This window comes from Mesorhizobium sp. B2-5-3 (assembly GCF_006441005.1).
In the GTDB taxonomy this organism is placed as follows: Bacteria; Pseudomonadota; Alphaproteobacteria; order Rhizobiales; family Rhizobiaceae; genus Mesorhizobium.
Genome location: NZ_VFUS01000006.1, coordinates 390086 through 446675, shown reverse-complemented (window position 1 = coordinate 446675; position 56590 = coordinate 390086). Strand labels below are relative to the sequence as shown.

The 56590-nt window shown below is 61.6% G+C and carries 55 protein-coding genes and 1 pseudogene (2 of these 56 cut by a window edge); 29 read left to right on the top strand and 27 right to left on the bottom strand.

Annotated features, from left to right (window positions below):
* Window positions 1–103: the 5' end (the start) of a basic amino acid/polyamine antiporter gene (locus tag FJ867_RS17370; protein WP_140556218.1), read on the bottom strand. The gene continues 1328 nt to the left of window position 1, outside the view; the window shows 103 of its 1431 coding nt (coding positions 1–103); its start codon is at window positions 101–103; its stop codon lies off the left edge, out of view.
* A gap of 265 nt (window positions 104–368) precedes the next feature.
* Here FJ867_RS17370 and FJ867_RS17365 point away from each other — a divergent pair, with 265 nt between their 5' ends.
* From FJ867_RS17365 to FJ867_RS17350, 4 genes are all read left to right on the top strand, one after another.
* The gene (locus FJ867_RS17365; protein ID WP_140499399.1) at window positions 369–1802 is read left to right on the top strand and encodes a basic amino acid/polyamine antiporter; all 1434 of its coding nucleotides are present in this window, start codon (window positions 369–371) and stop codon (window positions 1800–1802) included.
* An 18-nt stretch (window positions 1803–1820) separates the two neighbouring features.
* Window positions 1821–3065 (top strand): arginine deiminase, encoded by a 1245-nt coding sequence (arcA, locus tag FJ867_RS17360; RefSeq protein ID WP_140556220.1) that lies wholly within the window; start codon window positions 1821–1823, stop codon window positions 3063–3065.
* A gap of 197 nt (window positions 3066–3262) precedes the next feature.
* Window positions 3263–3577 (top strand): YMGG-like glycine zipper-containing protein, encoded by a 315-nt coding sequence (locus FJ867_RS29370; RefSeq protein WP_348640446.1) that lies wholly within the window; start codon window positions 3263–3265, stop codon window positions 3575–3577.
* A gap of 147 nt (window positions 3578–3724) precedes the next feature.
* The gene (locus FJ867_RS17350) at window positions 3725–4753 is read left to right on the top strand and encodes an AI-2E family transporter (RefSeq protein WP_140499465.1); all 1029 of its coding nucleotides are present in this window, start codon (window positions 3725–3727) and stop codon (window positions 4751–4753) included.
* A 31-nt stretch (window positions 4754–4784) separates the two neighbouring features.
* Here the strand turns inward: FJ867_RS17350 and FJ867_RS17345 are convergent, their stop codons facing one another.
* The 5 genes from FJ867_RS17345 to FJ867_RS29020 all read right to left on the bottom strand — a co-directional run bounded on the left by FJ867_RS17345 (window position 4785) and on the right by FJ867_RS29020 (window position 8271).
* Window positions 4785–5129, bottom strand: a complete 345-nt coding sequence (locus tag FJ867_RS17345) for a hypothetical protein (protein WP_140499394.1) — start codon at window positions 5127–5129, stop codon at window positions 4785–4787.
* Between the two features lie 85 nt (window positions 5130–5214).
* Entirely contained in the window at window positions 5215–5736 is a 522-nt protein-coding gene (locus FJ867_RS17340) for a DUF1269 domain-containing protein (RefSeq protein WP_140499392.1), read from the bottom strand.
* 415 nt (window positions 5737–6151) lie between these two features.
* Window positions 6152–6697, bottom strand: a complete 546-nt coding sequence (locus FJ867_RS17335) for a DUF308 domain-containing protein (protein ID WP_181167676.1) — start codon at window positions 6695–6697, stop codon at window positions 6152–6154.
* 806 nt (window positions 6698–7503) lie between these two features.
* Entirely contained in the window at window positions 7504–8064 is a 561-nt protein-coding gene (locus tag FJ867_RS29025; RefSeq protein ID WP_224680587.1) for a hypothetical protein, read from the bottom strand.
* Window positions 8065–8121: 57 nt separating this feature from the next.
* Window positions 8122–8271 carry a BA14K family protein gene (locus FJ867_RS29020; RefSeq protein ID WP_224618859.1) on the bottom strand — a complete coding sequence of 50 codons (150 nt, stop codon included), beginning with the start codon at window positions 8269–8271 and terminating at the stop codon, window positions 8122–8124.
* A 166-nt stretch (window positions 8272–8437) separates the two neighbouring features.
* Here FJ867_RS29020 and FJ867_RS29015 point away from each other — a divergent pair, with 166 nt between their 5' ends.
* The 3 genes and pseudogenes from FJ867_RS29015 to FJ867_RS17310 all read left to right on the top strand — a co-directional run.
* A complete protein-coding gene (locus FJ867_RS29015; protein ID WP_224618816.1) occupies window positions 8438–8692 on the top strand; it encodes a hypothetical protein in 255 nt (84 codons plus the stop codon).
* A gap of 656 nt (window positions 8693–9348) precedes the next feature.
* Window positions 9349–10824, top strand: a complete 1476-nt coding sequence (locus FJ867_RS17315) for a Do family serine endopeptidase (protein ID WP_140818002.1) — start codon at window positions 9349–9351, stop codon at window positions 10822–10824.
* Window positions 10825–11083: 259 nt separating this feature from the next.
* Window positions 11084–11209: pseudogene (locus FJ867_RS17310) on the top strand (ionic transporter y4hA); the annotation flags it as partial.
* An 8-nt stretch (window positions 11210–11217) separates the two neighbouring features.
* Here the strand turns inward: FJ867_RS17310 and FJ867_RS17305 are convergent.
* The 3 genes from FJ867_RS17305 to FJ867_RS17295 all read right to left on the bottom strand — a co-directional run bounded on the left by FJ867_RS17305 (window position 11218) and on the right by FJ867_RS17295 (window position 15625).
* On the bottom strand, window positions 11218–12840 hold the full coding sequence (locus FJ867_RS17305) for an alpha/beta-hydrolase family protein (protein ID WP_140517423.1): 1623 nt from the start codon (window positions 12838–12840) through the stop codon (window positions 11218–11220).
* 670 nt (window positions 12841–13510) lie between these two features.
* Window positions 13511–14407, bottom strand: coding sequence for an NAD(P)-dependent oxidoreductase (locus FJ867_RS17300; RefSeq protein ID WP_140499382.1), 897 nt, complete (start codon window positions 14405–14407; stop codon window positions 13511–13513).
* A gap of 60 nt (window positions 14408–14467) precedes the next feature.
* Window positions 14468–15625, bottom strand: coding sequence for a mandelate racemase/muconate lactonizing enzyme family protein (locus FJ867_RS17295; protein ID WP_140499380.1), 1158 nt, complete (start codon window positions 15623–15625; stop codon window positions 14468–14470).
* Window positions 15626–15914: 289 nt separating this feature from the next.
* On the opposite strand from FJ867_RS17295, the gene FJ867_RS17290 reads away from it, so the two are divergent.
* Entirely contained in the window at window positions 15915–16901 is a 987-nt protein-coding gene (locus FJ867_RS17290) for an aldo/keto reductase (protein WP_140499378.1), read from the top strand.
* A gap of 84 nt (window positions 16902–16985) precedes the next feature.
* Here FJ867_RS17290 and FJ867_RS17285 read toward each other — a convergent pair whose 3' ends face one another.
* Window positions 16986–17681, bottom strand: a complete 696-nt coding sequence (locus tag FJ867_RS17285; RefSeq protein WP_224680586.1) for an FCD domain-containing protein — start codon at window positions 17679–17681, stop codon at window positions 16986–16988.
* Between the two features lie 263 nt (window positions 17682–17944).
* Here FJ867_RS17285 and FJ867_RS17280 point away from each other — a divergent pair, with 263 nt between their 5' ends.
* From FJ867_RS17280 to FJ867_RS17255, 6 genes are all read left to right on the top strand, one after another.
* Window positions 17945–19225 carry a sugar ABC transporter substrate-binding protein gene (locus FJ867_RS17280; protein WP_181168377.1) on the top strand — a complete coding sequence of 427 codons (1281 nt, stop codon included), beginning with the start codon at window positions 17945–17947 and terminating at the stop codon, window positions 19223–19225.
* Between the two features lie 2 nt (window positions 19226–19227).
* Complete coding sequence (locus FJ867_RS17275; protein WP_224680589.1) at window positions 19228–20151, top strand: sugar ABC transporter permease; 924 nt, start codon at window positions 19228–19230, stop codon at window positions 20149–20151.
* Window positions 20148–21026: a carbohydrate ABC transporter permease gene (locus tag FJ867_RS17270; RefSeq protein ID WP_140818000.1), complete on the top strand. Its 879-nt coding sequence runs from the start codon at window positions 20148–20150 to the stop codon at window positions 21024–21026. Before FJ867_RS17275 ends, FJ867_RS17270 begins: the two co-directional genes overlap by 4 nt.
* Before the next feature lie 106 nt (window positions 21027–21132).
* On the top strand, window positions 21133–21888 hold the full coding sequence (locus FJ867_RS17265) for a ribonuclease activity regulator RraA (protein WP_140521326.1): 756 nt from the start codon (window positions 21133–21135) through the stop codon (window positions 21886–21888).
* A gap of 25 nt (window positions 21889–21913) precedes the next feature.
* Window positions 21914–22969, top strand: coding sequence for a sn-glycerol-3-phosphate ABC transporter ATP-binding protein UgpC (gene ugpC / locus FJ867_RS17260; RefSeq protein WP_140672421.1), 1056 nt, complete (start codon window positions 21914–21916; stop codon window positions 22967–22969).
* Between the two features lie 308 nt (window positions 22970–23277).
* Complete coding sequence (locus tag FJ867_RS17255) at window positions 23278–23484, top strand: DUF6494 family protein (protein WP_140499366.1); 207 nt, start codon at window positions 23278–23280, stop codon at window positions 23482–23484.
* A 27-nt stretch (window positions 23485–23511) separates the two neighbouring features.
* On the opposite strand, the gene FJ867_RS17250 is transcribed toward FJ867_RS17255, so the two are convergent.
* Window positions 23512–24387: a helix-turn-helix transcriptional regulator gene (locus FJ867_RS17250; RefSeq protein ID WP_140686162.1), complete on the bottom strand. Its 876-nt coding sequence runs from the start codon at window positions 24385–24387 to the stop codon at window positions 23512–23514.
* 95 nt (window positions 24388–24482) lie between these two features.
* Between FJ867_RS17250 and FJ867_RS17245 the strand changes: the two genes are divergently transcribed.
* The 5 genes from FJ867_RS17245 (at window position 24483) to FJ867_RS17225 (ending at window position 29882) form a co-directional block, all read left to right on the top strand.
* Complete coding sequence (locus FJ867_RS17245) at window positions 24483–25175, top strand: ABC transporter permease (RefSeq protein ID WP_140686161.1); 693 nt, start codon at window positions 24483–24485, stop codon at window positions 25173–25175.
* A 2-nt stretch (window positions 25176–25177) separates the two neighbouring features.
* The gene (locus tag FJ867_RS17240) at window positions 25178–25900 is read left to right on the top strand and encodes an ATP-binding cassette domain-containing protein (RefSeq protein ID WP_140517407.1); all 723 of its coding nucleotides are present in this window, start codon (window positions 25178–25180) and stop codon (window positions 25898–25900) included.
* A gap of 62 nt (window positions 25901–25962) precedes the next feature.
* The gene (locus tag FJ867_RS17235; RefSeq protein ID WP_224519050.1) at window positions 25963–26748 is read left to right on the top strand and encodes an extracellular solute-binding protein; all 786 of its coding nucleotides are present in this window, start codon (window positions 25963–25965) and stop codon (window positions 26746–26748) included.
* 42 nt (window positions 26749–26790) lie between these two features.
* Window positions 26791–27918, top strand: coding sequence for a molybdopterin-binding protein (locus tag FJ867_RS17230; RefSeq protein WP_140817999.1), 1128 nt, complete (start codon window positions 26791–26793; stop codon window positions 27916–27918).
* A gap of 14 nt (window positions 27919–27932) precedes the next feature.
* Window positions 27933–29882, top strand: coding sequence for a molybdopterin biosynthesis protein (locus FJ867_RS17225; RefSeq protein ID WP_140686159.1), 1950 nt, complete (start codon window positions 27933–27935; stop codon window positions 29880–29882).
* On the opposite strand, the gene mobA is transcribed toward FJ867_RS17225, so the two are convergent.
* Both mobA and FJ867_RS17215 read right to left on the bottom strand, forming a co-directional pair.
* A complete protein-coding gene (mobA, locus tag FJ867_RS17220; RefSeq protein ID WP_181168375.1) occupies window positions 29866–30507 on the bottom strand; it encodes a molybdenum cofactor guanylyltransferase MobA in 642 nt (213 codons plus the stop codon). The genes FJ867_RS17225 and mobA overlap by 17 nt on opposite strands.
* Window positions 30497–31381 (bottom strand): formate dehydrogenase accessory sulfurtransferase FdhD, encoded by an 885-nt coding sequence (locus tag FJ867_RS17215; RefSeq protein WP_140686188.1) that lies wholly within the window; start codon window positions 31379–31381, stop codon window positions 30497–30499. The genes mobA and FJ867_RS17215 overlap by 11 nt, the downstream gene beginning before the upstream one ends.
* Before the next feature lie 150 nt (window positions 31382–31531).
* Between FJ867_RS17215 and glp the strand changes: the two genes are divergently transcribed.
* The 4 genes from glp (at window position 31532) to fdhF (ending at window position 37731) form a co-directional block, all read left to right on the top strand.
* A complete protein-coding gene (gene glp, locus FJ867_RS17210) occupies window positions 31532–32788 on the top strand; it encodes a gephyrin-like molybdotransferase Glp (protein ID WP_140565614.1) in 1257 nt (418 codons plus the stop codon).
* A 76-nt stretch (window positions 32789–32864) separates the two neighbouring features.
* Window positions 32865–33116 carry a sulfurtransferase TusA family protein gene (locus FJ867_RS17205; protein ID WP_224671395.1) on the top strand — a complete coding sequence of 84 codons (252 nt, stop codon included), beginning with the start codon at window positions 32865–32867 and terminating at the stop codon, window positions 33114–33116.
* A gap of 149 nt (window positions 33117–33265) precedes the next feature.
* Window positions 33266–34939, top strand: coding sequence for an NAD(P)H-dependent oxidoreductase subunit E (locus FJ867_RS17200; RefSeq protein WP_140817998.1), 1674 nt, complete (start codon window positions 33266–33268; stop codon window positions 34937–34939).
* Window positions 34939–37731, top strand: a complete 2793-nt coding sequence (fdhF, locus tag FJ867_RS17195) for a formate dehydrogenase subunit alpha (RefSeq protein WP_140817997.1) — start codon at window positions 34939–34941, stop codon at window positions 37729–37731. The genes FJ867_RS17200 and fdhF overlap by 1 nt, the downstream gene beginning before the upstream one ends.
* 263 nt (window positions 37732–37994) lie before the next feature.
* Here the strand turns inward: fdhF and FJ867_RS29010 are convergent, their stop codons facing one another.
* From FJ867_RS29010 to FJ867_RS17145, 10 genes are all read right to left on the bottom strand, one after another.
* Window positions 37995–38369 (bottom strand): SH3 domain-containing protein, encoded by a 375-nt coding sequence (locus tag FJ867_RS29010; RefSeq protein ID WP_281405485.1) that lies wholly within the window; start codon window positions 38367–38369, stop codon window positions 37995–37997.
* 327 nt (window positions 38370–38696) lie between these two features.
* The gene (locus FJ867_RS17185; protein ID WP_140817995.1) at window positions 38697–39989 is read right to left on the bottom strand and encodes a D-alanyl-D-alanine carboxypeptidase family protein; all 1293 of its coding nucleotides are present in this window, start codon (window positions 39987–39989) and stop codon (window positions 38697–38699) included.
* Window positions 39990–40281: 292 nt separating this feature from the next.
* A complete protein-coding gene (locus FJ867_RS17180) occupies window positions 40282–40974 on the bottom strand; it encodes an amino acid ABC transporter permease (RefSeq protein ID WP_140499342.1) in 693 nt (230 codons plus the stop codon).
* A 20-nt stretch (window positions 40975–40994) separates the two neighbouring features.
* Entirely contained in the window at window positions 40995–41711 is a 717-nt protein-coding gene (locus tag FJ867_RS17175) for an amino acid ABC transporter permease (protein WP_140499340.1), read from the bottom strand.
* 66 nt (window positions 41712–41777) lie between these two features.
* The gene (locus FJ867_RS17170; protein WP_140517391.1) at window positions 41778–42605 is read right to left on the bottom strand and encodes a transporter substrate-binding domain-containing protein; all 828 of its coding nucleotides are present in this window, start codon (window positions 42603–42605) and stop codon (window positions 41778–41780) included.
* A 24-nt stretch (window positions 42606–42629) separates the two neighbouring features.
* Window positions 42630–43370, bottom strand: a complete 741-nt coding sequence (locus FJ867_RS17165; RefSeq protein ID WP_140559957.1) for an amino acid ABC transporter ATP-binding protein — start codon at window positions 43368–43370, stop codon at window positions 42630–42632.
* A gap of 57 nt (window positions 43371–43427) precedes the next feature.
* The gene (locus FJ867_RS17160; protein WP_140559900.1) at window positions 43428–43991 is read right to left on the bottom strand and encodes a peroxidase-related enzyme; all 564 of its coding nucleotides are present in this window, start codon (window positions 43989–43991) and stop codon (window positions 43428–43430) included.
* A complete protein-coding gene (locus FJ867_RS17155; protein ID WP_140517385.1) occupies window positions 43988–44470 on the bottom strand; it encodes a hypothetical protein in 483 nt (160 codons plus the stop codon). The genes FJ867_RS17160 and FJ867_RS17155 overlap by 4 nt, the downstream gene beginning before the upstream one ends.
* Complete coding sequence (locus FJ867_RS17150; RefSeq protein ID WP_140565598.1) at window positions 44467–45936, bottom strand: NAD(P)/FAD-dependent oxidoreductase; 1470 nt, start codon at window positions 45934–45936, stop codon at window positions 44467–44469. Before FJ867_RS17150 ends, FJ867_RS17155 begins: the two co-directional genes overlap by 4 nt.
* On the bottom strand, window positions 45933–46904 hold the full coding sequence (locus FJ867_RS17145) for a LysR family transcriptional regulator (RefSeq protein ID WP_140499328.1): 972 nt from the start codon (window positions 46902–46904) through the stop codon (window positions 45933–45935). Before FJ867_RS17145 ends, FJ867_RS17150 begins: the two co-directional genes overlap by 4 nt.
* Before the next feature lie 242 nt (window positions 46905–47146).
* Here FJ867_RS17145 and FJ867_RS17140 point away from each other — a divergent pair, with 242 nt between their 5' ends.
* The 3 genes from FJ867_RS17140 (at window position 47147) to FJ867_RS17130 (ending at window position 50057) form a co-directional block, all read left to right on the top strand.
* On the top strand, window positions 47147–48217 hold the full coding sequence (locus FJ867_RS17140) for an NAD/NADP-dependent octopine/nopaline dehydrogenase family protein (protein WP_140521341.1): 1071 nt from the start codon (window positions 47147–47149) through the stop codon (window positions 48215–48217).
* 219 nt (window positions 48218–48436) lie between these two features.
* Window positions 48437–48718 carry a metal-sensing transcriptional repressor gene (locus FJ867_RS17135; RefSeq protein WP_140499324.1) on the top strand — a complete coding sequence of 94 codons (282 nt, stop codon included), beginning with the start codon at window positions 48437–48439 and terminating at the stop codon, window positions 48716–48718.
* Between the two features lie 10 nt (window positions 48719–48728).
* Window positions 48729–50057, top strand: coding sequence for a cation diffusion facilitator family transporter (locus FJ867_RS17130; protein WP_140584262.1), 1329 nt, complete (start codon window positions 48729–48731; stop codon window positions 50055–50057).
* A gap of 226 nt (window positions 50058–50283) precedes the next feature.
* Here the strand turns inward: FJ867_RS17130 and FJ867_RS17125 are convergent, their stop codons facing one another.
* Window positions 50284–50721: an Lrp/AsnC family transcriptional regulator gene (locus FJ867_RS17125; protein ID WP_140499320.1), complete on the bottom strand. Its 438-nt coding sequence runs from the start codon at window positions 50719–50721 to the stop codon at window positions 50284–50286.
* Window positions 50722–50847: 126 nt separating this feature from the next.
* On the opposite strand from FJ867_RS17125, the gene rocF reads away from it, so the two are divergent.
* Together rocF and FJ867_RS17115 are read left to right on the top strand one after the other, a co-directional pair.
* Window positions 50848–51768 carry an arginase gene (gene rocF / locus FJ867_RS17120; RefSeq protein WP_140499318.1) on the top strand — a complete coding sequence of 307 codons (921 nt, stop codon included), beginning with the start codon at window positions 50848–50850 and terminating at the stop codon, window positions 51766–51768.
* Between the two features lie 3 nt (window positions 51769–51771).
* Window positions 51772–52839, top strand: a complete 1068-nt coding sequence (locus tag FJ867_RS17115; RefSeq protein ID WP_140671128.1) for an ornithine cyclodeaminase — start codon at window positions 51772–51774, stop codon at window positions 52837–52839.
* Window positions 52840–53086: 247 nt separating this feature from the next.
* Here the strand turns inward: FJ867_RS17115 and FJ867_RS17110 are convergent, their stop codons facing one another.
* The 3 genes from FJ867_RS17110 to FJ867_RS17100 are packed head-to-tail and all read right to left on the bottom strand — an operon-like array spanning window position 53087 to window position 55756.
* On the bottom strand, window positions 53087–53326 hold the full coding sequence (locus FJ867_RS17110) for a transporter substrate-binding domain-containing protein (RefSeq protein WP_181167255.1): 240 nt from the start codon (window positions 53324–53326) through the stop codon (window positions 53087–53089).
* A complete protein-coding gene (locus FJ867_RS17105; protein WP_140499314.1) occupies window positions 53323–54336 on the bottom strand; it encodes a substrate-binding domain-containing protein in 1014 nt (337 codons plus the stop codon). Before FJ867_RS17105 ends, FJ867_RS17110 begins: the two co-directional genes overlap by 4 nt.
* 46 nt (window positions 54337–54382) lie before the next feature.
* A complete protein-coding gene (locus tag FJ867_RS17100) occupies window positions 54383–55756 on the bottom strand; it encodes an ROK family protein (protein WP_224519041.1) in 1374 nt (457 codons plus the stop codon).
* A gap of 314 nt (window positions 55757–56070) precedes the next feature.
* On the opposite strand from FJ867_RS17100, the gene FJ867_RS17095 reads away from it, so the two are divergent.
* Window positions 56071–56590 carry the 5' portion of a sugar phosphate isomerase/epimerase family protein gene (locus tag FJ867_RS17095; RefSeq protein WP_140499312.1) on the top strand. Its footprint extends 308 nt past the window's final position, so 520 of the gene's 828 nt are visible here — the first part of the coding sequence; its start codon is at window positions 56071–56073; its stop codon lies beyond the right edge, outside the window.

Here is a 56590-nt window from a genome sequence, read left to right as displayed (position 1 = left end):
CAAAAGCCTGCGGCAAAGAGAAGATGCCCGCGCCGACCATCGAACCGACGACCATAGCCGTCAGGGTCCATATCGAGAATTTTTGCTGAACGGTCGAGTTCATTGAATTTGGATCAACAATTCCTTAGCGGACGGCGGTCCAGCGGCCTCATTGTTACGCCTGCAACCTATCTCGAATCTGGCGCCCACGTGATTGGCATAAAATCCCACTAGTATACCTGACGTCCAAAACCTTTGCCTTGGCTCGTTTAACCGGTTGCCGATATTCGAATTTACTGCTTCTGATCAGACATAACCTTGCTGGACCGAGACGTGTCGGCGAGGCGTCTGATCGCGAACTCTGGTTCGCGCAGCCAGGAGAGCGGTTTATGACTTCAAACGAAAATCAGAAGCTTTCGCTGTTTGCGCTGACCAGCATGGTTGTGGGATCGATGGTCGGCGCGGGCATCTTCAATCTGCCTGGCCGGTTCGCGACTGCGACAGGTCCGTTCGGCGCAATCATCGCCTGGGCAATTGCGGGAACCGGCATGTACATGCTGGCGCGGGTGTTCCAGGCGTTGGCCGAGAAGAGGCCAGACATCGACTCAGGCGTCTTCGCCTATGCCAAGGCCGGCTTCGGCAACTACATGGGCTTCCTGTCCGCCTTCGGCTACTGGCTCGGTAGTTGCCTGGGCAACGTCTTCTATTGGGTGCTCATCGGCTCGACGCTGGGGCGGTTCTTTCCCGGGATCTTTGGGGACGGCAGCAGCGCCATCGCCATCATCGTCTCGTTGATCGGCATCTGGGCTTTCCACTTCATGATCCTGCGCGGCGTCGAGCAGGCGACCTTCATCAATACTGTCGTGACGATTGCCAAGATCGTGCCGATCCTGGTCTTCATCCTGCTCCTGATCTTCTTCTTTCATTTCGGGCAGTTCCGCGAGAATTTCTTCGGCGGCTTGGACATGCCGCCGAAGTCCCTGATCGCCCAGGTGCGCGACACAATGCTGATCACGGTCTTCGTCTTCCTCGGCATCGAGGGCGCCAGCGTCTATTCCCGCTTTGCCAAGGTGCGTTCCGACGTCGGTACGGCGACGATTCTCGGTTTCGTCGGCGTCACAGGCCTGATGGTAGCGGTCACGCTGCTGCCCTACGCGGCTCTGCCGCAATCGGCTGTCGCCGGTGTCCAGCAGCCGTCGATGGCCGGCGTTCTCGAAGCGGTCGTCGGTCACTGGGGTGCGGTCTTCATCTCGATCGGCGTTCTGATCTCGGTGCTCGGCGCCTATCTCGCCTGGTCCCTAATCTGCGCCGAGGTGCTGTTCGCGGCGGCGAAGTCGGAGGACATGCCAAGGCTCTTCGCAGCGCAGAATGGCAACAAGGTTCCCGCTAATGCACTCTGGCTCACCAACATCGTCGTATCGCTCTTCGTGATCTCCACCTACTGGTCGCGGGACGCGTTCAACTTCATGCTCGACATGACGAGCGTCACCGCGTTGCTGCCCTACCTGCTCGTGGCTGGCTACGGCATCCTGCTCGCTCGTAGCGGCGTTGGCTATGAAAAGACGCCGGATCAGCGCGGCCGCGACCAGATCTTCGCCTGGATCGCGGCGATTTACACGGTCTTCATGTTCGTCGCCGCCGGGCTCAAATACGTGCTGCTTGTTGCCGTCCTCTTCGCGCCCGGAACTATCCTCTACGTCTGGGCGCGGCGCGAGCAGAAATTGCAGCTGTTCACGCTCGCCGAACTCTTCGTGTTCGCCGTCACGCTCATCGCTGGCCTGATCGGAGCCTACGGGCTGCTGACGGGCGCCATCGCACCTTGAACAGAAAGAAGGAAGGTCATGACAAACAATACTTCATTCGGCGTTCATTCAGAGGTTGGTCAGTTGCGCAAGGTCATGGTGTGCGCTCCCGGCCGTGCCCACCAGCGGCTGACACCCAGCAATTGTGACGCACTCCTCTTCGACGACGTGCTCTGGGTAGACAATGCCAAGCGCGATCATTTCGACTTCATGACCAAGATGCGCGACAGGGGCGTCGAGGTGGTCGAGATGCACAATCTGCTCGCCGAGACGGTCGCCATTCCGGAAGCCAAGAAGTGGATCCTCGACCAGCAGATCGTACCGAACCAGGTCGGCCTCGGCCTCATCGACGAGGTCCGCTCCTATCTCGACGGCCTCTCTAATCGCGACCTCGCTGAAACACTGATCGGCGGGCTGTCGACCTTCGAATTCCCGGAAAGCATCGGCGGCGAACAACTGGCGCTGATCCGTGACGCGGCCGGCGTCAACGAATATCTGCTGCCGCCTTTGCCCAACACGCTCTACACCCGGGACACCACCTGCTGGATCTATGGCGGCGTGACGCTGAACGCCCTTTATTGGCCTGCGCGCCACGAGGAGACCATCCTCACCACGTCGATATACAAGTTCCACCCGGACTTCGCCGGCAAGGTCAATGTCTGGTGGGGTGACCCGACCAGGGATTGGGGGCTTGCCACATTCGAGGGTGGGGACGTGATGCCTATCGGCAAGGGCAATGTGCTTATCGGCATGAGCGAGCGCACTTCGCGCCAGGCTATCAGCCAAGTGGCGGCGGCCCTGTTTGAGAAACGAGCTGCCGAACGTGTGATCGTCGCCGCAATGCCTAAGCTGCGCGCGGCGATGCATCTCGACACGGTATTCACGTTTGCCGATCGTGACTGCGTGCTGATGTATCCGGACATCGTCAACGGCATTGACGCATTCTCCTATCGCCCTGACGGCAAGGGGGGCGTCGAACTCCACAAGGACAAAGGCAGTTTCGTTGAGACGGTGCGTGACTCGCTTGGTCTCAAGAAGATGCGCGTCGTTGAAACCGGCGGCAACGACTACATGCGCGAGCGCACCCAGTGGGACAGCGGCGCCAACCTGGTTTGCGCCTCGCCTGGTGTCGTTTTTGCCTACGATCGCAACACATACACAAATACGCTGCTGCGCAAGGAAGGCATAGAGGTCATCACTATCTCAGGCGCGGAGCTCGGCCGCGGCCGAGGCGGGGGTCATTGCATGACCTGTCCCATCATTCGCGATGCGGTCGACTATTGATAGCAATCCGGCCGGGCTCGATACAGGCGGCCGGTCGGCCCCCAAATAGTCTGAAGGCCATACCTGTCGGACGGCCTCCAGCACATAAAGACCGTCTACCCCAGAATTGCTCATAGAGCGTTGGAGTCGCTCCCAATCCTATAGGAACAATCGGCACATTGTTGGACGGAATGCTCGTTGTTGGCGAGCGGATGTAAATGTACCCAGGAGATGAAACCATGAGAAGTATTATATTCGTTTCTGCTTTGGCTCTGATGGCCGCGGGTTGTACTGCCACGGAACAGCGAACAGCAGGCACGGCGTTGGCAGGAGCCGGAACGGGTGCGGTCATCGGCGGCCTTGCAAACGGCAGTCGAGGTGCCCTTGTAGGCGCGGCGGTCGGTGGCGGCACAGGGGCTGTGGTCGGCGCTGCGACGGCACCGCGCGCGCATCATCGCGAATGCTGGGTTCGTGATCGCTGGGGTCACACGGTTCGCGATCGTCAGGGTCGACCCATCACAAAACGGTGCTAGGCGCGATGCGTAAGATCAGCTTTATTCAGCACGAATCGAGCTGGTTAAGCGATATCGATGAACATTGGTCTGGGCGCTGAGCAAGCTTCCGGACCAATTTCGGAGTTGTCTGTAACGTCATCCAGCCGGCCGGGAACAGACTATACCATGGCGAAGCGAACGCTCTTTGCGCCTACGTATATTCTGGCGGTTATCGCCGTCATATGGGCGCTGCAGGCCGCTGCCTCAATTTTCGCGCCAGTCGTGTGCGCTCTTTTCCTCATCGCGCTGGTGTGGCCATTGCAGCGCAACCTGCAGCGGCTTCTTCCAAAGCTGATCGCACTGGCGATAGTCGTCTGTGTCGTCGTCCTGGCATTCTTCGCCTTTGCATCGATCGCCAGTTGGGGTTTTGGCCGCATTGGCCGATCGGTCCTCGCCGACAGCGCCCGCTTTCAAGGACTCTACAGTCAACTCGCCGAGTGGTTGGAAGGGCACGGTGTCGTGATGGCCGGCGCCTGGGCCGAGCATTTCAATGTCGGCTGGTTCGTGCGGATAGCTCAAGGCGTGACCGCAAGGCTGAATACCGTGATCTCGTTCTGGATCGTTGTCGTCGTTTACGTGCTTCTGGGTCTTCTCGACGCTGAAGCGGCGGCTCGCAATGCTCGTGTAGCGCTGAGCGCCCAGGCGGCGGCCGCACTGATCAATGGCAGCAGTCAGACAGCATCGAAATGGCGACGTTACATGCTGGTTCGGACATTGATGAGCCTTGCGACCGGTTCGATGGTGTGCGCGCTTTCGGCGGCTTTCGGACTGCGGTTTGCCGCCGAGTGGGGCGTTATCGCCTTCACCTTGAACTATATTCCGTTTATCGGGCCGTTCGTCGCGACATTCTTGCCGACGCTTTACGCGCTCGCGCAGTTCGGATCGCCACAGGCCGCCGTCTCGATTTTTGCCGGCCTCAACATCATTCAGTTCGTCATCGGCAGCTACATAGAACCGCGGGTTGCCGGTTACGTGTTGGCGATGTCGCCTTTTGTGGTGCTGTTTTCGGTCTTCTTCTGGTCGTTTCTTTGGGGTGTGTTCGGCGCGTTCATAGGTGTGCCCATCACCATCGCGCTGGTTACTTTTTGCTCGCAATCGCCGGCGACCCTTTGGATCGCTCAGTTGCTTGGGTCCGCCGATCGGCGGAACGCGTGATTGCCGCCAGGAAATTCGATTGGCCGGGCCCCTAGCGACGTCCGGATCCCGCGCCCCGGACGAGGCCGATGATACAAACCGACAGGATGCCGCCAAGAAGGCCGGCAATGCCGACGCCAATCAGCACGCCGGGCGTGAGGGTGCCGACACCACGAGCGGTGGCATCGACAGCATTTTCGACGTTGCCGAGGAAGTTTGCCAAGGCGGGAATCCGACCGGCCAGCCCTGTCAGGGTCAGTCCTCCCACGACGCCAGCCGCCGCGACAGATTTCCAACCCAGCGCAGCCATGCGCCAAAACCAAGTCGTAGCGAAAGCTCCGCCCGCGCCGCAGATGGCTTCAATCAAAAGCAGGGCCGCTGTCTCAAGGCCGGACATGCTTGCATCGCCCACTTACTATCGGGCCATCCATCGCCCTTGCCGACCAGCAGAGTTCCGATTCCGGGATGTTCCGTGACCGCGGTCAGGCGGTCGCGGCCGCGCCTTGGCCGGCCATCGCCGAAGCGCGTTGAAGCGCATCGCGCAGAACCTGCTCCTTCGTCTCATCCAGCGACGTCTTAAGCACCACGCCGCCAAAGGCCTGGATCTCCTTGAGCACCTTGTCCGCTGTCATCTCGTGCGCGAGCACGAACAGGGCAGCGTCCCCAGGCTGGATGCTGGCTGACAGATCGCGCATGAACGCATCGTTGATACCCACGTCCGTCAAAGCGCCGCCAAGGGCTCCGGAGGTGGCGCCGACCGCAAGTCCGATCAACGGATTCAGGAAGAGAACACCGATAAGCAAGCCCCAGAAGCTACCGGATACAGCGCCTGCCGCCGTCGTATTCACAAGTTGATTGAGCTTTATCGCACCCGCCTCGGTCTTGGTGGCAATAACCGCGTCGCCAAGTTTAATAACGTATTCCTTTTGAAGTCCTATGAGCCGTTGACGTACCTCTTCAGCCTTGGCCTCGTTTGGATAGACGATGACGATCAGATCGGACATGGGACCCTCCTAGGCTAAGACTTTCCAAGGGCACGTAATACACATCCTAGAAGGTGAAAGATTGAGCCGGAAATCCGAATAGTGTGCAGCACGTCTCATTTTGCTTGCCTGTCCGACTGGCAAGCCTGCGGTCTCGACATTGGTTGTCGGCCGCTTCGTCCGTTGCGCTCGGCTTTGTCGCGACGAATTCTCGTCCGGAGCCGCCCGAACTTCTCCTATGTGATCAGAGGCGCGCTGCTGGTCTCGAGGGGTGGCTGATCCCGATCATGCGGCATCGTGCGCATCGACGGGCCGTTCGCGACGTCCAGGACAAAATGAAACCCTACGCAAAAAGCTTGCCGCGCTTGGGAACCGTCGCGGCAGGACAGGAGCCAATGCCGCAAAGCGGGTAACGGTCACGGTGAAAATGGTTGGATCATCGGGTCGTATCCGTTGGCCGAAAGCCTGTAACGAGCCAGCCCAGGCCGTGAAGAACTAGGTCGATACCCATGAACGCCCCAATCACCCAAACCCCGGTCGATGGCCATCCGATGAGTATCAAGAAGCCAGCCGCGAGACCGAACAGGCCGGAAACAAGCATCATCCATCGGTCGGTGGACAGGTAGCGCAGGCTCAAAGACATTCTTCCGAGCCCAGATATCACGAGCACGACACCGAGCACCCATGTGAGGATGATAGATCCCAGCACCGGCAAGCTGATGAGCAGGCAGCCAAAAACGACGTACAGGATGCCGAGCATCGTCTGCCAGAGAAAACCACGCCACCCGCCGGCCCAGATGGCGAGGGCGATCTCGACAAAGCCGGCGCATACGATCGCAATTCCCAGGACAAGTGCGCTGATGGTCGTGGCCAGCGCCAGATCGCCCAACACGAAGATCCCTGCCAGGATAAAGACGATTCCGATCGCCGAGTTCGTCCACGCAGATCGTCTGGGTTGCTGGGTCTCGGACAACTGCGTCATTCCCTTGCCTCTCTGAGTCATCTACGAATGCGGTGGAAATCCACCACGCGGCCAGTACGGGCATTCAGCACTATTTCGAAAGTGCTGCCGCCAATGCGACGCGCGTGATAAACAAAATTGCGTCCCCGGCAGTCCACGCGACGCACGTCCCTGAAGCCTCTGCTCTGAATCAATCGCTGGCCTTGAGCGCAAGTAATCGCGCGGCCGTTGTTAAGGTTTGATCCGATATTTATATTTACGGTCACAGCTCCCGCTGGGGACACAGCGGCAAGAGGAATACCAAAGCCGAGTGCGGCACTTAACAGGGCAGCTAGTGCATATCTCCGCATATCTTTCGTCCTCTTTGGTGAATTAAGCCGACATCACGCGCATGCGAACACGTTGTCAATAATTCTGCATGGTGACTCGGATATTTGGAGACACAATGCCTAGTTTCTGGATTCTTTGCATTTTATGCACTGCCGTCAGAGCGCGTGCGTTTTCGGTATTATTGTCGAAGCGCATCTCTTGGGATTAAAGCGTGTCGCGTCGAAACAGATTCAGGCGACTCGCTTTAAGTCTTTGTTTTGATGCATATCGTTGTCCCAGAACCGCTGCGCACTTCTGGGCGACATGCATTAACCGCTGGTTTGACGGATGGAGATTGTCATGGGTGCCATTGTTCCTGCCGCCGGCCGCGCCGAGGCACCAGGCGTCCAGAAACACTGCAATGCACGAGGAGCCGACGCGTATCTGGATCTCGAAAGCTGCGATGAAATGCGCGACCGAACTGGATAGTCTTCATCAGTTTTCCTGAGGTGGGAGGCTCAACCGCCGGCGCATAGAGATGGCACAGCTCGGCCAACACCCCAGGACAGGCGTCCCTGTATGATGGTCAGCGTCCACTGACCGTTCGAATACGTCGTTCCTTCCGGTCCCTTGGAGGGCAGATCGACCTCGGCCGCGTCGTTGACGGATACAGAAGCGCGATCCCCGAGGAGACGCACTGCCAGACGCGTGCCGTCCTGGCACTCGTAGTGACTGACTGGGTAGGGATTGCCCACGCCGATCGACGTGCCAAACGCGGAATGCTTGAAGCTTACAATCATCATGGCGCTGATTGCCGCGATCGATAGATTTTTTAGCACAATAGTCCTCCCAACTGGCGCATCGACGTGGATGAAAACAGAGAACCATGTCTTCCCTGCGGACCTGCGACTTTCGGACCGAGATTCGTCGCATCGACCAGAACGCCGGACATGTATCAATTGATCGGCAAACGCCTTCGCGGAGATGCTCTTTGAACAGGCGGGATACTTCCGCTGGCTCACGCCAATGGCCCCGCCGGCCTTTGCCAGGCTCGCTTTTGCTCCCGTCCAAGCTTGCATTCAGCCGTTTCAACAAATCCCAGTAGGCTTCCTAGCACCAGCGAGCCCAGAGCGCACTCAGAAGGGCGAGATGCACTGCCGGCGTGGGCCATTGTAGGGCTGCCAGCTATTGTCCGAGACCCGGTAGGAGCGGTACCGCTGCGAGCACCAGTTCACATGGTTGTTCCAAGCGCTGTGATTGTGCTGGCGGGCAGCCGAGATCGCCATCCCGCCGAGCAGCATTCCGCCAATGAGGCCCGCGGCGACGGCGCCGCTATTGTTCCTCGAATGCCGGTGATGGCGTGGCGGACGCGAGGGCCGATAATGGGGCGGCCTGTGGTGCGGTGGCCGTACTCCATGTCCCGGTCGATGGCGGGAAGGCCTCCTTAGGTCGATGTTCGTGACCGTATCGGAAACCGACGGCCTTAGCGCTCCGACGGGCATTGCCCAGGTGGGGGCTGCCATGCTTGCGATGATCGCAGCGACGATGATGCGCCTCATATGCTTCTCCGTGGACTTCATCCCGCCGTGCGACCTGCTGCTGCGGATGGCATCAAAGCCAAGTAATTTAAGGCAGTACCTGGTTTTCTTGGAATATGCGGTGAATCCCAAACGTGGATCGAGCGTTTATTTCTTGCTTGCGGTATGAATGAGGCTAGTCGAACAGCATGTCTTTCCGCCAATGACGCCCGTCGCGACAGGCGCCACCAGTGTTGCTCGAATGCCGGTGGCGATGCGGGACGGAGGGCCAGTGGTATGGTAGCGGTGCGCCGGTCTTTAGCGAGCTAGCGACAGACCCTCTCGACGCCTCGCTTGGACGATAATCACCTCCTGGGGAGGCTCTCACCCTGCTGAAAATCACCGCCCGGAGCGGCCTCTTGGCGTCCCGGCGACAAAGGCGCGCCCAATGCCATGCGCGCTACCTTCAAATGGCCTGCCATGCAATCAACACATAGAGAACTCGCGATGAAATTCGATCTGAAATCGCCGCCCGGCAAGCCCCGGCCCAATGTCGCGTAAACTCCGAATAAATCGGAAGGCACATTCACTTTTTCTAGTGTCGATTTAGATTGTCGTGACATCGCAAATCCACCGAATTCGATGTCACAGAATTGAATAATAATCGAACGTGCAAGTTACAAATTTGCAATATTAGTGAAAATAACTCTACATATCGTCTTTATAAATACTATGGAATGAAAATGACAAAACTTTCATGATATGGCAATGATGCCGTAATGTAGGTTCTTCTAACCATCCTGGCCAAGGATGCTCAGTGCATCTCACTCAAAAGGATGGAACCCCATGAATATTGTCCCCAATTCGTATTCCGGAACTCGTCGGCGCCTGGCGGCGGCTGTAGTGTCGCTGAGCGCTGTAGGCGCTGTAGGCGTCGGAGCTGTTGTTTCCGGCACTGCCCCCGTGCTGGCCGACGCGGTGCATGTCCAGGCGCCGCAGATGCCGAGCTTCGCCGATGTCGTCGAGCAGGTTTCGCCGGCGGTCGTCAGCGTCAAGGTCAAGTCCACGGTCCAGCCGGTCGCCGACGACGGTTCCGACGATCAGGATGGTTTCGAGAACCTGCCCGACAACCGGCAGCAGGGCGGCTTCAAACATGGTGACGGCAAGCCGCGCCCGGTGGCACAGGGTTCAGGCTTCTTCATCTCGGAGGACGGATATCTCGTCACCAACAATCACGTCGTCTCGGAAGGCTCGTCCTTCACCATCGTCACCAGTGACGGTAAGGAACTCGACGCCAAGCTGGTCGGCACCGATCCGCGGACGGACCTGGCTGTGCTGAAGGTCGATGGCGGCGGCAAGTTCACCTATGTCGACTTCGCCGACGACTCCAAGATCCGCATCGGTGATTGGGTGGTGGCAGTCGGCAACCCGTTCGGCCTCGGCGGCACCGTCACTTCCGGCATTGTATCCGCTCGGGGCCGCGATATCGGCGCCGGCCCCTATGACGACTTCATCCAGATCGATGCTCCGGTCAATCATGGCAATTCGGGGGGCCCGACTTTCAATCTCAATGGCCAGGTGATCGGTATCAACACAGCCATCTTCTCGCCGTCGGGCGGCAGTGTCGGCATTGGTTTCGACATCCCGGCCTCGACCGCCAAGCAGGTCGTGGAAGACCTGATGAAGGAAGGCTCCATCAAGCGAGGTTGGCTCGGCGTCCAGATCCAGCCGGTCACCGCTGAAATTGCTGAATCCCTTGGTCTGAAATCCGACAAGGGCACACTGGTCTCGAACGCCCAGGACGCTGGTCCCGGCAACAAGGCAGGCATTGCCGCCGGTGACGTCATCACCCAGGTCGACGGCAAGGATGTCGATTCGCCCAAAGACCTCGCCCGCACGATCGGCGCCTATGCGCCGGGCAAGTCGGTCGATCTTACCGTATTGCGTAGTGGCAAAAGCCGGACGATCAAGGTCGATCTCGGCACACTGCCGTCCAGCGACAAGCAGGCCTCCGGCGATGACGGCAAGCAGGTCGCGCCTGCCAAGGCCGACGCATTGGCCGATCTTGGCCTGACCATCGCCAAGTCAGACGATGGCAAAGGACTGGTCGTCACCGATGTGGATCCCAATAGCGATGCGGCCGATCGTGGCATCCAGCCGGGCGATGTCATCACCGCCGTCAGTTCGGCCAAGGTGAACACCACTGATGACGTCTCCAAGGCCATGGCCGATGCAGCCAAGGCTGGCCGCAAGGCCGTACTGATGCAGATCACCCGCGACGACTCGAGCCGGTTCGTCGCGCTGCCCGTGGGCAAGGCCTGACAGAAGGCGGCCTGGAGCCTGTTGGTTTCAGGGCGCCCGCCCCAAATGCTGCCGCCGCGATAGCCGCGAACATCCAGCAATTTCCCGCGGCGATGTCTGCCGCCAAGCCGCTGCGGGAACAAGGAGCCGAGCACGTCAGTCCGTCGTCGTGCCTCGCTCCTGGCGGCAGCGGGCTCCCTACGCCCGCTGCCGTTTTCCGCCATTTACGTCAGTGGCAAATCGACTGCATCATGAGCCTGAACGGATGTCGGGGCTCGCGGTGTTTCTTCTGCTCACCATGTTCGTCAGCACGCCCACGCTCGGCACGGGCCGCACGACGAGACTCCAGGGAGTGGTCCATCTCGGCATATTCGCCATGTTCCTGCTGATTTCGGCCGTGCCCTGAAGCCCCAGCTAGCCGCCTCTGTCGGCCTGTGCTGCAACCTTGCTGGCAAGATGGGTTTTGAGGGCGGCGAGGTCCTGTCGCGACCAGTCCTTCACGCCCAACACCGCACTCCAGGCTTCCACATAGTCCTGCGGCGCGTAGACATGGCCGTAGCCGATCGGCGTGGTTGTCGCCACGGCCATATCGAGACCGAGCTGCAGCATGGTCACCACCGGGTACCAGCTCAGTTGCGGCGAGACGTCCGGCCCGCGCGGCGCCTTCATCCAATCCGGCTGCCGGTAGGCGTCGCGATAATCGAAGAATACGATCGGGTCGCTGGCATATTGCAGGTAGACGATCCTCAGCGGGCCCCAGGGCGTGTCGGGCGCCACCGCCGGGCCGCTTTGGTTCATGAACCGGACCAGGCTGCTATTGCGGAAGATCGGCAGCCACTGCGGCGAGCCGTTGTTGCGCGTATCGCTCACCGAGCGCCAGATGCGGCTTTCGAAGGGCGGGCCGCTCCAGAGTGCGCCGCTGATCGGATCGCTGAATATCTCGAACAGCCCGGCCGATCTTTCGGAGTTCATGGCGCCAAGGCTGAGCCCGTGCAGGTAAAGCCTCGGCCGCCACTGCTTCGGCAGGGTGGTCCAGTAGCCGTAGATTTCGAGGAACAGCGCCCGGGCCGTCTCGGCGCCGTATTCCGGCTGCGCCAGCAGCGACAGCGGACTGCTCAGATAGGAATATTGCGCGGCGACGCTGGCGACATCGCCGCGGCACAGATATTCGAGCGCATCCATCGAGGCCGGATCGATCCATCCGGTCCCGGTCGGCGTGATGACCACAAGCGTGGATTTGCTGAAGCCGCCCGCCCGCTTCAGCTCCTCCAGCGCGAGTTTCGCGCGGGCTTGCGCACTGTTCGCCGCTCCCAGCCCGACATAGACCCGGACCGGCTGTTGCGCCGGCCGGCCGGTGAAGGTCCCTATCTCGGCGGCGGCGGGACCGTCCGCGATGAACTCGCGGCCGGCGCGGCCGAGCTCGTCCCACCTGACCAGCGAGGCGGGGCTTCCGGTCCTGGAGGGTTCGCTCGGCTGCTGGCGCTCCGGTTCCATGAGTGCGTCGAACTTGGCGAACGAGGAATCGAGCGCGCCGAAGATCGCGCGGATCGCAACGTCGCTCACCAGCAACCAGATGAGCAGCACGGCGACAGCGGCGCCGGCGACATTCGCCAGGCGCCGGGGTATGTAGCGTCTCAGTGCCCCGGCGATGGCGCGCACCAGCCAAGCGACAAGGCGCGCCAGCGCGAGCACGACGATGAAGGTGCAAATGGCCAGGGCGCAGACATTGAGGGGATGAGCGCCATCGACAGCCGGCATGCCCATCACCGCGCGGATGGAGTTCTGCCACGCGCCGGATCGCCACAGTGCCACAACGGCAAGGCCGAGGCACGGGACCAGGATAATCGCCTTGGACAGCAAACGCGGCCGTGGCGGCAGTTCCGGAATCTCGAGATATTTCCACAGCCACCGCAAGGCGACGCCAAGGCTGTAGCCGATGGCGAAGCACGCGCCCGCCAGTACGCCTTGCGTCAGGTCGGTGCGGGGAACGAGCGTCGGCGTCAGGGCGGCCGCGAAGAACAGCATGCCGAGGGCCATGCCGACACCGGAGAGCGATCGCCAGATACTAAGGAAACGAGTAGTTATCACTTGGGTGTTACGCCTCGAGTTGGACCGCAGGATAACGTTGGCCTATGGTTTTTATATCTTCGGAGTCGCGCGTCCGCTATTGGCCTCCTAACCAGTCGGGCTCATGCCCTGGGTCAACATGCATCGACCCCTTTGCGGGACAAGACAGAGATACTACGCGTAGTAAAAACTAGTGCTCCCCCGGTTCCTTAGGTTCGCCAGACCATACCAGAGAATATGAAGGAAACGGGTTGCCGAACCGTCCGCTAACGTGTTGACTTCCAGTAGAAGACGTCGATCCTCCGGGCCGACCATTGTCGTTATCCGCCATTAGGCTACGAAGCGGTTCGCCAAGGCGATTCGAGGCGATGGTCTAGACACTCGCCGATCGCATCGTCTGCGGATGGCAGCTTTGCGCCTCCAACCCGCCGTTTAGCTCCAAACTGCGTGAGCTAGGAAGCAGACGTTGGACTAGCCCGGCCAAAGGCCCTGAAGCCATGTGGCACCGCAGCGCCGGCAATATTCGTGAACCGAGTGTTACGTTTACCCAGCGCGCTGCTTGAGTTCAGGAAAATCTGGTCTCTGCGCCAACCTTGGCCTCAGGAACATCCCCATCTACCGCTGCCTTCTCCGCCACCAGTCAAGTATCCGCAGGCTGTGTGCGCCAGTCATACTCTTGCCGGAACCCAAGGATGTCGCGCAGCTTCCGATTTGAGATCGGTCCCTCGAATACATCCAGGGCGCGTGTGACTGGTATGTTGGGTGCGTGCTTGCTGAGAAATTCCGCCGTCGGCATCTCGGCCACGATGTTGTCGTTGACTGCGTTGAATATCTGGAACCCCAAGCCGTCCTTCTCGATGCACAGATCGACGATCTGGCCGAGATCGCGCACGTCCATGTAGGTCCAGCCGTCGCGCCGCCGTTTCGAGGCGTCGGCCAGGAATTCCGGGAAGCGGCCATAGTCCCGCGGTTCGACGACTCCGCCGATCCGCAGGGCATAGACGTCGGCTCCAGTACGGGAGGCGAAAGAGCGCCCAATCTTCTCCCCCAGCACTTTGGAGAGACCATAGCTGTCGGTCGGATCGACGTCATAGTCCTCGTCCACCGGAAACGATGTGAAATCGCGGTCGCCTTCGGCAAAGCACACACCGTACACCGTTTCGCTGGAAGCAGTGACGATCTTGCGGATGCCAAGCTTGGTGGCGGCTTCGATCACATTGTAGGTCGACTGCACATTGGCGGCGAACATGGCGTTATCCGGTCGCAGGAATATCCGCGGGATCGCCGCGAAATGGACCACTGCGTCGACCGGGCCGCGGCTCCTTCCGCCGAAGTATTCGTTGAACCCGAAATGCAGCGTCAGTGCATTGTAGGTCTCGCCAGCGTCCGCAAGATTGGTGATGACGGTGTCGACGCCCTGCACATCGAGCGGCGTCAGGTCGAGATTCAGAACCTGATGCCCGCGCTCGAGCAGGTAGGGTATGACGTGACGGCCGATCTTGCCGCTGCCGCCGGTGAAGATGATCCGCTTGCCCATGGCTTCCTCACAACGGATTTGTTTGATCGAGCAGTTCAATCCGCCCGGCCCGGTCGTCAGCTATTCAAAGATGCCGAAGCCTGGCACGGCGCGCTTACGGACGCCTTCCATGTCGAGCTCGACGCCGATGCCGGGCACGTCAGGCACCACGATGTGGCCGTCTTCGACGATCGACTTCGCGCCGTCAGGAAGGCGCACATAACTGTCCCACGCCTCCCGCTCTTCAAGCGCGTGCCACTCCAGCACGAGGAAGTTCGGAACGCTGGCGCAGACATGGCATGTCGCCATCGTGCCCAGCGGTGTCGACACCAGGTGCGGCGCGAACGGCACGTAGTACATCTCGGCGAGATTCGCGATCTTGCGGCTTTCCGCAAGACCGCCGCATTTCGGCACGTCGGGCATGATGACGTCGGCGCCATAGTTCTGGAACAGTTCGCGGAAGCCCCAGCGCAGGTAGAGATTTTCGCCGACGCAGATCGGCGTCTTGGTCCGCATGCGGATCTGCTTCAGGGCCTCGACATTTTCCGCCGGGATCGGCTCTTCCAGCCAGAGAAGGTTGAAGCGTTCCATCTCGGCCGCTATGCGGCTGGCGCTGAGCACGTCGTAGCGCGCGTGCAGGTCGATGCAGAGATCGATGTCCGGGCCTATCGCGTCGCGCACCGCTGCAACACGCTCGACCATGAAGCGCAGTTCGGCGCCATTGATGGTATGGTTCACCGCGTCGAACTTCGCCGGATGGCGCAGATTGTCGATGTCGAATTTCAGCGCCGTGAAGCCTTCCGCCACCATGCGGCGCGCGCGTGCCGCGCATCCCTGCGGCGATCCCGATTCCTCATCGCCGTCGCCGCAATCTGCATAGAGTCTTATCCGGTCGCGGAACTTGCCGCCGAACATGCGATAAAGCGGCTGCCCGGCGGCTTTCGCCGCCACGTCCCACAGCGCCATCTCCAGTCCGGTCAGCGCGATGAGAAAGACGCCGGCTTGCGCACCGGAAAACACATGGTCACGGCGAATCTTGTCCCAGCAATATTCGACATTGCGCGGATCCTGGCCGATCAGTTCCGACTTCAGTTCCGAAATCAGCCCGACGATTGCGGCGGCGCCTGCATCGGGATTTGCCTCGCCATAACCGGAGATGCCGGCGTCCGTATCGATGCGGATCAGGGTCGCCTTGCCGTGATAGGCGACGACCGCTGTCCTGATGTCCGTGATCTTCATCGAAACCTCCTCCCCGTGATGGCGCGCGGCGCCTTCAAATGCATATGGTCAGTTTACATCAACTTGTCCAATAAGCATACAAGATGAGAAGATGGGACGTAAACCCCCTTTGAACGATTTTGCGCGAATACACCTTGCAACGGCAGGTATCATTGAATTACTTGGAAAATTCGTGGCTCCGCACCAAGCGCCATAAATATGCCAGAACCTACTTGTTAGACGAGTATATAAGCGTATAAATTTGACTTTAGCAGGGTGATAGCCCTGCCTGCCAATCAGGAGGAACAGGATGCAACAGCGACAGTTGGGATCGTCGCCGGTCAGGGTATCGGAGATCGGTCTAGGCACTTGGGGTATGTCCGGCGCCTTTTGGGGCGCGGCCGACGACGAGGAATCGATCCGGGTGATCCGACGCGCCGCGGAGCTTGGCATAACGCTGATCGACACGGCCGAAGCCTATGGACATGGCCATGCCGAGGAGATCGTCGGAAAGGCACTGGCTGGCCGTCGCGACAAGGCTGTTATCGCGACCAAGGTTGCGCCCAATCACCTCGAACCCGCCGCGATTGAGGCGGCGCTCGACGGTTCGCTGAAGCGGATGCAGACGGACTATGTCGATGTCTATTTTGTCCACTGGCCGAACTCGGATTTTCCGATCGGCCCGACCATGGAGATGATGGAGCGGCTGCGGTCGTCCGGGCGTATCAAGGCAGTCGGCGTCTCGAATTTCAGCACCGCCGACATGGACAGCGCCCGTCAGCATGGCGTCGTCGACGTGCTCCAGCCACCCTACAACATGCTGTGGCGCGAGGTTGAGGCTGAGACGCTGCCCTATTGCCGCAAGCATAATATCGGCGTGATGCCCTATAGCGGTCTCGCCCAGGGTTTGCTTACAGGGCTGTTGTCGCCGGACACCAAATTCGTCGAAGGCGATGAGCGCCGCACCACCGTTCTGTTCCAGCCGGGCACCTACGAGCGCGCGGTTGACGCCGTCGACGCCCTGAAGCCGATTGCGGCGCGCTACGGCAAGACGGTTCCGCAGCTTGCGATCCAGTGGCTTACCAACAGGCCGGGCGTGAGTTCGCCGCTGGTCGGCGCGCGCACGGTCAAGGAACTCGAGGAAAATGCTGAGAGCACAGGCTGGGCGATTTCCGACGCGGACATCGCTGCCATCGACAAGATTACCGGACCGGTATGGGCGGAAATCAAAGACAAGGGCGACATGTTCGGTTTTCGCGCGCGCCAGCGCCAGGAACAGCAAGCAAAAAGCGCCTGATATCGGCCGCGTCCTCCCGGCGCGCAGCGGCGCGGCCAGCCCGATTGCTGGCTGCGCCGCTCGGGAGCATCGGCTGGCGATTTCTTATGGGGGCAGGCCAACGGCCGTGGTGATCTTCAGGTGCCGGCGCATCGCCTCTTCCGCCCGTTTTGCATCACGCGCCACGAGCGCCTCGTAGATCGCTCTGTGCATCTCAGTCGCCGAGGGCAGGGCATGAGGCACCTGGTTGCTGATGCGCCTGCTTGCCATCTGCCACCACCGGGAGGAGTACATGAAGCGGTCGAGGATCCTATTCTTGGCTGCCCGGCAAATCTCCATGTGGAAATCCAGATCGAGTTTCAGATAGGCGTCCGCATTGTCTTCGCTGGCCGACATCGCTGCCAGCAGGGTGCCAAGACGCTCGAGGTTTTCTTTGGTCATATGCTTGGCCGCGATGGCGGTGATGGCCGGTTCGATGATTATCCGCGTCGCGTGCGCTTCCGCCAAGATCTCGCGGGTCTGCTCGGGCGGCAGCCAGTCGATAAGCAATGGACTGAGATAGTCCCATTCGTCTGCCGGACGCAGCACCACGCGTCGTCCCTGCGCGATCTCGATCATGTCGAGAGACGCCAGGATCTTGAGCGCTTCCCGTGCCACCGCGCGCGAAACCCCGAACTCCTGAAGGATCTGCTGCTCCGACGGTCCCTGGCCGCCGGCGACGCCGCTGCTGGCGATGCGGCGCGCGAGCACGCCGGCCACCTGCTTGGGCAAAGTTTGAAGCTTGACCTCCATGGCATCCATCATTAACATCCACTTGTCTGATAAGCTTATAGGCTGATAGCTAGATATGCAGTCAACTTATCTCATGGTGCTCAGTAGCCTATAACTCGGCCTGCGGGAAGGGAGGATCGAACGGTGCCCGGCGGGCTCGCAAGCGTCGTTCGGGACGTAGTCCAGGCAGTCTCGCTGCGGGAGGAGCAAGCCGCCGCGGATTTGCCGGAAAGGTTGAAGTTATCGGCCGACCCTTGGATGGGCCGACCAATCAAACCAAGGAGGAGATTATGATGTCCGCAAACCTATCGAGACGCAAATTCCTGGCCGCGAGCGCGGCAGTGACGGCCGGCTCGCTAGCCGCGCCATGGATCGCCAGGGCAGACGCGAACGAGATCACCGCACTGCTGATCACCGGCGGCCCGCTCTATCCCAAATACTGGGAAAAGATCGTTCAGGATTTCACCGCCAAGACCGGTATCAAGGTTCGCTACGACTTGCTGGAATTCACCCCGCTGACCGCGAAGGTGGTCACGTTGAGCGCAGCGCGATCGAGCCAATACGACGTCTATAGCACCCATACGGCGCAGATCGATTCCTACTTCAACCATTTTGCGCCGCTGAACAGCTATTTCAGCGACAGCGAACTCGCGGAATTCTACCCGGTCGCTGTCAAGTATCTGCGCGATCCCAAGACTGGAAATCTGGCGGCCATTCCGCGCAACATGGATTCGCGCGTCCAGTACTACCGCAGCGACATCTATCAGGAAAAAGGCCTGAAGCCGGCTGAGACCTGGGAGGAGCTCGTCGACGTCGGGCTGAAACTGACCGGCAATGGCCATTATGGGCTGGTCGTGCCGGGGCAGGGCGATCCAGCACAACGCACCTTCAGCGATCTGCTCTGGCAAGCCGGCGGCGATTGGGTGGACCAGGCCAACAAGCCGGCCTTCAATTCCGAAGCCGGCATCAAGGCCCTGACCTTCTATCGCGATCTCATCCAGAAGCACAAAATCGTGCCACCCGATGCGGTCGGCTATCAGTGGAACGAGAATTCAACCGAATTCTCGTCCGGCACGGTCTATGCGAATTTCGATTGGCCGGGCGCCTTCGCGACCCTATCGAATCCGGAGAACTCACGTGTCGTCGGCAAGTGGTCGACTGCGCCCTATGTCAAGGACAAGGCCGCGATTTCATGCGCCATTTCGCATGCCATGGCGCTCAACGGACAATCCGGACGCAAGGACGCCGCCGTCGAATTCATCAAGTATACGGTCGGTCCGGAGGCGCAGCGGTTGCAGTTCGATCAATTCACCAACTTCCCCAGCAGCCAGGCGATCGCCAAGGAAGTGATATCAGCGGCAAAGGGGCCTCAGGCCGTGTGGCTGCAGCAGCTCGAGACGACGATAGCCAACGGCAAGGAATGGCCGAAGCTAGCCGGCTTCTCGAAAGTCTGCACGCTGATGTTTTCGGCCATCGAACAGGCCTTGACCGACCAGGTCTCTCCCGCGGACTCGCTCAACCAGGCGGCGACGGAGGCCGAGGAGATCATGCGTCGGGCCGGAGCTTACGATTGACGATGCCGTCCGTCGCGCAGCATACGGTGTCGGGGCGTCGGCGACGTTCCCCGCTGCCCTACACCTGGCAGAGAGGATACCTTCTGGCCAGCCCGGCGCTCCTCGTCATGCTGGCCATCCTGCTCTATCCGCTCGGATACTCTTTCACCATGAGTTTCTTCCGCTGGGATCTGAGCGGTTCGGCGCCCTTCATCGGGATGGCAAATTACACCGACGAACTCTTCGGCCGCCAGTTCAACCAGGCACTGCGAAATCAGACCATATTCAGCATCATTTCGATCACGATTGAAGTGGTGGCTGGAATGGCGATCGCCGTGCTCGTCAATGGCAAATTGCGCGGCATGCGGCTCGCGCGCACCTTGCTCCTGGTGCCTCCGATGATCGCGCCCGCAGTGGTGGGCCTGAATTTCCGGTGGCTGTTCAACACCCAGTACGGCCTGGTCGACGCGCTGTTGCGCATGTTCAACCTGCCCGACATTCCATGGCTCAACCATCCGACCTGGGCGCTCGTCTCCGTGATCGTCGCCGATGTCTGGCAGAACACGCCGTTGATGGTGCTACTGTTCCTTGCCGGCCTGCAGTCCTTGCCGCAGGAACCGCTCGAGGCGGCCACCGCGGACGGCGCGACGCCATGGCAGCGCTTCTGGCATATCGTGCTGCCGCTGATGCGTCCGATCATCATGATCGCCCTGATGCTTCGCATCATCGACACGTTCCGGACCTTCGACGTCGTCTGGCTGATGACGCAGGGCGGGCCGGGCGGCGCCACCAACCTGCTCACCGTCTATTCCTACCTGCTGGCGTTTCAGGCGGTGGATTTCGGACATGCGGCGGCCGTCTCCTACATTGCTTTGGGGATGTCGCTGTTCGTGCTCGGGCTCCTCTACGGAATACCGTGGCTGATTGCGAAACGGAGAGCGATATGAGCGAAGCCGCAATCGTTAGCGCACGTCCCAGGCCAAAGCGCCGGCGCCGTCGATTTACGGTGGGAACCGCCGGCCAGTATATGGCGCTGGCCCTGACCGTCGCGTTCACCGTCTTTCCGCTGGTATGGCTGTTCCTAACGTCGATCCGCAGTTCGGCCGACATCTTCTCGGTGCCGGTGCACATCATTCCCGAGACCGCGACGCTAACACAATACGTCTCCGTTTTCGCGGAGTACGACACGATGGACTATGTCTGGAACACCGTCATCGTCTCGGCGGCGACGGTCATCCTCGTCCATCTGCTGGCCATTCCTTGCGCCTATGCCTTGTCGCGTTTCAGGATGCCGGGCGCCATGCTGATTTTCGGGCTGCTTTTGATCATGCGCATGATCCCGGTCATAGCGCTTGCCATTCCGCTCTTTGCCGTGTTTGCCGCCATGGGCATGCTCGACACCATCTGGGCGCTGATCCTGTGCCATACGGCGGCCAAACTGCCTGTCGCCATCTGGCTGCTTCTGGGCTTCATCCAGGACGTGCCGAAAGAGATCGAGGAGGCTGCCCAGTCAGACGGCGCCGGCACGGTGCGCACGCTGGTCCAGATCGTGACGCCGCTGATTGCTCCTGGTATTGGCGCCAGCGCGGTCATCACCTTCCTCTTCACCTGGAACGACCTGCTGCTTGCCCTGACCCTGACCTCCAGCAAGGCCGCGCAGACTCTGCCGGTCGGGCTCACCAACTTCGTCTCGCAATTCGGCATCGACTGGGGCGCGATGTCGGCAGCCGGCGTCCTGATGGTCATCCCGACGTTGGTGTTTGTCTGGTTTGCCCAGGGGCTGCTGGTCAAGGGTCTCACCACCGGTGCCGTCCGCGGCTGAATGGCGGACATGCACCCAGAACGCTCGACGGCTTCGACGACGGGATATGCAACTGAGTGACGATCGGTGGGGTCAGGGACCTCGCCGCGCAATCGGAGGATACGGAATGGCAGCTGATCAGATACCGGCGATATCGGACATTTCGCGGCCGCCGAGACAATTGGTCGATGCGCTTGCGGCGATCGGCTCGGCGACGCTGGCCAGCGAACTCTACCACAAGATGGGCATTCGCGACCCGCAGATACGGGGCCCGCGTCCATTGAGGCTGGGCCGCACGGCGGCGGGGCCTGCTCTCACGCTCCAGTGCATGCCGAAGCGCGAGGATCTCTACAACGAGACCGAATATGAGGAGCCGGAGCGGCAGTTGCACCGTCACGTGCTCTATCCCACGCAGCCGGGCGACATGGTGGTGGTCGATGCGCGCGGCGATCTGGGAAGCGGCATCTTCGGCGAGATGATGCTGACCTATTTCGCCGGGCGCGGCGGGGCCGGCGTGGTTGTCGACGGCTGCATCCGCGATTCCGCCCAGGCGGCGGCTTTGGACATCGGCATCTGGGTGAGGGACGTCACGCCGAATTTCCACGCCCAAACCAACATCGTGCCGTTCGCCGTCAACGTCCCCATCGCCTGCTCGAACGTGCTGGTCATCCCGGGCGATATCATCGTCGCCGACGATGACGGCGTGGTCGTCGTGCCGGTCGCCCTTGCTCCAAAATTGGTCGAGCTCGCCGGCGCGCATATTGAGTGGGAAGAGTTTTCGCGCTCGCGCCTGGCGCAAGGGGGAGACCTGCGGAAATACTATCCGTTGAGCCCCGAGGGCGAGGCCGAATACCGAGCATGGCGGCATGCTCAACAAAAATGAGTGGTGCCGGACGGGAGGACAATAGGTGTCTGCAATTGAGATAGAACAGCTCGGCAAGAGCTTCGGCGCCGTGGAAGTTTTGCGCGATGTCAATATCGAGATCGCCAGTGGCGAGTTCGTGGTGCTGGTCGGTCCGTCAGGCTGCGGCAAGTCAACGCTGCTACGCATGATCGCCGGGCTGGAAGAGCAGACGACCGGCGAGATCCGCATCGGCGGGCGTGTCGTCGACGAGATGCCGGCCAAGTCGCGCGACATAGCCATGGTCTTCCAGAGCTACGCGCTCTATCCGCATATGAGCGTGGCCGACAATATGAGCTTCGCGCTTCGACTGGCGAAGGTCCCTAGGGAAGAGATTGTCTCGAGGGTCAAGGCGGCGGCCGAAATCCTTGGCCTGCAGGATCTGCTTGGCCGCATGCCGCGGCAGTTGTCCGGCGGCCAGCGCCAACGTGTCGCCATGGGCCGCGCCATCGTGCGCGATCCAGCCGCTTTCCTGTTTGATGAGCCGCTTAGCAACCTCGATGCCAAGTTGCGTGTCAAGATGCGCGCCGAAATCAAGAAGCTTCACCAACGGCTCGGCCGAACAAGCATCTATGTCACGCATGACCAGACCGAGGCGATGACGCTCGCCGACCGCATCGTGGTGTTGAACAAAGGCCGGATCGAACAGATCGGCAGCCCCTCCGAGCTCTACGAGAACCCAGCCAATCTGTTCGTCGCAAGCTTTATCGGCTCGCCGGAAATGAACCTGATCGAGGGCCGCATCGACAACGGCGCATTCGTCGCCGATGACAGCTTGCGCTTACCCTTGCCGGCGGATGCTCGGATGGGCGACAGGGATGGGGTAGTTTACGGGATTCGTCCGCAGCACATTTCGGTTGGTGGCAACCACTCTCAGGCGAGGGTGCAAGTGGTCGAGCCGACCGGTGAGGCCCAGGAGCTTACATTAAGTGCAGGTGGAGTCGACCTCGTGGCCGAGGTGCGGGATCAGCCGCCCTTCAAACTTGATCAAGAGGTTGGGTTGGAGATCATGGTATCCAAGGTGCATCTGTTCGATGCTCGTAGTGGCACCAGGATTGCTTAGCGCGCGCTGACGGGCGAAAAACAGCCCATCCCATCATGCCCTTCATCAGTTGCCACTTGCTGCGAAACCACCGGTGATCGCCGTTTGCCCATCGGCCGTCACGGCAATCGCCCGCGGCGCTCCGGCATGACCAGGATCTCGGCACCACGCGTTGTTACGCCACAGAGGAACGGACCGCGTCAGACATAGTGCGGGCGTCGTCCTCGTTGCACCCCGGGCCATTCCGTGCTCCGTTAGCGCAGCGCCGCCGTTGCGGGCACCAAGCTTGCCGGACCGGCCATATCGTCCACACCGTTCGAGGCAATCATATGACCCAGAATATGGAAACCGATCCCTTCAACGTCTCGATGCGCAAGTTCCTGAAGCAGGTCGGCGTGACTTCGCAGCAGGCAATCGAGAAAGCCGTGGCGGAGAAGGGCCTGAAAGGACAGGGCCGACTGACCGTGAGGGCCGTCATCACCTCGGAGCCGGCAGGCTTGCGCCATGTCGTCGAGGGCGAGATCGATCTTGGATGAGAGCTGCGGCTTGATCGGGGTCGGCGGCTATTTGAAGAACCGTATCTGCCCGGCCGGCGATGGATCGTATCCGCCAAGCTCGGCGGCGCGGCTGGCGAAGATTTCCTGCCGCAGGAAACGCAAGAGCGCCTGGATCGGTTGCTGGAAGTAGGTCCGCTGCCGCATCAGGAGATCGAAACTTTCCCAGGCCAATGGAACGAAATCGAGGCCAGCGGCGCGTGCGGCCGCGCGCGTAGCAATTCCGCAATCGGCCCTGCCAATGCGCACGGCAGCCGCGAGATCAGGTCCGGTCAGGCAGGGCGGCTCCAACCGGTTGACGTCGTCTTGTTTCGCGCCGGAGTCCGCCAGCAATTGCGTGAGCAGCATGTCCGCGCCTGCGCCGCGTTGACGAACCGCGATGCGTGCGCCGGTCGCAAGTACGTCGGTCAGGTTGTTGAGCGATTTTGGATTGCCTGGCGCGAGCAGCAGGCCTTGCTCGCGGCGGGCGAATCCGACCAGCACCGCATCGTAAAGCCGCGGTCTGGTCGCAATCGCGGCGACATTCGGGTCCGGGTCGGGGCTGTGGAAATGAATCGCGGCGACAGACACCTCGCCGCGCAGCAGGCGTGTCACGCCGGCTTCCGTGCCTTCCGTCAGAAAGGCCAGGCCGGAACCTGACTGGCGCAAAGCCCATTCGAGCAGGTCGTCCTGGCTGCCACCGACGATCGGCGGCGGCTCGGATTGGGTCATTCCTGCAGGCCGGACCAACCCCGACATGACCCAACGGTCGAGTTCATGCCGCGGAAACAGCCACTTGCCCGCCACCTTGCTGCACGGGATACGCTCCTCCGCGATCAGCTCATAAAGCTTGCGCTCGCCAATGCGCAGATAGTCGGCGGCTTCGGACGTCGTCAGCAAATCCATCCTGCATTGATATGCATATTCCTGTTCAGGTTCAAGGATTTGACAGTGACGGAGGAGTTGCAGGACATTGACGCCGGACAGGACTGCGAGGAGCAATGTCGGAAGGGCTCGGCACATGGCAACTGATCGCGGGCGGCGACGCCACGCTGTTTGCCATCGTGCGCCTGTCGCTCGCCGTGAGCCTTTCGGCTGTCGCGATCGCCATGGTCGCAGGCCTTCCGCTGGGTGCAATTATCGCGCTGGCGCGCTTTCCCGGTCGTTCGGCGATCGTCGTGCTGCTGAACGGTTTCATGGGCCTGCCGCCGGTGGTGGTCGGGCTGACGGTCTATCTGCTGCTATCGCGATCCGGGCCGCTGGGTGAATTCGGCCTCTTGTTCACACCCGCCGCCATGGTCATCGCGCAGGCGCTATTGGTGCTGCCCATCATTGCCGCGCTGACTCGCCAGACGGTCGAGGATCTGTGGCGCGAGTACCGTGAGGAACTGACTGCGATGCAGGTCGGGCCGGCGGGCTTGGTCGCCACGCTTTTGTGGGACGGCCGCTTCAGCCTCGTCACGGCTCTGCTCGCGGGTTTCGGCAGGGCGGCGGCCGAGGTCGGCACCGTGATGATCGTCGGCGGCAACATTGATGGCTTCACCCGCACCATGACGACGGCAATCGCACTTGAAACCTCGAAGGGAAATCTGCCGCTCGCCATGGGGCTCGGCCTGATGCTGATTTTCCTCATCTTGCTGATCAACGCCGCCGCCTGGGGCGTGCGAGTTTGGTCCGAGCAACGGGCTGGCTAGGGATGCGGGCTGCTCAGAGCGATCTTCCACTTGTCTTCGATGACGTGTCGCTGGTCGCCGGTGCGACGACCATCCTGGACCGGGTGAACCTGACGATCGGGCCGCGCGCGCCGACTCTGGTCGTCGGCCCGAACGGGTCGGGCAAAACCTCCCTGCTGCGGCTCTGCATGGGGCTTGTTGCACCTTCTGCTGGAACCCTGACTTGGGGGGGGCGAACGTTTTCCCCGCCGACACGGCGTGCAATCCTGTTCCAGAAGCCGGTGATGCTGCGCCGCTCGACGGCCGCGAATGTCGCCTATGCACTGGCTCAAGCCGGCTGTCCGCGTCGGCTCCGGGCCCCGCGCGTGGAGGAACTGCTCGAGCGCGTCGGTCTTCTCGATCTCGCGGCACGTCCGGCACGGCATCTCTCCGGTGGCGAGCAGCAGCGGCTGGCCCTCGCCCGGGCCCTGGCGCGCCAGCCCGAAATCCTGCTGCTCGACGAGCCGACAGCCAGCCTCGATCCGGCGGCGACGCGTTTTGTCGAGCAGATCATCATCACGGCTGCCCAATCGGGCACGAAAATCATCATGGCGTCGCACCATCTCGGCCAAGTGCGCAGGATCGCGGCAGACGTCGTCTTTCTGCTCCGGGGGCGCGTTTGCGAGCATGCCGACGCCGACGACTTCCTTGACCGCCCCGCGACCCCGCAAGCCGCTGCCTTCGTGCGCGGCGAGCTCGTGCTTTGATCAACTGGACCGAGATTGAGATGCTGACCCGCCGAATATTCTCTGCGCTTGTGGTGCTTCTGATGCTAGCAGGCGGCGCGCCTGCCCAGGACCAGTCGATAGTCGTGGCGTCGACGACCTCGACGCAGGATTCCGGCCTGTTCGATCACATCCTGCCGCTGTTCGAGAAGAAAACCGGCATCGGCGTGAAGATTGTCGCTCAGGGCACCGGTCAGGCGCTCGACACCGGTCGGCGTGGCGATGCCGACGTGGTCTTCGTCCATGCCAAGGCGCAGGAGGAGAAGTTCATCGAGGAAGGCTTCGGGGTGAAGCGCTTCGACGTGATGTACAACGACTTCGTCCTCGTTGGCCCCAAGAGCGACCCGGCGGGCGTCAGCGGGACCAAGGACATCGCAGCCGCGCTGATCGCCATCAAAGCCAAGAAGGCGGCCTTCGTGTCGCGTGGTGACAGGTCCGGCACCCATTCGGCCGAATTGGGTCTGTGGAAGACGGCCGGCATCGACATCGAGGCGGCCAGGGGCCCGTGGTACAAGGAGATCGGGCAGGGCATGGGGGCGGCGCTCAACGCCGCGGCAGCCATGAACGCCTATACGCTTTCCGATCGTGGCACTTGGCTGTCGTTCAAGAATCGTGGCGAGTTGGACATCGCCGTCGAGGGTGACAAGCGGCTGTTCAATCAGTATGGCGTGATGCTGGTGAATCCTCACAAGCATCCAAGCGTCAAAGTGGAGGCCGGCCAGCGCTTCATCGATTGGCTGATTTCTCCGGAAGGCCAGAAGGCGATCGGAGAGTACAAGATCGACGGCCAGCAGCTCTTCTTCCCGAACGCGCAGCGCGGGCGTTCCTGAAGCTGGTTGCAAACAGGCTCGCGTCTGCTTCAATATCGCGCCATGACGAGAACGTTTTCTTCGACGGGCCCGCTGACTCCCCTGGAAGCGGCGCTCGACGCGCTGCTCGATGGTGTAATGCCCGTCACCCCCCGCTTGGTGCCGCCTGAACAAGCCTTGGGCTATGTCGCTGCCGGGATGCCGCCTGTCGTGCCGGCTCAGCCTGTGCGAGATATCGCTGCCATTGACGGCTGGGCGTGTCGCGCCCTCGACCTCGTGGGGGCATCAGCCTATTCGCCCTTAGTTTTGCCGGTCGCGCCGATCTGGGTCGAGACGGGTGAGGCCATGCCTGAAGATCGCGACTGTATGCTGCAGGCCGGCCTCGTCGATTGCAGTGGACCGATGATCCAAGCAGCAGCTGAAGCCGTGCCCGGTCAGGGTGTGCGCCGGGCGGGCGAGGATATGGCGGCGGCCCGCCCGCCAATGCTTGAGGGAAAGGCGATCGGCGTCGCCGACCTGCTGGTCGCCCGCAAAGTGGGACTGAGCCAGCTTGCCATACGGAGCCCGCGCGTGCGCGTGATCGATGTCGCTGCCGACAGCCACGAGACATTCTCCATGCGGCTCGTGGTCGAGAGTCTGAGTGCCTCGGGCGTTTCGATCGTCGGTATAGAGACCGTAGAGCGCGACGCGGCATCGATCATTGTCGCTCTTGATGGCGAGGCCTGCGATTTTCTGCTCCTGATCGGCGGTACTGGCGACGGCCACGCCGACGTGACCGCCGAGGCTCTTGCGCGGCGCGGGGTGTTATTTAGGCACGGCATTGCCTTACGGCCCGGTGGGACAACGGCAATAGGCCGGCTCGGCAAGACACCGGTGGTCGCATTGGCCGGATCGCCGCACCAAGCTTTCGCCGGGTTCCTTGCGCTTGTCCAGCCAGTCCTGGACCGCCTGTCGGGCAGATCTGAACGGCCCGGCATCATCTTGCCGCTCTCGCGGAAAATCTCATCCGCGGTCGGACTTTACGAGCTCGTTCTGCTCGGGAAGGAAAGGGACATGTGGACGCCGCTCGCGGTCGGCGACTTTTCGCTGGACGCGATGCGGCTTGCCGACGCCTGGCTTGCGGTCCCGGGCGATAGCGAAGGGTATGCCGCCGGTACGCCCGTCTCCGCCTTTCCGCTCCGCAACTTTTGATCGAGTGAGCCGCTATGACGAATTCTCCATCATCGGCCCGGCAGAACAGCGGGCAGGAGCAGTTCCTGACGATATTGTCGCGCGAAGCTGCGCTGGCTCGCTTCGAGGCAGCGCTGTTTCCCCGCCCGTTGCCGACCGAGACGCGGACGCTGGCCGACGCGCTCGGGCTGGTTCTTGCCGAGGACGTGGCGGCACCGGGCGACGTGCCGCCCTTCGACCGCTCCAATGTCGATGGCTTCGCGGTACGTGCGGCCGATCTGGCTGCCGCCTCTGAAACCCGTCCCGTTCGGCTTGAGCTGAATGCGGAAGCGATTGCCTGCGGCACGGTTCCGCAACTCCCCGTTCTGACCGGAACCGCCACGCCCATCGCAACCGGCGGGCCGCTGCCGCGTGGCGCGGACGCCATCGTCATGGTGGAGCATACGCATCCGGTGGGGTTGAGTGCCATCGAGGTGGGGCGCGGCATCTCGCCCGGCCAGTTTGTCTCCAATGCAGGATCCGACATGGCGCGAGGAGAGGTCGTGCTGCGCACCGGAACGCAAATCGGCTCGCGCGAAATCGGCATGCTCGCCGCGTGCGGAATCGCACAAGTGGCCGTGGCGCGCAGGCCAAGCGTGGCCGTGCTCTCCACTGGCGATGAACTCGTTCAGCCGGGCGAGCCGCTGCGGGCGGCCGGCATCTATGATGCCAACGGACCGATCATCGCTGCGGCGGTCACTGAAAATGGCGGCGAAGCGCATTTTATCGGCGCCTTCCCGGACGACGAGGCAACGCTTGAGACGGCTATGCGCGAGGCGCTCGCCGCCCACGACGTAATGATCCTGTCGGGCGGCACGTCCAAAGGAGCAGGGGATATCACGCATCGCATTATCGGCCGACTGGGCAAACCCGGCATCATCGCCCACGGCGTGGCGCTGAAGCCCGGAAAGCCGCTTTGCCTGGCGGTGTGCGGGGGCAAGCCGGTCATCGTCCTGCCGGGATTTCCGACCTCGGCCATGTTCACCTTCCATGACATGGTGGTACCCGCCCTGCGGCGCATGGCGGGGCTGCCGCCGCGCGTCGATGCTCAGGTCACCGCAAGCCTTCCGTTGCGGGTTCCTTCCGAACTCGGACGGACCGAATTCGCGATGGTCTCCCTTGTGCAAGGGCAGGGAGGATTGACGGCCTATCCGACTGGTAAGGGCTCGGGAGCGATAACATCCTTTACCCAGGCGGATGGCTTCATCCGCATCGAGGCCCTGGCCGATCACGTGCCTGCCGGTGCCGACGTAGCGGTGACGCTGTTCACGCCGCGGGTCCGCGTTCCCGACCTCGTCGTCATCGGCAGTCATTGCGTCGGCCTCGATCTGGTCGTTGGCGAACTTTCGCGTCGCGGTATTTCGGTGCGCTCGCTGTCTGTGGGAAGCCTGGGCGGTCTTGCGGCGGCCAAGCGCGGCGAGTGCGATCTCGCTCCCATCCATCTCTTCGACCCGAAGACGCGGAACTACAACGCGCCCTTCCTCGGTGACGGTCTCGAACTCGTGCCAGGCTGGCGCCGCATGCAAGGTTTGGTGTTCCGCCGAGGGGACGAGCGCTTCGAGGGCCTCGGCGCGGAGGATGCGGTCCGTGCCGCGCTCGCCGATCCCGATTGCATGATGGTCAACCGCAACCAAGGCTCGGGAACGCGTATCCTGATCGACCAACTCCTCGGCGCGGAACGCCCGGACGGCTACTGGAACCAGCCGCGCACACACAATGCCGTGGCCGCGGCGGTAGTGCAGAAGCGCGCCGACTGGGGCGTCACCATTGCGCCGGTCGCGCGTGCGGCCGGGCTCGGTCTTATCCCGTTGACCGAAGAGCACTACGACTTCGCGCTGGTTTGCGCGCGAAAGGATCAGCCCGCGGTGCACGCGTTCCTCGAAGTCCTCCAGGCCGACGAGGTGCATTCGGCGCTGGAGCGCGCGGGGTTCAGCCGGCCGGGTTAGCGGCAAGCAACGCGGCCAGCCGCTCGGCTTCGGCGAGGTCCTCGACTGTGTTGGCGTTGAAGAACGGGTCCACCGGCTCTGCCGGCCAGGATACGGTGGCAAGGCCGTAGCGACTGGTCCACCGGTCGATCTTGCGCAGGCCCTCGTTGGTCAACGCATGCCGCAATTCGTCCCGCAGGGCGACTTTCCAGAGCCCGATGACCGGATGCGCCTGACCGCCGGACGCCGCCACCGCCAAATCCGCCCCCTCGGTCATGCGCGCCCGCTGGAGGCGTGCAACGAGATCGCGCGGCAGGAAAGGACAATCACCGGCGGCGCTGACCACCCACTCGACGTCGGGCCTGTTGTCCGCCGTCCAATCGAGCGCGGCGAGCATGCCGGCGAGCGGCCCCGGATAACCCTCGATCGTGTCGGCGACGACGGGCAGGCCAAAACGGGCGAAACGAACGGGGTCGCCATTGGCATTAAGAACGAGCCCGTCGCATTGCGGTCCCAGCCGTTCGATGACATGCTCGAGCATCGTGCGTCCGCCGATCACGCGCGTCGGCTTGTCCCCGCCGCCCATGCGCCGACCCAGACCGCCAGCGAGCACGACGCCCAACGTCATGGGCCGCTCAATCGTCATGCTCGGCACCCTTGCGGCGGTGGCGCGGCGCTTCCTCATCGACCGAAGCGATATCCTGGTCGAAGACGATCCGCTCCTGGCCCGAAAGTGCGGTGAAGCGCTTGCCGCGCGCCCGGCCGACCAGCGTCAGCCCCACTTGGCGGGCCAGCGCCACGCCCCAGGCGGTGAAGCCGGAACGCGAAACCAGGATGGGAATGCCCATCCGAACCGTCTTGATCGTCATCTCGGAGGTCAGCCGCCCGGTCGTGTACATGATCTTGTCCCCCGGATCGATGGCGTGGCGGTACATCCAGCCGGCGATCTTGTCGACAGCGTTATGGCGGCCGACGTCTTCCATATAGCAGATTGGCGTGCCCTCTCTGCAAAGGACGCAGCCATGGATCGCGCCTGCCTCCAGATAGAGCGACGGCATGGTGTTGATTTTGTGCGTCAGCTCGTAGAGCCAGGAGGTGCGAAGCTCAGCGGGCGGGAGCGTAATGTCTTCGATCGCCTCCAGCACGTCGCCGAAGGCAGTGCCTTGGGCGCAACCCGAAGTCTGCGTTCGCTTTCTGAGCTTCTGCTCGTAGTCGGTGTTGCGCTCGGTGCGAACGACCACGACCTGGAGGTCCTCGTCATACTCGACGTCCGTCACCACATCGGTGGGCAGAAGCATGTTCTGGTTCAGCAGATAGCCGAGCGCAAGATATTCAGGATAGTCGTTGACCGTCATCATCGTGACGATCTCCTGAGCGTTGAGATAGAGCGTCAGGGCACGTTCGATCGGTACGCGGACCTCTACCGCCGCGCCTGTATGGTCGACGCCCGCAACCAGCTCCGTCAGCCGTTGGTCTTGCGGATCGGGTGTGATGATAGCGTGTTCCGGTTGGCGTAGCATCAAAGGCATGGCAGTCTCCTGACGTCGTATTCTGGCTCGCGCCTGCGCTAGCTTGCCGTATCTTACAGGCTGTTCAACCGAAGCTGATTAAAAAAAGCCGGATTGATGCGATTACGAAGAAGCCGACACGCTCGTAGAGTGGGAATATAAATGGCGCAAATCTCGGATGACTGCTTCGCTTTCGGCGGACAGATGCGGCCCATCGACGAGACTGCCGCGCTGATCGCCTCGAAACTCAGCGCCGTAGAGGAGGTCGAGACGGTCCCGCTCTTGCTGGCGGATGGGCGCGTCCTGGCAAAAGAGATGGTGGCATCGCTGGCGCTGCCGCCCTTCACCAATTCCGCGGTCGACGGCTACGCCGTGCGAGGGGCAGATCTGCCGCAGACCGTCGAGACGGCATTCGCCGTTGCCGGGAGGGTTCAGGCCGGCATGGCGGCGAATGAACCTGTGCGGCCGGGCCAGACGGTACGCATCTTCACTGGCGCTCCAATGCCCGACGGGGCCGACACGGTGTTCATGCAGGAAGACGTGAGCATCGACGGCTCCGGCAGGATCCTTCTCCCGCCCGGCCTGAAAAAGGGTGCCAATGTGCGCCCTGCGGGTGAAGATGTCGCATTGGGCGAGACCGTCCTCCCGGCGGGCCATCGGATGCGGCCGCAAGATATCGCGCTCGCCGCCGCATTGGGGTTCACGGAACTCCAGGTTAGGCGCAGGATACGCGTCGCAGTGTTCTCGACCGGAGACGAAATCGTCGCGCCGGGAGACATGCGCGGACAGGCGCAGCTTTTCGACTCCAACCGTTTCATGCTGACGGCGATGCTCGCTCGACTCTGCTGCGACATCACCGATCTCGGTATCCTCGTGGACGATAGTAGCCTGATCGCTGAAAAGCTGAGCGAAGCGGCATTGAGCCATGACCTGATCCTGACTTCGGGCGGTGTGTCGACGGGCGAGGCAGATTGCGTGAAGGCCGCCGTCGAGAGTGCCGGAACCCTGGTGTTCTGGCGCGTCGCGATCAAGCCGGGCCGGCCGGTCGCCATGGGGGTGATCGATGGAACCCCGCTGATCGGACTTCCTGGCAATCCGGTGGCGAGCTTCGTCACCTTCGCGCATATTGCCCGCCCGGCAATCCTCGCCCTTGCGGGGGCCCTCCAGCAACCACCGACCCCGATCGCTATGCGGGCCGCCTTTTCCTATAGCAAAAAGCAGGGACGGCGCGAGTATGTGCGAGCAAGCGTACGCGCGGCCGCGGATGGATGCTACGAAGCGACGAAGTTTCCCAGGGAAGGCGCAGGACTGTTGTCATCCCTGGTCGCGACCGACGGTCTCGTCGAGTTGGGAGAGGAGATAGTCCGTGTCGAGCCAGGTCACACGGTCCAGTTCCTCCCCTATTCCAGTCTTATGTGAGCGCCGTCGGATCGCGTCCTCGAAACGAGAGCCGCAACCCAGGCTCGATTGACGCGGCCAGGTCCCGTCGGGCATCATGCCGACCATGATAACCACGGCGAAGCTGGATCTGACCGGGCTTAAGTGCCCTTTGCCCGCGCTCAAGACCCGCAAGGCGTTGAAAGCCTTGAGGCCAGGCGAGCGGCTCGAGGTTCACTGCACGGACCCGCTGGCGGTCATCGATATCCCCAATCTGCTCAACGAGATGGGCGAGCGACTTGAAGCGACGGAGCGCGACGGCGATCGCGTCGTGTTCATGATCGAAAAGACGCAGCCCGCGACGATGTGACGAGTTGCACCCCGTCGGCGGCGGCCCCAAGATTTGCGAGGCAATGCTTGCGCTGGTCGTGCAGGGGACATGTCGTGCCTCATAGTCGACATCCTGGTCCGCGGGGTATCGTTAAGAGGTAAGGGCGTTTCACTCGGGGAGGTGAGCACATGACGATCCAGGAACGACGGCCGCGTGATCGCGGACCAAAGGGCAGGCCGCTGGATGACGCCGCGCTCGCCGAGGTCCAGGCGCTCCTGGGCGCGCGCCAGCGACGGCGCGACTTGCTGATCGAATTCCTTCATCTGATCCAGGACCGATATGGCTGCCTGTCGGCGCGGCATTTGCGGGCGCTGGCGCAAGATATGCGCTTGTCGCAGGCCGAGGTCTACGAGGTGGCGACCTTCTACGACCATTTCGACGTTGTGAAGGAAGGCGAGATCCCGCCGGCGCCGTTGACAATCCGCGTGTGCGATTCAGTGAGTTGCATGCTGGCGGGCGCCGACACGCTCCTGGCCGAATTGCAAGCGGGCGCCGATCCAGCGGCGATCAGGGTCATGCGTGCGCCCTGCATGGGCCGTTGCGCTGGCGCGCCTGCCGCGCGTATCGGTGATCGCGAGGTCGACCAGGCAACCGCCGAGGGCCTGAGGCGCATGGCCGCGGCAGCGGAGACCGGTGTGAGCCTGCCCGATTATGTCGGGCTGGAGGCGTATCGGCAGGCGGGCGGCTACCAGCTTTTGCAGCGGATACGGATTGGGGCGCTGACCACGGACGAGCTCATCGCCACCCTGGGCGATGCAGGCTTGAGGGGTCTGGGCGGTGCGGGCTTTCCCGCTGGCAAGAAGTGGCAGTTCGTGCGTTCCTATCCGGGCCCGCGTCTGATGTCGATCAATGGCGACGAGGGGGAGCCCGGCACCTTCAAGGACCGCATCTATCTCGAGCGAGATCCGCACCGTGCCTTTGAGGGTGCATTGATCGCGGCGCACGCCGTCGAGGCGGAACGGATCTATCTTTACATGCGTGACGAATACCCTGCGGTGCTCGCCATTCTTCGTCAGGAGATCGCCGCACTCGAGGCCACCGGCATCGTCAAGCCGGGCTTCATCGAGCTCCGCCGCGGCGCTGGTGCGTATATCTGCGGCGAGGAGAGTGCGATGCTGGAAAGCATCGAGGGCAAGCGCGGCATGCCGCGCCACCGCCCCCCCTACATCGCCGAGGTCGGCCTGTTCGGACGACCGACGCTCAACCATAATGTCGAGACGCTCTGGTGGATCCGCGACATCGTCGAAAAGGGCGCGCAATGGTTCGCTGCGCAGGGCAGGCCCGGCCACCCTGGCATCCGCTCATGGTCCGTATCCGGCCGGGTGAAAAATCCCGGCGTCAAGCTGGCGCCGGCCGGCGTCACGGTACGCGAATTGATCGACGACTATTGCGGCGGTATGGCGGACGGTCATGAGTTCAAGGCCTATTTGCCGGGTGGCGCCTCAGGCGGCATCCTGCCAGCAGCACTGGGGGACATTCCGCTCGATTTCGGCGGCGATCTGGCCAAGCAGGGCGCCTTCGTCGGCTCCCATGCTATAGTCGTGTTCTCGCGGGCCGACAATATAAAGCAGGTCACGCTCAACCTCATGAAATTCTTCAAACATGAGAGCTGCGGGAAGTGCACGCCTTGTCGCGAGGGAACCGAAAAGTTGGTGGCTATCTTGCAGGAGCAGGGCCCGATGCCGGAAGATAAGATTCGCGACCTCGAAGCCGTGATGCGCGATTCGTCGATCTGCGGCCTGGGCCAGGCGGCGCCCAATCCGATCAACCATCTGCTGACGCATTTCCGGAGTGACCTCTGATGGCCGAGAGCGTGGTATTCACCCTCAATGGGCAAACCGTGAGCGCCGCCCCTGGCGAGACTATCTGGGATGTCGCCAAGCGCCAGGGAACAAAGATTCCGCATCTGTGCCATGTCGACATGCCGGGCTATCGTCCCGACGGCAATTGCCGCGCCTGCATGGTCGACATCGAAGGCGAGCGCGTGCTGGCTGCCTCCTGCGTTCGCCAGCCTTCCGCCGGCATGGTCGTGAAAACCGATACCGAACGCGCCCGCAAATCGCGCGAGATGGTATTCGAGCTTCTCGCAAGCAACATGCGACCGGCGAGCGACGGTCCAGACAACCAGTCGGCATTCTGGCAATGGGCCGGTTCGATGGGGATTTCGGGCAGCCGATACCGTTCCAAGTTCACCGAGGAGGGGCTAGCGCCAGAATTCGACATCACCAATCCGGCCATTGCCGTCAATCTCGACGCGTGCATCACCTGCGGCGCTTGCGTGCGCGCCTGCCGCGAGGTGCAGGTCAACGACGTGATCGGCATGGCCGAGCGCGGCAATCACTCGATTCCTGTCTTCGATATGCACGATCCGATGGGCCTGTCGACCTGCGTCACCTGTGGCGAATGCGTCCAGGCTTGCCCGACTGGTGCGCTCTACGAGAAATCGCTGATGGACGAGACCGGCAAGACGCGTGTCGTCCAGGCGTTCGACAAGGTCGTCGATACGGTTTGCCCGTTTTGCGGCGTTGGCTGCCAGACGCAGGTCGCTGTCAAGGACAATAAAATCGTCCAGGTTGACGGCCGTAACGGTCCGGCGAACGAGAACCGGCTCTGCGTCAAGGGGCGCTTTGGCTTCGACTATGTGATGTCGCCCGAACGGCTGACGAAGCCGCTGATCCGTCGCGACGACGCGCCGAAGGCCGGCGACATTGATCTGCGCAGTGTCGACCCGCTGACAGTGTTCCGCGAGGCCAGCTGGGAAGAGGCGCTGGAGCGCGCTGCCAGCGGGCTGAAACGCATCCGCGACCAGCATGGTGGCAAGGCGCTGGCTGGCTTCGGCTCGGCAAAGGGGTCGAATGAGGAGGCCTATCTCTTCCAGAAATTCGTCCGGCAGGGTTTCGGCACCAACAATATCGACCACTGCACCCGGCTCTGCCACGCCTCTTCCGTGGCCGCTCTGATGGAGGGCGTCGGCTCTGGCGCGGTCTCGGCGCCTTTCATGGACGCCATGAAGGCCGAATGCGTGATCATCATCGGGGCGCGGCCGGCGACAAACCATCCAGTGGCCGCCACCTATTTCAAGCAAGCGGCAAAGCGCGGCACCAAGCTGATCGTGATGGATCCGCGCGGCCAGGAACTGATGCGCCACGCCAGCTATGCGCTGCGCTTCAAGCCGGGCAGCGACGTGGCGATGCTCAACGCGCTGCTGCACGTCATCATAGAAGAGAGGCTCTATGACGAGCAGTACATCCAGGCCAATGTCTCCGGCTTCGAGGCATTGAAGGCCAAGGTGAAGGATTTTTCGCCCGAGGCGATGGCTCCCGTCTGCGGCATCGAGGCCGGTGTACTGCGCGAGGTGGCGCGCACCTATGCCAAGGCGGAGCGCTCGATGATTTTTTGGGGCATGGGCATTTCGCAGCACACCCACGGCACGGACAATTCGCGCTGCCTGATCGCGCTGGCGCTGATCACGGGGCATGTCGGGCGCGCCGGCACAGGCCTGCATCCGCTGCGCGGCCAGAACAATGTCCAGGGCGCCTCGGACGCGGGCCTCATCCCGATGTATTTCCCCGACTACAAATCGGTGGAGAATGCCGATATCCGCGGCCAGTACGAGAATTTCTGGGGCCAGACGCTCGACCCCAAACGCGGCTTGACCGTCGTCGAGATCGTCGACGCGATCCATGACGGCGAGATCCGGGGCATGTACATCATGGGCGAGAACCCGGCCATGTCCGATCCCGACCAGAGCCATGCGCGCGCCGCACTCGCCAAGCTAGAGCATCTGGTTGTTCAGGACATCTTCCTGACCGAAACAGCGTGGCATGCCGACGTGGTGCTCCCTGCCTCCGCGCATGCTGAGAAGCTCGGCACTTACACCAATACCAATCGGCAGGTGCAGATCGGCCGGCCGGCCGTCAACCTGCCGGGCGAGGCGCGGCAGGATCTCGATCTCATCATCGAGCTTGCCAGCCGCATGGGGCTGGACTGGAACTACAGGCACGTTTCGGACGTCTTCGGCGAAATGGCGCAAGTAATGCCGTCGCTGAAGCACATTTCCTGGGAGCGCATCGAACGCGAGGAGTCCGTCGTCTATCCTGCCGATGGTCCTGATGTTCCTGGCAACGAGATCGTCTTCACCACCGGGTTTCCGACCGCGGATGGCCGCGGGCGCATCGTGCCCGCCGACCTCCTGCCTCCCGACGAGGTGCCCGACGACGAATATCCTCTGGTGCTAACCACTGGTCGCCTGCTGGAGCACTGGCACACGGGCGCCATGACACGCCGCGCCGGGGTGCTCAACGCGATCGAGCCCTACGGCATTGCTGCAATGAATCCCTACGAGATCAAGCGCCGCGGCCTTGCGCAGGGAGACGTGATCAACGTGGAGACGCGGCGCGGCATTGTCGAAGCCATTCTGCGGGCCGATCGAGAGGTCGCCGATGGCATGGTGTTCATGCCGTTCTGCTTTAACGAGAGCCCGGCCAACATGCTTACCAATCCTATGCTCGATCCTTACGGCAAGATCCCCGAGTTCAAATATTGTGCCGCGCGGATCGTGCCGGCATCGAGATCGGTCGAAGCTGCCGAATGACGTTTGGAAACTGCCCGCGGAGGTGGTGTTGGGCGACGGCTGACTTGAGGAAGTCCATTGTCCGACGGCCGCCGGAATAGTCGGGCAGGCCCTCGCGAAGGCTTGCGACAGGTGGGAGGGGCGCTATCGCCGGCCAGATGTCAGCCATAGTTGTGCGGAACGCCCTCAACTCGGCGTTCTTCTCGCGAGGTTTGATTTGGCTGAAGGCGACGCGAAATGCCATCACCGGCCGACCAGCAGCAGCCTTCTGACGAGTGCTGCTGTTAGAGTGTTTCGTTAGGATAGACGCCCCAAAGGCGGGTTTGCCTGACGAAACCTGCCAGCGACTTGACCGCGACCCTGCACCATTGCCCGTCGCAGCGCACCAGTTCGACAATTACTTCCGGCGCCAGCCAGGCGGTGACGAGGCTGGAAACCGAAGGCTTTCGGCGCAGCGCGATCTTGTCCTTGCTCCATGGGGCGGTTACAGCGGTCCTTCGCCCCGAAAGAAGCGGACCGAAGACCCAGCCGGATGTTCCCTGCCAATCTCGCACGCGCCGCCAGTTTCCATATTCCTGGTAGATTTCAAGCGGAATCCTGGGCCGGACATAAACCCATTCGACGTCATATTGGGTGCCCGGTCCGACCCGCATATTCACAGGAGAACTCTTCAACGACGCGAAGCGGGGCAAGGCAATCCCATTGACAGCAGCTTGAGGGCCGGCCTTTGTGACAGTTGCAACACATAGTGCAGCGATGAGGCAACAACGAAGGACGCTACCCGTGACGAAAAAGCCGCAACCGGCGTCTTGATAAGTCGACGAGACGACGTTGCTCCGAGGCGCACAACCGCGGCGTCTCACAGCGAAGCCCCATGCGAAGGATCGAAGAGGGCTCGAGGACATCTTTCGATATTGCCGCGTGGTCCTGGTGAGACAACGTCGGGAGAGGCGAGTTGCAGCGTTCGCATGGGCGTTCGATCCCACCTACCGAGTGAGCGCGTAGCAATCGATTTTTTTGAGCGCCAGTCGCCCGCAAGCGCGCCACGCTTCCGACTTGTTATCGAAGCCGCCATATCGGGCGCGGTAGTACACATCGCCATCTTTTTCGAAGGCCTCGGTAAAAGCAGAAGTGTTCGAAAGCAGTTTTGGCGCTTTGCGAGCCGCGAGTGAAAGGATTTCACGAGCTGCGGCCTTGCTTGGCATCGATCCAATCTGGATGATCCATTGACCTTCTTGGGTGGAAGCGGTGCTGATCGGATCGATGGCATCGGCAGACAAGGCCTGCTCCCTGGACACATCGCCCATCGCCTCAGCGGCGAAAGCGGCTCGGGAATCGGCCACCTGGGCCGGCTTCCACGTCGGAGTGGGCACCGATGCGTTCGAAGCCGCGGAGGCGACCAATGCGCTTTCTCCGCCACGATCGATCCTGAACCGGTCCGGACCGTAGGAAGCCTTAGCCAGATAGCGGCTGATGAGACGCTTCATGCGTGCATCTCGGCTCCTGACCGTATGTCCGCCCATCACCACCGCGACGATGCTGCGGCCCTGCGCCTCGACGGAAGAAACCAGGTTGAAGCCCGAGGCATTCGTGTATCCCGTTTTGATCCCATCCACGCCCTTCACCCGGCCGAGCAGATGGTTGTGATTGCCGAAGCGCCGACCTTTGTATTTGAAGGATCGGGTGTTGAAGTAGGAATAATAGCCAGGGTGATGATCCCTGAGCGCCAGGCCAAGGCGTGCCATGTCGCGCGCCGTGGTCTTCTGGGCTGTGTCGGGCAGTCCGTTAGCGTTCCTGAACGTGGTGGAGGTCATTCCCAACTGTCGTGCTTTTTGCGTCATGAGACGTGCAAAGCCGACCTCCGACCCGCCGAGGAACTCGCCAATGGCCGTCGCGGCATCGTTGGCGGACTTCGTTACCAGCGCCAATATGACCTGTTCGACGGTGATCGTTTGACCCTGCTTCAGTCCGAGTTTGGAGGGAGCCTCGTTGGCGGCATTGGCCGACACCGGTATCGCCGTGCCTTTCGAGATCCTGCCGCTCTCGAGCGCGTCGAAGATGAGGTAGAGCGTCATCATCTTGGTGAGAGACGCTGGATAGCGCGGAGCGTCCGCATGATCTCTGTAGAGGGTCTTGCCTGTCTTGGCATCGATGACAATGCCTGAAAATCTGGAATTGGCCTGCACGGCGGAAGCAGAGGCGGCGCAAAACACGATGACGACCGAGATCCTCAAGGCGAATTTCAACAATGACGCCGGGAAGGCGACAAGCTTCTCCATTACCAGATACATCCGCCCGCCCGTCGCCGCTCCGTGTAAAATGTGGCCGGGCGAGCCGGCCATCGGATCACGAAGCTAGGCAGGCACCGTTACCAATTGGTTATCGCATTCTTAACGAGAGGCCTCAAATTGTCTCGGCTCTATCCCTCGATTCCGCACCAGATAAGGTCGGCCGCCGTGACGGTTCGCGGAACGCCGCACGGCTCGAGGCGCGCATCGATTGCGGCATCGACTACCAGGATGCTTCCGCGGAAGACAAGTCGATCTTGCTAGAAGATTCTATTCCACATCCTCAGGTCCGTACCCTAAGCGCTTGCTCCATCCTGTCGGCGATCTGTGTGACGATATAGGCAATCACCATGTAGATCACGACGGCAATCACGAAGGCTTCGAGATAGTAGAAATTCAACGCGGCGGTCAGTTGTGATTGCGCGAAGATATCGACAACCTCGATGGCGAATCCGAGTGAAAGCGCCTTCATGATAACCATCATCGAGGTTGTCAGATCGGGAATTGCTGTCAGGGCGACCTGGGGAAATAGCACCCGTCGAAACAATTGGCCCCTTGTATAGCCAAGCGAATAGGCTGCGTCTGCCTGACCGGTGTCAAAGGCGTTGAGGGCTCCTTTGATAATCTCGGCCTGGAACGCGGCGACACAGCCGGTCACCGCAATGACAAGGATAACCCAATTGGGCGTTTGGTGGGCGTTGAAGTCTATGCCAACCAATGAAAACAGAAACTGAAGCGCGGGGGGAAGACCGAAATAGGCGAGGAAGATCACGATCACCATCGGAACGCCCTTGAAGACGACCTTGTAGGCCATGACGAGCTCTCGCAGTGCGGGAATCCGTCTATATTCCACAAGCGCAAACAGGCTGCCGACCATCGTCGAGAGCACGAAGATCGTGAGGGCCATTGCAAGCGTTACGGGTACGGCGCCCAGAATTTCCCGCGAGTCCTGGAGCAGGATATCGGTCTCAAACATGGTCAAATACCCTTGTTAGGTCACACGCTCGCGATCAGTGTGTTCTTGATCTGAGCAGATGTCGTAGCCTCCGGTGCCTGCATCGGGGAACGAAGCTCGAAGAAGCGGACGATGAGCCATGCGATCAGGCACATCACCGAATAGATGACCGCCAGCACGAGATAGGTTTCGAACTGGTACTGATTATAGTCGCGCTCCATGATCAAATGCGCGGTCGCCATGACATCCGCCGCCCCGATGTACATCACCAGCGCAACGTTATGGATCAGGTAGATGACGGAGTTCCCGTAGCCCGGCAATGCGAAGTGCACTGCTTGTGGCCCGATGACCCGCGTGATTTTCTGGCGAAAGGTATATCCAAGACTGTCTGCCGCATCATGCTGGCCGCGATCGACGGCCAGATATGCAGGTCGCAGGACTTCTGACAGGTAGCCGCCGTGATAAAAGCTCAATGCCACCATCGCAGCGATCGTCGGCGAGAAAAAATCTTCGGAGCCGAACAGGATTACCAGCAAGGGAAGCCCGTAAAACGCAACGAACAATTGGAGGACGACGGGAACACTCCGGGCATAGGATACGTAGAGATCCGCCAGGTGACTGATCACTGGCACCCTGCGGACCCGGAGTGTTGTCGCAAGGAGAGCTAGGCAGAACCCAGCAATGAGGGCCGTAAAAGTGATGGCCAGCGTCAGCGGCAACGCCGAGAGCAACTCGGGAATCATAGCAGAAACGTCCACTTGGAACACTCCTTCTTGCAGTTCTGCCTCAACGCCGGCTGTCCAGATGCAGCTGAGGACGCCTTGTTACTTCATGTATTTCACGATGTCCTCGCCGAACCACTTCTGCGAGAGCTTGTCGATCGTGCCGTCGTCCTTCAGTTCCTTGAGCACCTTGTTGACGTCCTCGGCCAGGATCTTGTTTTCCGCTGACCGGTGAATCAGCATGTACGTGTTGTTGCTGTAGACCGGATCGGATGCGACGATATCGAGCTTCTTGTTGTCGATGACCGCCTGCTCACCGAGGTTAGACGGTAGAACCAATGCGTCGAACTTGCCGTTCTGAACTTCATCCAGGCGGTTCGGGTAGGGGATCCCGGCGCTCGATGCCGTGACGTCGAGCTTATATTGCGGATTCTCTTTCTGCCAGTTCATGATGAACTTGTAGGTTCCGCCACCTGCCGTGGTCGGAACGATCCTCTTGCCGACCAGGTCCTTCATTTCCTTTATGCCGCTGTCTTTCTTGCTGTAGATTTTCATCAGACTGGCGCCCATCGGGTTCTCTGGAATGATGAATTGCTTCTCTCGCTCGGGCGACTTGTAGTAGCCACCTACGGCGATGTCGTACTTCCCGGTGGCAAGGCCGGTTTCCTGGGCGATGTCGGAGACACCTTCCATTTCGAACTTGTACTGCGGCAGCTTCGCATTGATCGCCCTCAGAAGATCGGGCTCATAGCCTTGCGGTTCGACGCCGATCGCGCCCCAGGCCAGCGGCTTGGACTCGGCAGACGTCGCGATCTTGACCGTCCGGACGGCCTGACCATAGCTGATCCCAGCGGTTGCGAGGGTAATTGCGATGCCACCAGCGACGGCCAGGACATAGCGGCGGGAAAAACCGGATGTGATTGCAGACATTTCTTGGGTTCCCTACTTGTTGAGCTATTGAAAAGCGAGTTCTGACTGCAGGAATTGAGCCAGTCGTGGACTGGAAGGCGCGTCGAAGATTTCAGCCGGACTGCCGTCGGCGGCAACCACGCCACGGTCCATGAAGACGATCCGGTTCGAGATGTTCTTTGCGAATTGCATCTCGTGGGTCACAAGCAGCGACGTGATCCCTGACGACGTGACATCCTTGATCACCTTCAAAACTTCACCGACAAGTTCAGGGTCCAGCGACGACGTAGGCTCATCGAAGAGGATGACGTCAGGACGCACCGCCAGCGCGCGTGCGATGCCGGTGCGCTGGAGCTGGCCGCCCGAGAGCTGGGATGGATAGCTGTCTCGCTTCGACGAGAGACCGACCCGATCGAGCTCTCTGAGCGCGATTTCCTGCGCCTCTTCCCTGGATTTGCGCTGCACCACAACGAGCGGATCCATCACGTTCTGGAGGACCGTCATGTTCTTGAAGACGTTGAACTGCTGAAAGACCATCGCGGTCCTCAACCGGATCGCCTGGACAGCGGCCTTGTCGGCACGCTGGTAATCCATCCGAATCTGATCGAACGCGATGGTTCCTGACGACGGCTTGGCCAGATAGTTGATGCATTTCAGCAGCGTGGTCTTGCCGGTGCCGCTGGGGCCGATGATCGACACCACGTCACCCCGCTTTACCGAGAGATTGACGCCGTTCAGGACCTGCGTGCTTCCGTAAGACAGCTTTATATCTTTGAGTTCAAGCATTGCTGGTTGGCCCTTCGGAAAGTGTGGGACGGACTGGCTTGACCGTATGCGACGTCATCACTCGCTCTCCGCATGGCCCAGGACATGCATCAGCCGGTTTGCCCAGCCGAAGATCGCTATGGCGTGGACGAGGTCGATGATCTCGGCATCATTCATGCCGACTGATCGCAGCGAGGCGACGTCGTCTGCCGTCGCTTCCGACGGCGCCGCCGACAGGCGGCGGGCAAAGTTGTAGATTGCCGCATCGCGCGACCCGAGCTTTTCAGGTTTGTCGAGATACAGCGCGGTGACCACTTCATCGCTCTTGGTCAGCTCTGCATGCCGGCGGGCGTGAACGACGGCACAGAATTTGCAGCCATTGACGATCGAGGCACCCAATGCGCCAAGCTCGCGGTCGGGACGGGCAAGCCCGCCCTCGACGTACATGATCGCGTTGAACAACACCGTGCGGGCAAGATAGCTCTCGGGATCATGCACAAGGGTGCGCACATATTCCGAAACTTTCTTGGCCGACGGCGTAACCTTCATCGCTTCGAGCTGTTCCGGCGTTGCCTCCGATAGCTCGACCGGTGCGATATAGGGATGCCAATTCAGCGGCTTCAGGCGCACCGAGGAAATCATGCCCGCCTCATCAATCGCAAGCCGGTCGCGACCCGGGTCTGGAAGTTGATGAAGGCAATCAATTCGGAGAGCGCAACGATCTGGGGATTGTTCAATCCGGCTTGGGCGAGCAGGGCAATGTGGCTCGCCTCCGCCTTTTTCGGCGTCAGGGTGATCAGGTCAACATGTCGGGCGATGGTCGCCAGGGGTTCATTCAAACCCGTTTCCCCCCAGGCCAAGGACAGAAGCTGCTCCGTGGGACCAAGCTGAGCCAGTTGCACGTCATATTCGGCCATCAGGACAGGATCGGCGTTCAGAGCTGCCATGCGACGGGCCAGAGCGACCCGCAAATTCGGCGCCAGCCCCTGATCGTTTGCCGGCTGCAGGACGGAGAGGCGACATTCCTCGGCCCCTCGCACGAATTCGGGCCGAAACCGCCGTGCAGCGAAAAGGGCATCGTCCGGTGAAAGACCCGCAGCCTTGTCCATTGCGTCGATCACAGTGCGGCCTCCTTATGCAACAAGGGTGTTGAATCGACCCATTCGTCGCCCAGAAGCTCCGGGGTGTCATAGGCGATCAGATTGGCGAAGTGGGTTTCGACGTCTTCGGCGAACAGCGACGCGGCAATGCCGCGGACCAGACGGTCGGCACCGGCGCTGACGGCCGGGATATCGCCGGAGACCTTGCCATGGGTCAGCATGGCGGCGTCGTTGAAGCAGTGGACATGCGCCAGCATCGGGCAGGAACCGGGGACGCGCTCGCGGAATTCGAAGGCGGGGCCGAGATCCGGTGCCTCCAACATGCCTGCGCGCGGCGGCCCCATGTCCGGCGTATATCGACCATCCGACCAGGTGCGAATGTGTGGGGCGAGGGCAGCGAATTCCGGGCGACCACTGAAGTCATTTGAAAAGCCGGTCGCAGCGATCATGAAATCGTAGCGCACCGGTCCTTGCGTGGTTTCGACCAGAAGGCCTCCGGCATCTTCCTTTACCGCGACCACGCCGCAGTCGAGAAAGAAGCGGGCATTCGCATGACGAGACACGCGAAGCGTCGATGAACGCGGCGGCGGCGTCTGGGTCGAGGCGGTGTAGTCGAAGAATCTCCACTTCCAGGCGTCAGGCAAATGATACATGCCGAGGATGACACCCTGGCTGCCGATTCCGGTCAGCTTGTTGATGCGCGGCATTTCCTTGCGCCGGATCAACATGTCGACTGAACCGGCGCCCGCCTCGAGCGCCGTCGCGGCATTGTCCATCGAAGAGGCACCGGCGCCGATAACCGCCACACGCTTGCCCTTCAGTGCATCGAAATCGATATCGTCGGCAGAATGGGCCCAATAGGAGCGATCGATGCCCCTGAGGAAATCGGGCACGGCAAAACCGCCGAGACCGGACCGACCGGTGGCTAGAACGAGACGACGGGTGAGAACCCGGCCGGTTTCCGCGCCCTCGACATCGATCGCAATCAGATCGCCAACGGCTGCAACGCCTGTCATGCGCACGCTGTTGCGCACCGGCAGACCAAGAACGTTCCGATACCAGACCAGGTAGTCCATCCACTGGCCCTTGGGGATTTTGTCCAGCGACCGCCATGCCTCGACGCCCCATTGTGCCGTGAACCAGGCGCGGAATGTGAGTTGCGGCAGGCCGAGCGACGGACCGTGCAGCGTTTTCGGCGACCGGAGCGTTTGCATGCGGGCAAACGTTATCCATGGCCCTTCGAAGCCGGCCGGAGCCGCGTCATAGGCGACGACATTGGTTATCCCCGTCAGCACCAGCTTTGCGGTGGCAGCAAGTCCGCACATGCCGGCGCCGATCACAACGACGTCACGGACCGGCACGCCATCGCGCGAACGCGCGGGAACCCATGGCTTGGCAGGCAGTTCGAGAAAATCGAGGTCCTGAGCAAGTTGTGCTTCAAGCGCGGCAAGACCTCTCGGGGGGTGCGAACTGGGGGTGTGCTTCATATTCCCGTTCCGTGATTTGTGCCGGAGGCAGGATCGGCCACCAATTGGCCGGCCAGGGTCGGATCGAGTTTCTTGAAGCCAACGATCGACCGTTCAGCCACCGCCTCGACCGCATCCACCAACGCCTGCGCGACTGGACGAAGGGGGCGTTTTTCGCCAGCCACAACACCCCAATAAAAGAGGACGGTTACGTCGATCGGGCGGATGACGACCCCAGGCAAGCCCACGCCATAGGCGGTGAGGGGATCGATGACAGCCGCAACACCAGTCCGGCGTACGATCTGCAACGCGCCATAGGCGGTATTCGTGCGGATTACTGGCCCGGTGTCGATGCCCCTGGCCGCCAACGCCTTGGAGACATGCAACTGGAAACGCAGCGGGTTGAGCAACGTGGCGACGCGGCGGCCGGCAAAAGCGGAAAGCGGTATGACATCTAGTTCGGCCAGCGGATCATCCTCCCGCACGGCAGCAACATCAGGCGCCGAATAGAGCCGCAGGACATCCAGACCGGGCGTATCGAGCGGCAGGCTTGAAAACCCGACCTCGGCACGTCCGCTGCGCACTTCCTGAGCGACGGTCGAGGGAAGGAACTGCCCGAGATGCGTCTCGTGCGGAAGCTCGGCACCTTGGAGTTCAGCCAAGGCCGTAGGGATCAAGCCGGTGCCGATCGCGGAGGTGGTGACGATCTGCAGGATTCGCCCTCTGCCGGCGGCGATCATCTTGGCCCGCGCTGCGAGTTCGGTGAAGGACATCAGCAGGCGTCGTGCTTCCTCCTCGAACGCGACTCCTTCTTCAGACAACTGCACCCGTCGACCGATCCGATGCAGCAATTCGAAGCCAAGTTCGGCCTCGAGCTCCTGAATGGTGCGCGTCACCGCAGGCTGGGAACGCCCGAGCATGTCAGCCGCCCTGGTGATACTGCCGCTGGCAGCAACCGCAAGGAAGGTCTGAAGGTCCCGGGTTTCCATGTTTCTCCTACATGCGTAATCCGTATGATTGACATCGTCTCATTCGTTTTTGATATATGTCAAGCGGAAACGAATGTTCGTTACGGGCTTTGTGCATATGCCGGCCTCAGCGCCAGAATCCGGGTCGGAGGCGGACAGGGACGTCAGACGCGGCTCCAGCTTGCGAAGCCTCCTGAAGAAAAGAATTCAGGTGACGGCGGCAAGGATTCTCGAACCACAAAGCCTGCGACAGGAGGAATATTATGCGCGTGAGTATTCTGGGCGCCGGAGCAATTGCTTATGGCCTTGCCGCCTATTTGGCAGGATCGGGGCATTCGCCAATGCTTTGGTCACCGTCGGGGCAGCGCACCAAGGGGTTGGCTACCGGCGAATTGTTGAAAGCGACGGGGGACATCGCGGCGACGGTACCGGTGCGCATCGCCAAGGATTGCAAGGATGCCATCGCCAACGCGGACGTGGTGGTGATTGCACTTCCGGCTTACGGCCACAGGATGGTGATGGATGCTGCCGCCCCCCATCTGATCGATGGAATCCCGGTCATCATCAGTTCGCATTGTTCGTTCGGGGCACTGTATCTCTCCAGGCGGTTGGCGGAGCGCAAGGTCAGCTTGCCGATCGTCCTGTGGGGCACAACACTGTTGACCGGGCGGCAACTCGGGCCAACCGAGGTCCATGTCACCACCATTCGCCAGAAGCTTGATGTCGCGACGCTGCCTTTCAAAGCTCAGGATGAAGGATACGGACTTTGCACGAGCTTATTCGGTGATCGTTTCGTCAAGCGCGACGGCATGCTTGCGATCGCGCTCAGCAACCTCAATCCGCAAAACCACTTGGGAATTGCCCTTCTCAACCTGACACGCATGGAAAAAGCCGAGCAATGGAGCCAGGGGGGAAACGTCACCCCTGCCGCTGGCCGCCTTATCGAGGCTCTGGATGCCGAACGGCTAGCCATCGCGGCCCATTTTGGTATCGCGGTTCGCACCGTCCAGGAGCATTTTTCATTGTCGTTTCATGTTCCGAAGGGAACCGTTTCGGAGATGAACCAGGAGATGGATCGTCAAGGCCGTGGCGGCTTTGGTCCGACAACAATCGAAAGCCGCTACATTCTCGAGGATGTTCCGTTTGGACTGCTGCCGACCGTATTGTTGGGTAAGATCACCGAGAAACCGGCGACGCTCCACGAGTCTGGAGTTTCGATATTATCGGCGGCTTACGGTCGCGATCTCAAGGGGGATAACGATATTCTTCCCGCGCTCGGCCTCGAGGGAATAGCAAAGGCGGATCTTGAAAACCTTTGCCGCACGGGGTTTTGAGTGCGCCCGCAGCCGATACGGCATGATCACATTTAGGGGCGCCGCGCTACGTCATCGCGTCGGTGCATTTTAACAGTGGTGCGCAGCGTCAGGGCGATGTCGCTGGCGCCGCGATCGCCAGAACCAGCCATGCAACCGTCGAAAGTAGCGTTCGGGACGCCGCGGGGAATCGAGCATCCTGAATTGACAATATCCCCTCCGGGGGGATAGCACTTCAGAATGAAAGAGCGTCCCCACATTCACGAGACCCATCCCGACATCGTCAAACGGCTGAAGCGGGCCGACGGTCATCTGAGGGGCGTTATTGAGATGATCGAAGCAGGCCGGCCTTGCCTTGACATTGCCCAGCAGCTTCATGCCGTCGAAAGGGCTGTTTCCCAGGCCAAGAAGACGCTCATCCAGGATCACCTAAACCACTGCCTGGAAGATGTCGTGGGGCCGCTGCCGCGTGAGCAGCGCCGCTCGATCGATGAATTCAAGGACATCACCAAATACTTGTGAGACACGCTCCATGATGGACGGCATTCGCGGCTGGTTCGGCTTCGGCCCGGCAGCTCAAGGCTTCGGCGGGCATGGCCATGACCATGGCGAGGGCGGACACGGCCACACGCATGGCGTGGTCGATCCCACAATCGCGACGACCACACGCGGCATCTGGGCGATCAAATGGTCGTTCGTGCTGCTAGCCCTCACAGCGGTGCTGCAACTGGTCATCGTATTCCTCTCGGGCAGCGTGGCGCTGCTTGCCGACACCATCCACAATGTCGGCGACGCGGTCACCGCCATCCCGCTGTGGATCGCCTTCATGCTGGCGCGGCGCAAGCCCAGCAAGACCTTCACCTACGGCCTTGGCCGGGTCGAGGACCTGGCCGGCATCATCATCGTCCTGATTATCCTCTTCAGTGCCATCGTCGCCGGCTATGAGGCGATCGACAGGTTGATCCATCCCCAAGCCATCAGCTTCCTCGGCTGGGTTGCCGCCGCCGGCCTCGTCGGTTTCCTGGGCAATGAGGCTGTCGCGGTATTCCGCATCCGCGTCGGCCGCGAGATAAACAGCGCGGCCCTGATCGCCGACGGCTATCACGCCCGCACCGATGGCTTCACCAGCCTTGCGGTGGTGCTTGGCGCGGCCGGCGTCTGGCTAGGCTTCCCGCTCGCGGACCCGATCATCGGCCTTTTGATCACTGTGGCTATCCTCGCCATCGTCTGGCAGTCCTCAAAGGCGGTGCTGACACGCATGCTGGATGGCGTCGAGCCGGGCATCGTCGAGGAAATCCATCATGCGGCTGAACATGTGAGGGGCATCCAACGGGTCGCCCAGGTGCGGGCGCGCTGGATCGGCCACAGGCTGCATGCGGATATCGCCATCAAGGTGGCCGAGACAGCGAGCGCAAAGGATGTGGTCGGCATCGCGGAGGCTTTGAGAGGGGAGCTGTTCGACCACCTGCCGGCGCTCTCGGAGGCGAACATCCGTCTGGAAGGCGAAGGCGGATCCGTGGCGGGCGGTTCGGCCCACGCCGATCATGCGCCGGAGCCTTTCAAGGTCGTCAGCGACCTGGCAACGGGAACGCTCGAAATCGTCGATACGCCCGCTGGCGAGCGCTTGCGTCTCACCATCGACAGCCATGCCGACGATCTGGGGGCGACCGTGATCATCGACCGGTCCGAAGGTCCCGAGACGCTTTCGCTCGGGCCTGTCGCCGGCAATCACCACCGCCGTGAAAGCAGCGTCGCCCCCGCCGAGCCGCACGAGTTCGAGGCGAGGCTGATCCTGACCTCTAAGGGCAAGCAACAGGTCCTGCCGTTCAAGATGGTTGAGCCGGAAGGCCACCAACACTAGGACGGGGCAGACTTGCGCGACTTGACGCGTTCGCTCAATCGGTGTCGCGTGACGCGGGTCGATGACAGATCTCGCCGCTCACGCAGCTCTGTTCTTCTCAGCAAGGTCCGCCCCCGCTGGAGGTTGCCACAGGTTGGCCAAGTCCGAGCTCATTTAGGGTTGCGCCGCACAACGGTGCAGGAGCAGCACTGCCGGTTTGGCCAGCTAGGCTATTCGCAGACAGCGATCAAAGCCGCGCCTTGGTGCTCCGGGGTGTCGCCAACAACAGGCTGGTCTCGCTGCCGGTGATGCCGGGGATCAGGCGGATGCGCCGCAGCACGGCGTCGAATTCGGTCAGTGTCTGTGTCCCCAGTTCTATCACCAGGTCCCAGCGGCCGTTGGTGGTATGGATCGTCGAAACCTCCGAGAAGCCGCCAAGAGCGCGGATCACACGATCGGCGGCATGCCCTTCGATTTCCACCATCATGATGCCGCGTACACGCTGGTCGACGGCATCGGCTCGCAGGATGACGGTATAACCGATGATCGCACCGGCTTTTTCAAGGCGCTCTATGCGAGACCTGACCGTTGCCCGCGAGACGCTGACATCCATGGCAAGGTCCGAGATGCTGCGCCGCGCGTCATGCCGCAAAAGCGTGATGAGCTGTTCGTCAAGCTGATCCATGGCTCAGAATGCAATCAAATCATTCCATTTTGATAGCCCATTTCGACAAATTTGCCAATTTGATATGTTCATCCTGCCAGTTATCCGCGCTCCAATGAGGCCTAGAAAACGCGCGGGGAAATACGGATGCATTGTACGATCGTCGGGGCACCGATCCAGGTCGGCTCGGGCCGGATGGGTTGCGAGATGGGGCCTAGTGCGCTGCGTACCGCAGGCCTGGCGGCAGCGCTCACTGAACTCGGGCATACGCTGGCCGACCTTGGCACCGTCGCCTCTGCCGATCTGCGCCCGATCAGCCACGGCAATGCCGCCTTGAAGGCGCTGCCGGAAATCGTCGCATGGACGGCGGCGATTACCGAGGCGGCCTATGCAGCCAGCGCCGGCGCCATGCCGATCTTCCTTGGTGGCGACCACAGCATTTCCGCCGGCACGCTGGCCGGTATCGCCCGCCGGGCGGCGGAAGCCGGCCGCCCGCTGTTCGTGCTGTGGCTCGACGCACATCCTGATTTTCACACGCTCGACACCACGACCAGCGGGAATTTGCATGGCGTGCCGCTGGCTTATGCCAGCGGGCAACCCGGCTTCGAAGGCTACTTCCCCAGCCTGGCGGCTTGCGTGGATCCGGCCCGTATCTGCACACTGGGCATCCGCAGCGTCGATCCGGCGGAGCGCGAAGCGCTACGCAAGGCGGGCGTCACCGTGCACGACATGCGGATGATTGACGAATACGGCATGGCCCCGCTGCTTCGCGCCTTTCTCGAGCGGGTCAGTGCCGAAAACGGCATGCTGCATGTCAGCCTCGATGTCGATTTTCTCGACCCTTCGATCGCGCCTGCTGTGGGCACCACCGTGCCGGGCGGCGCCACCTTCCGCGAGGCTCATCTGGTGATGGAGATGTTGCACGACAGCCATCTCGTCACCAGCCTCGACCTGGTCGAGCTCAATCCCGCACTCGACGAACGCAACCGCACCGCAACCCTTCTCGTGGACCTGACCGCGAGCCTGATGGGCCGGCGGATCATGGACCGTCCCACACGGAGTTATTGAACTGTGACCCCCCATCTGAACATCGTGCCCTTCGTCAGCGTCGATCACATGATGAAGCTGGTTCTTGCCGTCGGCATCGATCGCTTTCTCATCGATCTCGCTGCCTATATCGAAGAGGATTTCCGACGCTGGGAATTGTTCGACAAGACCCCGCGCATCGCATCGCACAGCATCGACGGCGTCATCGAACTGATGCCTACGAGCGACGGACAGCTCTACGGCTTCAAGTATGTCAACGGTCATCCAAAAAACACGCGCGACGGGCGCCAGACCGTGACGGCGTTCGGCGTGATGGCCGATGTCGGCAATGGCTATCCGATGCTGCTTTCGGAAATGACCATCCTGACCGCGTTGCGCACGGCGGCGACGTCGGCCGTCGCGGCCAAATACCTTGCTCCCAATGCGGCGGACTGCATGGCAATCATCGGCAATGGCGCCCAGTCGGAATTCCAGGCCATCGCCTTCAAGGCCCTGCTCGGCATCGACAGGCTTCGCCTCTATGACATCGATCGGTCGGCATCCTTGAAGTGCGCGAAAAACCTTGCGGGGTTCGATTTCGACATCGCGATCTGCGCTTCGGCGCAGGAGGCGGTGGAAGGGGCTCACATCATCACGACGGTCACCGCCGACAAACGCTCCGCGACCATCCTGACGGACAACATGGTCGGATCGGGCGTGCACATAAATGCCGTCGGCGGCGATTGCCCCGGCAAGACGGAATTGCATCGCGATATTCTGCTGCGCTCCGACATATTCGTCGAATACCCGCCGCAGTCGCGCATCGAGGGTGAAGTCCAGCAACTCGAGCCGGACCATCCCGTGACGGAGTTGTGGCAAGTGATGACCGGCAAGGCCGCCGGCCGCCGGGATGCCAGCCAGATCACCTTGTTCGATTCCGTCGGCTTTGCGATCGAGGACTTTTCCGCGCTGCGCTACGTCCGCGACCAGCTTCAGCGCACCGGCCTCTACGAGGAGCTCGATCTGCTGGCGGACCCGGATGAGCCACGCGACCTCTTCGGCATGCTGCTGCGCGCCGACAAGGCCGCCCAGATCACGGCCGTATCCAGCTGAGTTTTCGCAGAACCTGCCGACAAGGCCGCCCAGATCACGGCCGTATCCAGCTGAGTTTTCGCAGAACCTGCGGCCGAATGTCCGCCTCGCAATAGCTGCGGCGCCGAGCGGCGCGCGGCTCGATATCCTAAAGCGGTTCATCGTTCGATGGAAATGACGAAGCGCTCTATCACTTTTATGCAATTCTCCAGGGAAAGCGCTACACGCTTTTCCGGGAAGACCGCTCTACACTTTTCCTGGAATTGTTTTAGCTCTTCGGGCTCAAGCCCACTTCAAACCACTTCTTCGACATCTGCGCGAGCGTACCGTCCGCGGCCATCTCGCCGAGCGCCTTGTTGAGGATCGCCTGAAGCTCGGGCTCCTGCTTGCGGATGCCCAGGCAAACATTTGACGCCATGATGGCGCCGACGAGACGCGGACCGCTTGTGATCAGCGTGCCGTTGCTCTTTGCCGCGCGGTCCCTCGCGAAGACGACATTGTCGGTCAAGGCAGGCTGTTTCGTGGCTTGCGCGCCATTAGCAAGGCGGCGGGCGCTGGTGTGCGCCAGACGACTTGATAGGCTTCTACTACATTGCTGGCCGTGACACTGAGCCCGGGAAGCGCGATCCAGGCCGGCGGCTGGCGTTCGAGCAGGCCGAGAATTGTGGCAATGCCCGTAGCAACGCCCTGATCGTGAGGCAGTTGCGCGGCGATGCCCTTGATCAGGCCTCCACCAACGAGGTCCGTGGCGACGTCGTTGCCGAGGTCGACTGTCGTCACCGGAATAGCCTTGCCCGCATCGCGGATCGCCGCGACGGCAGCGATTGCCGGCACGTCCCAGACGGCAAACAGTCCGGCGAGCTCCGGATTGGCCTGCAGCAAGTCGGCGGTCGCGGCTCTCGCTTGCGACACGTCGGCAAACTTGCCGCGAACCAGCGTCAGGTCGGGACGTCGAGCAGCCATCCATTTTCGGAAAGCAATCTCGCGCTCATGCGTCGCGAAGAAATCGATGCCATAGGCCAGAACGCCGACCTTTCCGCCCTGTGGTATATGTGGCGCCAGGAGTTCTGCGCCGATCTGACCGAGACCGAAATTGTCGCTGGAAACAACGCTGACGTAATCCTTGCCGGGCAGCATGCCGGTTGGGGCATTGTCGAGCAGCAACAGCTTCTTTCCGGCCGCCGATATTGCACGATGCGCGTCGGCGGCACGGTTGCTGCCGATTGGAATGGAGACCACCGCATCCACGGCTTCGCCGGCCAGCCGTTTCAGTTCCGAAATTTGCCGCTCGATGTCGAAGCCGCAGTCGACGACCTCGACCACCGCCGCTCCGTAGCGGCCAAGCGTGGTGACGATCCCGGCCAATTCCTCCTTAGCCCAGTCGCTCTTGGTGGTGTGGAGAACGATGGCGACCGAGAAGCGCCGGTTGCGGGCGAGATCGGCGTCGGCATTCGACAACCCGACCTGGTCGGCTGGAACCGCCCGTTCGCCATGCGGCCCAAGGCCGGTGATCGCCATTCCTCAACCCTCCCCAGGTTCACGCGGCCCGGCCGACTTGGCGATGCTATGCAAGCGCTCCTCCCGGTGGCCGTGGCTTTGCCGGGCGAGCGCTGGTTCCGAGTGCGGCCCGCGCGAGAAAATCCTTGAATTCCGGATGCTCACGCGGTGAACCGAGCGTAATCCACCCCTGCAGAAATTTCGCATCGAACAGTGCTTCCGCAACGACTTGGGCGGCGCCGACCAGTCCGGCCGAGCCGCCCATCTGCGAACGGACGATGCGCAGGTCGCGGGTGACGATCGGATGCGACTGGCGATAGACCGCCTCGCGTACGGCTGCCAACAGTATGTCCCCGGTCTGGGCCACGCTGCCGCCGAGTACGATCAATGACGGGTTCAGCAGATTGGCCAATGGCGCCAGTACCTCGCCGACCGCACGGCCGCAACGCCCGAGAAGGTCGATACAGAACGGATCGCCCAATTGGGCGCCGTGGCCAGCGTCGGTGACCGTCACTTCGCCGGCGCGCGCAAGCATCTCGGCCAGATAGGGGCTGCTCCCGCTCTCGGCCGCCTGGCGGGCCTCGCGTCCGAGCGCTTCGCTGCCGGCAACAGCTTCGAGATTTCTGCCCTCGATGAAAGTATGACCGATCATGCCGGCAGCGCCCTGCGCGCCACGGTGCAACGCTCCCTCCGAAACCACGCCGGCGCTGATCGAGCGGCCGAGCTTGACGAAGATCATGTCGGCGAGGCCGCTGCCGGACTTCAGTTCGCCCATCGTCATCGTCTGGACGCCGCTTCGCACCCATACCGGCGCGCCGACAAGCGTGGCCAACTGCTCGACGAAAGGGAATCCATCCCAGTTCTGGAACGCATTCAGCGCCGGCGCGAACAGCCGCTGATCATCGCATTTCTCAACGGCTCCGGGCACCGCCAGCCCGATGCCCCAGATGCTGGCCTCACTGCCATGCTCTTCCAGCATCCAGGCAAACAGCGTTGCTAGCCGCTGGACCACCGGCTCGGGACCTGCGGCCAGTTCCACCGCTTCGTGATGTTCGGCCAGCAGGCGGCCGGACAGGTCTGATACACCGACTGCCAGCGAGGAATGATCGAGCACGGCGGCCAGGATCATGCCAATGCGCGGCCGGAAGCGGACATGGCGTGGTGCGCGTCCGCCGATCGCCGGGCCGAGTTCGCCTTCTTCTATCAGCCCTAGCCGAAGCAGCGTGGCGAGACGATCCGTGACGACGGCGCGCCCCAGTTCCGACTGGTTCTCTAGCTCCTGGCGGGTCGTTGCCGCCTCGGTCCGTATAAGGTTGAGCAGCGTGGCCAGGCTGCCATGCGCGGATTCGCTGGCACGCGGCCGGCCGGCGGCGCGGCGCGGTTGGTCCGACTGTACGGGGTCTGTGGCGCTGCGCTCGTCCATAGTCTTGCCGAGGCTCATCTCCCGATCTCTATCGCTGCCGGCTCAGGGTCATCACGCCGTTAGCCATGGGTACCGTGGCCTCATTTACGGATCAAGCAGGAACTTATGTATTTTACAAACAAAAGTATGCCGACTTTTGCATTTTAATGATTGACGAGCGGCGGAAGGCGGGCATAAGTATCAGCCAGGCTCGGAGGAGGGCTCCTAACGTCGACAGCCCTCGCGAAGGCGAAGGATGTCGCACGTCCGTTGTCCGAATTCTTCTCCAGCCAAAGATGCCGGCCCCGCGCTGCGCGCGGTGATGCATCGGCTACAGGCAGGGAGGATACGAGATGCCGGTGAAACTGGCCTATCACGCCAATTGCTGGGGTGCGCTCGGTGGCAACGCCGTCGGCGTCACTTCGATCACCCAGCTTACCTATCGCACCTTCGGTGACATGGAGCAGGCGATCCGCGACATTGGATCGGCCGGATATACCGGAACAGAACTCTTCGACGGCAATCTCCTCGACTATCAAGGACGCAATGGCGCGCTGCGCGCTGCCTTGGACCAGTCCGGCGTCGTGCTCGTGGCCGGCTACTCCGGTGCCAACTTTATCTTCGACGATATCCTTGGCGAGGAGTTGGCGCGGATCGAACGCGGAGCGGCTGCCGTGGCCGAACTCGGCGGCGAGCATCTGGTCGTCGGCGGTGGCGCCAAGCGAGCCAAAGGCCGGCAGCCAGATGATTTCAAGCGCCTCGGCGCGGCGCTCGACAAGGTCATCGACATCGCAGCCAAGGCGGGCTTGCGCGCGCACTATCACCCGCATCTGTCGACCATCGTCGAAGGTCCCGACGAAGTTCGCGAGATTT

Excerpts from the sequence above, each read along its gene's own strand:
- FJ867_RS17305 (WP_140517423.1), bottom strand. The coding sequence starts at position 12,840 with ATGGCCCTCGGCATGCTGTTCTTCGCGGCCGCCCTGACGCCGACGCTC.
- FJ867_RS17245 (WP_140686161.1), top strand. The coding sequence starts at position 24,483 with ATGTCGGAAGGGCTCGGCACATGGCAACTGATCGCGGGCGGCGACGCC.
- FJ867_RS17230 (WP_140817999.1), top strand. The coding sequence starts at position 26,791 with ATGACGAGAACGTTTTCTTCGACGGGCCCGCTGACTCCCCTGGAAGCG.
- FJ867_RS17105 (WP_140499314.1), bottom strand. The coding sequence starts at position 54,336 with ATGGCGATCACCGGCCTTGGGCCGCATGGCGAACGGGCGGTTCCAGCC.
- FJ867_RS17340 (WP_140499392.1), bottom strand. The coding sequence starts at position 5,736 with ATGTCCGATCTGATCGTCATCGTCTATCCAAACGAGGCCAAGGCTGAA.
- FJ867_RS17235 (WP_224519050.1), top strand. The coding sequence starts at position 25,963 with ATGCTAGCAGGCGGCGCGCCTGCCCAGGACCAGTCGATAGTCGTGGCG.
- FJ867_RS29020 (WP_224618859.1), bottom strand. The coding sequence starts at position 8,271 with ATGGCGATCTCGGCTGCCCGCCAGCACAATCACAGCGCTTGGAACAAC.
- FJ867_RS17200 (WP_140817998.1), top strand. The coding sequence starts at position 33,266 with ATGACGATCCAGGAACGACGGCCGCGTGATCGCGGACCAAAGGGCAGG.
- FJ867_RS29025 (WP_224680587.1), bottom strand. The coding sequence starts at position 8,064 with ATGCAAGCTTGGACGGGAGCAAAAGCGAGCCTGGCAAAGGCCGGCGGG.
- FJ867_RS17270 (WP_140818000.1), top strand. The coding sequence starts at position 20,148 with ATGAGCGAAGCCGCAATCGTTAGCGCACGTCCCAGGCCAAAGCGCCGG.
- FJ867_RS17100 (WP_224519041.1), bottom strand. The coding sequence starts at position 55,756 with ATGAGCCTCGGCAAGACTATGGACGAGCGCAGCGCCACAGACCCCGTA.
- FJ867_RS17250 (WP_140686162.1), bottom strand. The coding sequence starts at position 24,387 with ATGGATTTGCTGACGACGTCCGAAGCCGCCGACTATCTGCGCATTGGC.
- FJ867_RS17180 (WP_140499342.1), bottom strand. The coding sequence starts at position 40,974 with ATGTTTGAGACCGATATCCTGCTCCAGGACTCGCGGGAAATTCTGGGC.
- FJ867_RS17290 (WP_140499378.1), top strand. The coding sequence starts at position 15,915 with ATGCAACAGCGACAGTTGGGATCGTCGCCGGTCAGGGTATCGGAGATC.
- FJ867_RS17145 (WP_140499328.1), bottom strand. The coding sequence starts at position 46,904 with ATGGAAACCCGGGACCTTCAGACCTTCCTTGCGGTTGCTGCCAGCGGC.
- arcA (WP_140556220.1), top strand. The coding sequence starts at position 1,821 with ATGACAAACAATACTTCATTCGGCGTTCATTCAGAGGTTGGTCAGTTG.
- FJ867_RS17300 (WP_140499382.1), bottom strand. The coding sequence starts at position 14,407 with ATGGGCAAGCGGATCATCTTCACCGGCGGCAGCGGCAAGATCGGCCGT.
- FJ867_RS17345 (WP_140499394.1), bottom strand. The coding sequence starts at position 5,129 with ATGTCCGGCCTTGAGACAGCGGCCCTGCTTTTGATTGAAGCCATCTGC.
- FJ867_RS17255 (WP_140499366.1), top strand. The coding sequence starts at position 23,278 with ATGACCCAGAATATGGAAACCGATCCCTTCAACGTCTCGATGCGCAAG.
- mobA (WP_181168375.1), bottom strand. The coding sequence starts at position 30,507 with ATGACGATTGAGCGGCCCATGACGTTGGGCGTCGTGCTCGCTGGCGGT.
- FJ867_RS17350 (WP_140499465.1), top strand. The coding sequence starts at position 3,725 with ATGGCGAAGCGAACGCTCTTTGCGCCTACGTATATTCTGGCGGTTATC.
- FJ867_RS17150 (WP_140565598.1), bottom strand. The coding sequence starts at position 45,936 with ATGAAGCACACCCCCAGTTCGCACCCCCCGAGAGGTCTTGCCGCGCTT.
- FJ867_RS17295 (WP_140499380.1), bottom strand. The coding sequence starts at position 15,625 with ATGAAGATCACGGACATCAGGACAGCGGTCGTCGCCTATCACGGCAAG.
- FJ867_RS17275 (WP_224680589.1), top strand. The coding sequence starts at position 19,228 with ATGCCGTCCGTCGCGCAGCATACGGTGTCGGGGCGTCGGCGACGTTCC.
- FJ867_RS17160 (WP_140559900.1), bottom strand. The coding sequence starts at position 43,991 with ATGATTTCCTCGGTGCGCCTGAAGCCGCTGAATTGGCATCCCTATATC.
- FJ867_RS17225 (WP_140686159.1), top strand. The coding sequence starts at position 27,933 with ATGACGAATTCTCCATCATCGGCCCGGCAGAACAGCGGGCAGGAGCAG.
- FJ867_RS17185 (WP_140817995.1), bottom strand. The coding sequence starts at position 39,989 with ATGGAGAAGCTTGTCGCCTTCCCGGCGTCATTGTTGAAATTCGCCTTG.
- FJ867_RS17125 (WP_140499320.1), bottom strand. The coding sequence starts at position 50,721 with ATGGATCAGCTTGACGAACAGCTCATCACGCTTTTGCGGCATGACGCG.
- FJ867_RS17135 (WP_140499324.1), top strand. The coding sequence starts at position 48,437 with ATGAAAGAGCGTCCCCACATTCACGAGACCCATCCCGACATCGTCAAA.
- glp (WP_140565614.1), top strand. The coding sequence starts at position 31,532 with ATGGCGCAAATCTCGGATGACTGCTTCGCTTTCGGCGGACAGATGCGG.
- FJ867_RS17240 (WP_140517407.1), top strand. The coding sequence starts at position 25,178 with ATGCGGGCTGCTCAGAGCGATCTTCCACTTGTCTTCGATGACGTGTCG.
- FJ867_RS17265 (WP_140521326.1), top strand. The coding sequence starts at position 21,133 with ATGGCAGCTGATCAGATACCGGCGATATCGGACATTTCGCGGCCGCCG.
- FJ867_RS17280 (WP_181168377.1), top strand. The coding sequence starts at position 17,945 with ATGTCCGCAAACCTATCGAGACGCAAATTCCTGGCCGCGAGCGCGGCA.
- FJ867_RS17315 (WP_140818002.1), top strand. The coding sequence starts at position 9,349 with ATGAATATTGTCCCCAATTCGTATTCCGGAACTCGTCGGCGCCTGGCG.
- FJ867_RS17335 (WP_181167676.1), bottom strand. The coding sequence starts at position 6,697 with ATGACGCAGTTGTCCGAGACCCAGCAACCCAGACGATCTGCGTGGACG.
- FJ867_RS17130 (WP_140584262.1), top strand. The coding sequence starts at position 48,729 with ATGATGGACGGCATTCGCGGCTGGTTCGGCTTCGGCCCGGCAGCTCAA.
- fdhF (WP_140817997.1), top strand. The coding sequence starts at position 34,939 with ATGGCCGAGAGCGTGGTATTCACCCTCAATGGGCAAACCGTGAGCGCC.
- FJ867_RS17215 (WP_140686188.1), bottom strand. The coding sequence starts at position 31,381 with ATGCTACGCCAACCGGAACACGCTATCATCACACCCGATCCGCAAGAC.
- FJ867_RS17205 (WP_224671395.1), top strand. The coding sequence starts at position 32,865 with ATGCCGACCATGATAACCACGGCGAAGCTGGATCTGACCGGGCTTAAG.
- FJ867_RS17285 (WP_224680586.1), bottom strand. The coding sequence starts at position 17,681 with ATGGATGCCATGGAGGTCAAGCTTCAAACTTTGCCCAAGCAGGTGGCC.
- FJ867_RS17165 (WP_140559957.1), bottom strand. The coding sequence starts at position 43,370 with ATGCTTGAACTCAAAGATATAAAGCTGTCTTACGGAAGCACGCAGGTC.
- FJ867_RS17365 (WP_140499399.1), top strand. The coding sequence starts at position 369 with ATGACTTCAAACGAAAATCAGAAGCTTTCGCTGTTTGCGCTGACCAGC.
- FJ867_RS17170 (WP_140517391.1), bottom strand. The coding sequence starts at position 42,605 with ATGTCTGCAATCACATCCGGTTTTTCCCGCCGCTATGTCCTGGCCGTC.
- FJ867_RS29370 (WP_348640446.1), top strand. The coding sequence starts at position 3,263 with ATGTACCCAGGAGATGAAACCATGAGAAGTATTATATTCGTTTCTGCT.
- rocF (WP_140499318.1), top strand. The coding sequence starts at position 50,848 with ATGCATTGTACGATCGTCGGGGCACCGATCCAGGTCGGCTCGGGCCGG.
- FJ867_RS17140 (WP_140521341.1), top strand. The coding sequence starts at position 47,147 with ATGCGCGTGAGTATTCTGGGCGCCGGAGCAATTGCTTATGGCCTTGCC.
- FJ867_RS29015 (WP_224618816.1), top strand. The coding sequence starts at position 8,438 with ATGTTCGTGACCGTATCGGAAACCGACGGCCTTAGCGCTCCGACGGGC.